This is a genomic window from Sphingomonas sp. (genome assembly GCF_019746665.1).
Taxonomy (GTDB): Bacteria; Pseudomonadota; Alphaproteobacteria; order Sphingomonadales; family Sphingomonadaceae; genus Sphingomonas.
This window is the reverse complement of sequence record NZ_JAIERS010000019.1, coordinates 1-56,841: the sequence shown is the minus strand read 5'-3', so window position 1 is coordinate 56,841 and position 56,841 is coordinate 1. Positions and strand designations below refer to the sequence as shown.

The 56,841-nt window shown below is 68.6% G+C and carries 48 protein-coding genes, 1 tRNA gene and 1 pseudogene (1 of these 50 only partly in view); 27 read left to right on the top strand and 23 right to left on the bottom strand.

What is annotated here, in order from left to right:
- From tolB to K2X73_RS12265, 4 genes are all read left to right on the top strand, one after another.
- Positions 1-1,373 carry the 3' portion of a Tol-Pal system beta propeller repeat protein TolB gene (tolB, locus tag K2X73_RS12280; RefSeq protein ID WP_294111271.1) on the top strand. The gene continues 16 nt to the left of window position 1, outside the view, so only the last 1,373 of its 1,389 coding nucleotides appear in the window; its start codon lies off the left edge, out of view; its stop codon occupies positions 1,371-1,373.
- Between the two features lie 47 nt (positions 1,374-1,420).
- Entirely contained in the window at positions 1,421-1,936 is a 516-nt protein-coding gene (gene pal / locus K2X73_RS12275; protein ID WP_294111270.1) for a peptidoglycan-associated lipoprotein Pal, read from the top strand.
- 233 nt (positions 1,937-2,169) lie between these two features.
- Entirely contained in the window at positions 2,170-3,057 is an 888-nt protein-coding gene (locus K2X73_RS12270) for an SPFH domain-containing protein (protein WP_294111268.1), read from the top strand.
- 3 nt (positions 3,058-3,060) lie between these two features.
- Entirely contained in the window at positions 3,061-3,264 is a 204-nt protein-coding gene (locus K2X73_RS12265; RefSeq protein WP_294111267.1) for a toxin-antitoxin system HicB family antitoxin, read from the top strand.
- 120 nt (positions 3,265-3,384) lie between these two features.
- Here the strand turns inward: K2X73_RS12265 and K2X73_RS12260 are convergent, their stop codons facing one another.
- Positions 3,385-4,308 carry a Gfo/Idh/MocA family oxidoreductase gene (locus K2X73_RS12260; RefSeq protein WP_294111265.1) on the bottom strand — a complete coding sequence of 308 codons (924 nt, stop codon included), beginning with the start codon at positions 4,306-4,308 and terminating at the stop codon, positions 3,385-3,387.
- An 84-nt stretch (positions 4,309-4,392) separates the two neighbouring features.
- Between K2X73_RS12260 and K2X73_RS12255 the strand changes: the two genes are divergently transcribed.
- Positions 4,393-6,183: an IlvD/Edd family dehydratase gene (locus K2X73_RS12255; RefSeq protein ID WP_294111263.1), complete on the top strand. Its 1,791-nt coding sequence runs from the start codon at positions 4,393-4,395 to the stop codon at positions 6,181-6,183.
- A 75-nt stretch (positions 6,184-6,258) separates the two neighbouring features.
- On the opposite strand, the gene K2X73_RS12250 is transcribed toward K2X73_RS12255, so the two are convergent.
- The gene (locus K2X73_RS12250) at positions 6,259-6,447 is read right to left on the bottom strand and encodes a hypothetical protein (protein ID WP_294111261.1); all 189 of its coding nucleotides are present in this window, start codon (positions 6,445-6,447) and stop codon (positions 6,259-6,261) included.
- 441 nt (positions 6,448-6,888) lie between these two features.
- On the opposite strand from K2X73_RS12250, the gene K2X73_RS12245 reads away from it, so the two are divergent.
- The 3 genes from K2X73_RS12245 to K2X73_RS12235 all read left to right on the top strand — a co-directional run bounded on the left by K2X73_RS12245 (position 6,889) and on the right by K2X73_RS12235 (position 17,669).
- Positions 6,889-7,662 (top strand): hypothetical protein, encoded by a 774-nt coding sequence (locus K2X73_RS12245; protein ID WP_294111259.1) that lies wholly within the window; start codon positions 6,889-6,891, stop codon positions 7,660-7,662.
- Positions 7,663-7,773: 111 nt separating this feature from the next.
- A complete protein-coding gene (locus K2X73_RS12240) occupies positions 7,774-16,128 on the top strand; it encodes an RHS repeat-associated core domain-containing protein (protein ID WP_294111257.1) in 8,355 nt (2,784 codons plus the stop codon).
- 239 nt (positions 16,129-16,367) lie between these two features.
- Positions 16,368-17,669: an Hsp70 family protein gene (locus K2X73_RS12235; RefSeq protein ID WP_294111255.1), complete on the top strand. Its 1,302-nt coding sequence runs from the start codon at positions 16,368-16,370 to the stop codon at positions 17,667-17,669.
- 22 nt (positions 17,670-17,691) lie between these two features.
- On the opposite strand, the gene K2X73_RS12230 is transcribed toward K2X73_RS12235, so the two are convergent.
- From K2X73_RS12230 to K2X73_RS12220, 3 genes are all read right to left on the bottom strand, one after another.
- Positions 17,692-19,539: an ABC-F family ATP-binding cassette domain-containing protein gene (locus tag K2X73_RS12230; protein WP_294111254.1), complete on the bottom strand. Its 1,848-nt coding sequence runs from the start codon at positions 19,537-19,539 to the stop codon at positions 17,692-17,694.
- Between the two features lie 100 nt (positions 19,540-19,639).
- Complete coding sequence (locus K2X73_RS12225) at positions 19,640-20,431, bottom strand: SDR family oxidoreductase (protein ID WP_294111252.1); 792 nt, start codon at positions 20,429-20,431, stop codon at positions 19,640-19,642.
- 24 nt (positions 20,432-20,455) lie between these two features.
- Positions 20,456-21,073, bottom strand: coding sequence for an NAD(P)H-dependent oxidoreductase (locus K2X73_RS12220; RefSeq protein ID WP_294111251.1), 618 nt, complete (start codon positions 21,071-21,073; stop codon positions 20,456-20,458).
- A 107-nt stretch (positions 21,074-21,180) separates the two neighbouring features.
- On the opposite strand from K2X73_RS12220, the gene K2X73_RS12215 reads away from it, so the two are divergent.
- On the top strand, positions 21,181-22,128 hold the full coding sequence (locus K2X73_RS12215; protein WP_294111250.1) for a LysR family transcriptional regulator: 948 nt from the start codon (positions 21,181-21,183) through the stop codon (positions 22,126-22,128).
- A 123-nt stretch (positions 22,129-22,251) separates the two neighbouring features.
- On the opposite strand, the gene K2X73_RS12210 is transcribed toward K2X73_RS12215, so the two are convergent.
- The 4 genes from K2X73_RS12210 to K2X73_RS12195 form a co-directional block, all read right to left on the bottom strand.
- A complete protein-coding gene (locus tag K2X73_RS12210) occupies positions 22,252-25,275 on the bottom strand; it encodes a DUF2339 domain-containing protein (RefSeq protein ID WP_294111249.1) in 3,024 nt (1,007 codons plus the stop codon).
- A 461-nt stretch (positions 25,276-25,736) separates the two neighbouring features.
- Complete coding sequence (locus K2X73_RS12205) at positions 25,737-26,690, bottom strand: YeeE/YedE thiosulfate transporter family protein (RefSeq protein ID WP_294111247.1); 954 nt, start codon at positions 26,688-26,690, stop codon at positions 25,737-25,739.
- A 205-nt stretch (positions 26,691-26,895) separates the two neighbouring features.
- On the bottom strand, positions 26,896-27,918 hold the full coding sequence (locus tag K2X73_RS12200; RefSeq protein WP_294111246.1) for an alcohol dehydrogenase catalytic domain-containing protein: 1,023 nt from the start codon (positions 27,916-27,918) through the stop codon (positions 26,896-26,898).
- Complete coding sequence (locus K2X73_RS12195; RefSeq protein ID WP_294111245.1) at positions 27,918-28,313, bottom strand: hypothetical protein; 396 nt, start codon at positions 28,311-28,313, stop codon at positions 27,918-27,920. Before K2X73_RS12195 ends, K2X73_RS12200 begins: the two co-directional genes overlap by 1 nt.
- Before the next feature lie 111 nt (positions 28,314-28,424).
- Between K2X73_RS12195 and K2X73_RS12190 the strand changes: the two genes are divergently transcribed.
- A complete protein-coding gene (locus K2X73_RS12190; protein WP_294111243.1) occupies positions 28,425-29,348 on the top strand; it encodes a LysR family transcriptional regulator in 924 nt (307 codons plus the stop codon).
- 90 nt (positions 29,349-29,438) lie between these two features.
- Here K2X73_RS12190 and K2X73_RS12185 read toward each other — a convergent pair whose 3' ends face one another.
- The 3 genes from K2X73_RS12185 to K2X73_RS12175 all read right to left on the bottom strand — a co-directional run bounded on the left by K2X73_RS12185 (position 29,439) and on the right by K2X73_RS12175 (position 32,574).
- Positions 29,439-31,478 (bottom strand): ATP-binding protein, encoded by a 2,040-nt coding sequence (locus tag K2X73_RS12185; RefSeq protein WP_294111242.1) that lies wholly within the window; start codon positions 31,476-31,478, stop codon positions 29,439-29,441.
- 273 nt (positions 31,479-31,751) lie between these two features.
- Positions 31,752-31,970, bottom strand: coding sequence for a hypothetical protein (locus K2X73_RS12180; RefSeq protein WP_294111241.1), 219 nt, complete (start codon positions 31,968-31,970; stop codon positions 31,752-31,754).
- On the bottom strand, positions 31,957-32,574 hold the full coding sequence (locus K2X73_RS12175) for a TetR/AcrR family transcriptional regulator (protein ID WP_294111239.1): 618 nt from the start codon (positions 32,572-32,574) through the stop codon (positions 31,957-31,959). Before K2X73_RS12175 ends, K2X73_RS12180 begins: the two co-directional genes overlap by 14 nt.
- Positions 32,575-32,684: 110 nt before the next feature.
- Between K2X73_RS12175 and K2X73_RS12170 the strand changes: the two genes are divergently transcribed.
- From K2X73_RS12170 to K2X73_RS12155, 4 genes are all read left to right on the top strand, one after another.
- Positions 32,685-33,788, top strand: a complete 1,104-nt coding sequence (locus K2X73_RS12170; RefSeq protein ID WP_294111238.1) for an NmrA family NAD(P)-binding protein — start codon at positions 32,685-32,687, stop codon at positions 33,786-33,788.
- 91 nt (positions 33,789-33,879) lie between these two features.
- Positions 33,880-34,542: a glutathione S-transferase family protein gene (locus tag K2X73_RS12165; RefSeq protein WP_294111236.1), complete on the top strand. Its 663-nt coding sequence runs from the start codon at positions 33,880-33,882 to the stop codon at positions 34,540-34,542.
- A complete protein-coding gene (locus K2X73_RS12160) occupies positions 34,539-35,378 on the top strand; it encodes a methyltransferase domain-containing protein (RefSeq protein WP_294111234.1) in 840 nt (279 codons plus the stop codon). The genes K2X73_RS12165 and K2X73_RS12160 overlap by 4 nt, the downstream gene beginning before the upstream one ends.
- Positions 35,375-35,824 (top strand): MAPEG family protein, encoded by a 450-nt coding sequence (locus K2X73_RS12155; RefSeq protein ID WP_294111232.1) that lies wholly within the window; start codon positions 35,375-35,377, stop codon positions 35,822-35,824. Before K2X73_RS12160 ends, K2X73_RS12155 begins: the two co-directional genes overlap by 4 nt.
- An 80-nt stretch (positions 35,825-35,904) precedes the next feature.
- Here K2X73_RS12155 and K2X73_RS12150 read toward each other — a convergent pair whose 3' ends face one another.
- A complete protein-coding gene (locus K2X73_RS12150; RefSeq protein WP_294111231.1) occupies positions 35,905-36,405 on the bottom strand; it encodes a MarR family transcriptional regulator in 501 nt (166 codons plus the stop codon).
- 81 nt (positions 36,406-36,486) lie between these two features.
- On the opposite strand from K2X73_RS12150, the gene K2X73_RS12145 reads away from it, so the two are divergent.
- Positions 36,487-36,906: a nuclear transport factor 2 family protein gene (locus K2X73_RS12145; protein WP_294111230.1), complete on the top strand. Its 420-nt coding sequence runs from the start codon at positions 36,487-36,489 to the stop codon at positions 36,904-36,906.
- Between the two features lie 172 nt (positions 36,907-37,078).
- Positions 37,079-37,318 (top strand): alpha/beta fold hydrolase, encoded by a 240-nt coding sequence (locus tag K2X73_RS12140; RefSeq protein WP_294111229.1) that lies wholly within the window; start codon positions 37,079-37,081, stop codon positions 37,316-37,318.
- A gap of 62 nt (positions 37,319-37,380) precedes the next feature.
- Here K2X73_RS12140 and K2X73_RS12135 read toward each other — a convergent pair.
- Positions 37,381-37,455 (bottom strand) — tRNA-Gly (locus tag K2X73_RS12135).
- A gap of 230 nt (positions 37,456-37,685) precedes the next feature.
- On the opposite strand from K2X73_RS12135, the gene K2X73_RS12130 reads away from it, so the two are divergent.
- Genes K2X73_RS12130 through K2X73_RS12120 form a run of 3 tightly spaced genes read left to right on the top strand, consistent with a single transcriptional unit; the run spans position 37,686 to position 39,384 of the window.
- The gene (locus K2X73_RS12130; RefSeq protein WP_294111298.1) at positions 37,686-38,582 is read left to right on the top strand and encodes a tetratricopeptide repeat protein; all 897 of its coding nucleotides are present in this window, start codon (positions 37,686-37,688) and stop codon (positions 38,580-38,582) included.
- Positions 38,582-39,199, top strand: a complete 618-nt coding sequence (locus K2X73_RS12125; protein WP_294111228.1) for an LON peptidase substrate-binding domain-containing protein — start codon at positions 38,582-38,584, stop codon at positions 39,197-39,199. The genes K2X73_RS12130 and K2X73_RS12125 overlap by 1 nt, the downstream gene beginning before the upstream one ends.
- Positions 39,196-39,384: a Trm112 family protein gene (locus K2X73_RS12120; RefSeq protein ID WP_294111227.1), complete on the top strand. Its 189-nt coding sequence runs from the start codon at positions 39,196-39,198 to the stop codon at positions 39,382-39,384. Before K2X73_RS12125 ends, K2X73_RS12120 begins: the two co-directional genes overlap by 4 nt.
- A 33-nt stretch (positions 39,385-39,417) precedes the next feature.
- On the opposite strand, the gene K2X73_RS12115 is transcribed toward K2X73_RS12120, so the two are convergent.
- Positions 39,418-39,849 carry a nuclear transport factor 2 family protein gene (locus K2X73_RS12115; protein ID WP_294111226.1) on the bottom strand — a complete coding sequence of 144 codons (432 nt, stop codon included), beginning with the start codon at positions 39,847-39,849 and terminating at the stop codon, positions 39,418-39,420.
- An 18-nt stretch (positions 39,850-39,867) separates the two neighbouring features.
- Complete coding sequence (locus tag K2X73_RS12110; protein WP_294111224.1) at positions 39,868-41,085, bottom strand: UbiH/UbiF/VisC/COQ6 family ubiquinone biosynthesis hydroxylase; 1,218 nt, start codon at positions 41,083-41,085, stop codon at positions 39,868-39,870.
- 114 nt (positions 41,086-41,199) lie between these two features.
- On the opposite strand from K2X73_RS12110, the gene K2X73_RS12105 reads away from it, so the two are divergent.
- Complete coding sequence (locus tag K2X73_RS12105; RefSeq protein WP_294111222.1) at positions 41,200-43,491, top strand: DNA translocase FtsK 4TM domain-containing protein; 2,292 nt, start codon at positions 41,200-41,202, stop codon at positions 43,489-43,491.
- 88 nt (positions 43,492-43,579) lie between these two features.
- Entirely contained in the window at positions 43,580-44,173 is a 594-nt protein-coding gene (locus tag K2X73_RS12100) for an outer membrane lipoprotein carrier protein LolA (protein ID WP_294111220.1), read from the top strand.
- On the opposite strand, the gene K2X73_RS12095 is transcribed toward K2X73_RS12100, so the two are convergent.
- Positions 44,170-44,673, bottom strand: a complete 504-nt coding sequence (locus K2X73_RS12095; RefSeq protein WP_365980642.1) for a thiamine phosphate synthase — start codon at positions 44,671-44,673, stop codon at positions 44,170-44,172. The two genes, K2X73_RS12100 and K2X73_RS12095, sit on opposite strands and share 4 nt — an antisense overlap.
- 43 nt (positions 44,674-44,716) lie before the next feature.
- Here K2X73_RS12095 and K2X73_RS12090 point away from each other — a divergent pair, with 43 nt between their 5' ends.
- Both K2X73_RS12090 and K2X73_RS12085 read left to right on the top strand, forming a co-directional pair.
- Complete coding sequence (locus tag K2X73_RS12090; protein ID WP_294111218.1) at positions 44,717-45,385, top strand: YggS family pyridoxal phosphate-dependent enzyme; 669 nt, start codon at positions 44,717-44,719, stop codon at positions 45,383-45,385.
- The gene (locus K2X73_RS12085; protein WP_294111216.1) at positions 45,382-46,053 is read left to right on the top strand and encodes an HAD family phosphatase; all 672 of its coding nucleotides are present in this window, start codon (positions 45,382-45,384) and stop codon (positions 46,051-46,053) included. Before K2X73_RS12090 ends, K2X73_RS12085 begins: the two co-directional genes overlap by 4 nt.
- Before the next feature lie 253 nt (positions 46,054-46,306).
- On the opposite strand, the gene ribA is transcribed toward K2X73_RS12085, so the two are convergent.
- From ribA to K2X73_RS12070, 3 genes are all read right to left on the bottom strand, one after another.
- Complete coding sequence (ribA, locus tag K2X73_RS12080; protein ID WP_294111215.1) at positions 46,307-47,365, bottom strand: GTP cyclohydrolase II; 1,059 nt, start codon at positions 47,363-47,365, stop codon at positions 46,307-46,309.
- 10 nt (positions 47,366-47,375) lie between these two features.
- Positions 47,376-48,164 carry an exodeoxyribonuclease III gene (locus K2X73_RS12075; protein WP_294111213.1) on the bottom strand — a complete coding sequence of 263 codons (789 nt, stop codon included), beginning with the start codon at positions 48,162-48,164 and terminating at the stop codon, positions 47,376-47,378.
- Positions 48,165-48,693: 529 nt separating this feature from the next.
- Positions 48,694-49,404 carry a hypothetical protein gene (locus tag K2X73_RS12070; protein ID WP_294111211.1) on the bottom strand — a complete coding sequence of 237 codons (711 nt, stop codon included), beginning with the start codon at positions 49,402-49,404 and terminating at the stop codon, positions 48,694-48,696.
- Positions 49,405-49,590: 186 nt separating this feature from the next.
- Here K2X73_RS12070 and K2X73_RS12065 point away from each other — a divergent pair, with 186 nt between their 5' ends.
- From K2X73_RS12065 to holA, 4 genes are read left to right on the top strand one after another with little or no spacing between them, the layout of a single operon-like run.
- Positions 49,591-50,016 (top strand): DUF3576 domain-containing protein, encoded by a 426-nt coding sequence (locus K2X73_RS12065; RefSeq protein ID WP_294111210.1) that lies wholly within the window; start codon positions 49,591-49,593, stop codon positions 50,014-50,016.
- Positions 50,017-50,020: 4 nt separating this feature from the next.
- On the top strand, positions 50,021-52,540 hold the full coding sequence (gene leuS, locus K2X73_RS12060) for a leucine--tRNA ligase (protein ID WP_294111207.1): 2,520 nt from the start codon (positions 50,021-50,023) through the stop codon (positions 52,538-52,540).
- Positions 52,537-53,034: an LPS assembly lipoprotein LptE gene (gene lptE / locus K2X73_RS12055; protein ID WP_294111205.1), complete on the top strand. Its 498-nt coding sequence runs from the start codon at positions 52,537-52,539 to the stop codon at positions 53,032-53,034. Before leuS ends, lptE begins: the two co-directional genes overlap by 4 nt.
- A 30-nt stretch (positions 53,035-53,064) precedes the next feature.
- Positions 53,065-54,066 carry a DNA polymerase III subunit delta gene (holA, locus tag K2X73_RS12050; protein WP_294111204.1) on the top strand — a complete coding sequence of 334 codons (1,002 nt, stop codon included), beginning with the start codon at positions 53,065-53,067 and terminating at the stop codon, positions 54,064-54,066.
- A 288-nt stretch (positions 54,067-54,354) separates the two neighbouring features.
- On the opposite strand, the gene K2X73_RS12045 is transcribed toward holA, so the two are convergent.
- The 3 genes and pseudogenes from K2X73_RS12045 to K2X73_RS12035 all read right to left on the bottom strand — a co-directional run.
- On the bottom strand, positions 54,355-54,780 hold the full coding sequence (locus K2X73_RS12045) for a DUF3035 domain-containing protein (protein ID WP_294111202.1): 426 nt from the start codon (positions 54,778-54,780) through the stop codon (positions 54,355-54,357).
- Positions 54,777-55,283 carry a signal peptidase II gene (gene lspA, locus K2X73_RS12040; protein WP_294111201.1) on the bottom strand — a complete coding sequence of 169 codons (507 nt, stop codon included), beginning with the start codon at positions 55,281-55,283 and terminating at the stop codon, positions 54,777-54,779. Before lspA ends, K2X73_RS12045 begins: the two co-directional genes overlap by 4 nt.
- Positions 55,280-56,704 (bottom strand): annotated as a pseudogene (locus K2X73_RS12035) (class I tRNA ligase family protein); the annotation flags it as partial. The gene lspA and the pseudogene K2X73_RS12035, both read right to left, overlap by 4 nt.
- Between the last annotated feature and the right edge of the window lie 137 nt (positions 56,705-56,841).

The following is a 56,841-nucleotide window of genomic DNA, read 5'->3' as shown; positions in this document are numbered from 1 at the left end:
TGACCATCGCGCTGCTCGCGGCGACGCCCGGATTGGCGCAACAGCCGGCGACACCCCCCGCGTCCGCGCCCGCGCCCGCGCAGCAGCCGGCGGCGCCCGGGCAACAGCCGCCGCCGCTCGAAGTATCGGTGACGGGCGGCATCTCCGCGCCGCTCCCCATCGCGATCCCCGTCCTCCCCGCCGCCGCGACGGTGCAAACCCCCGCCGGCAGCACCGATGAACTCGGCGCGAAACTCGCCGAGGTGATGACCGCCGATCTGAAGAATAGCGGCCTGTTCACCCCGCTCGGCGCCGAACGCTTGCGCGCGATCGGCTATGACGAGGTGACCGCGCCGCAATTCGATTATTGGGGCGGCACCGGGGTGCAGGCGCTGGTGCAGGGCTTCGTCCGCGCCAATGGCGACGGCACGCTGACGGTGGGCTGTTATCTCTATGACGTGTTCGCCAAGGCCGAGCTGACGCGCCAGGGCTTCGTCGTCTCGCCCGCCGATTGGCGGCGCGCGGCGCACAAATGCGCCGACACCATCTATGCGCGGCTGACCGGCGAAGGCCCCTATTTCGACAGCCGCGTCGCCTATGTCTCCGAAACCGGCCCCAAGGGCCGGAGGATCAAGCGGCTCGCGATCATGGACCAGGACGGCGCCAATCACCGCTTCCTGACCAACGGCCAGTCGATCGTGCTCACCCCGCGCTTCGCGCCCAACCAGCAGACGATCGTTTACATGAGCTATGTGAACGATCAGCCGCGGGTCTATGTCTACGATATCGGCTCGGGCCGGCAGCGGCTGGTGGTGCAGAACGCCAGCCTCACCTTCGCGCCGCGCTTTTCCCCCGATGGCCGGTACATCCTGTTCTCGATGGCGGTGGGCGGCAATACCGATCTCTACCGGGTGAGCGTGAATGGCGGCGCGGCGCAGCGGCTGACGACCTCGCCCGGGATCGACACCGGCGGCAGCTACTCGCCCGATGGCGGCAAGATCGTTTTCGAAAGCGATCGTTCGGGCAGTCAGCAGCTTTATGTGATGGACGCCGATGGCGGCAACCAGCGCCGGATCAGCTTTGGCGGCGGGCGCTATGCGACGCCGGTGTGGAGCCCGCGCGGCGACCTGATCGCCTTCACCAAGATCGCGGGCAATTTCCGCATCGGGGTGATGAACCCGGGCGGTGGCGGCGAGAAACTGCTCACCGATGATTGGCAGGACGAGGGGCCGACCTGGTCGCCCAATGGCCGCGTGCTGATGTTCTTCCGCGCGACACAGGGCAGCTCGGGCAAGGCCGATATCTGGTCAGTCGATCTTACCGGGGTCAATCTGCGGCGGCTGCCGACGCCGCTCGACGGATCTGACCCAGGCTGGGGGCCGTTGCGCCCCTGAGGTTTCACGCGAGCTGAGAGCGGACCCAACTTCAAAGGAGAAGACCGATGAAAGTAGCGACCCCGTTGATGCTGACCGCCGCCTTGCTGACGGCCGCCTGCGCCAGCAAGCGCCCCCAGGATCGTCCGCCGGCGCCCGCCGATGTCGCCCCGCCCGCCGCGCAGACCACGCCGCAGACCGGGGTGGGCGATGCGGTCGTTCCGGGCTCCGCCGCCGATTTCAAGCGATCGGTGACGAGCGACACGGTCCATTTCGCGCTCGATCAATATGATATCGATGCCGAGGCGCGCGCCGTGCTCGACAGCCAGGTCGCGTGGCTGCGCCGCTATCCGCAGGTGCGCATCACGATCGAGGGGCATTGCGACGAACGCGGCACGCGCGAGTATAACCTGGCGCTCGGCGATCGTCGCGCCAATGCCGCGAAGAACTATCTCGCCGCCGCCGGGATCGACGCGAGCCGGATCACGACGATTTCCTATGGCAAGGAACGCCCGCTCGCGCTCGGTTCGGACGAAGCCAGCTGGGCGCAGAACCGCCGCGCGGTGACGATCGTTGTGAGCTGAGGCGGGCAGCCTCGGCTCGATCGCGGTACGAAACCCCGGCGCATCAAGCGCGGTGAGGGTGGCGCCGGGCAGCCGGCGCCGAGCCCCGCACACCGCCCCCACCTCCCAACCTCCTCCCCTGAAGGGGAGGAGGGGTTTGGCCTGCCGCGTCGATCGCTTCTTGCGCCTTCGAAATCATTTGCCCGGCCCCGGAAATCGATATAAATATGATATCGTATTTTCGGGAGGACAAGATGACCGAGTCGACCAATCTCAACCGCACCAGCGAGCGCCGGGCGAGTGCCGCGAGCGGTTACGCGATGCTGTTGGTGCTGCTGGCGGCGATCGTCGCCGTGATCTTCGGCGTCTCGATGATCGATGCCGCGCAGGAAGCCGCGCTCGCGGTGATCCTGCCGGCGGTGCTGGTGATCCTGTTCGTCGCGCCCGGCTTCTACATGCTCCAGCCGAACCAGGCGGCGGCGGTCACTTTGTTCGGCGCCTATGTCGGCACCGATCGCACCACCGGCCTGCGCTGGGTGCTGCCCTGGCTCGGCAAGAAGAAGATCAGCCTGCGCGCGAACAACATCATTTCCGAGCGGCTGAAGGTGAACGATCTGCGCGGCAACCCGATCGAGATCGCCGCGCAAGTCGTGTGGCGCGTGACCGACACCGCCCAGGCGCTGTTCGACATCGACGACTATAAGGCGTTCGTGATCGTCCAGATCGAGGCGGCGGTCCGCGCGATCGGCGCGCGCTACCCCTATGACGATTTCGAGCATCACGAGGTGACGCTGCGCGGCAATCACGACCAGATCGGCGCCGAGCTGCGCGACGAGCTGATGAAGCGGCTCGCGGTGGCGGGCGTCAGTGTCGACGAATGTGGCTTCACCCACCTCGCTTATGCGCAGGAGATCGCCGGGGCGATGCTGCGCCGGCAACAGGCGCAGGCGGTGGTCGCCGCGCGCCAGACGCTGGTCGAGGGCGCGGTCGGCATGGTGCAGATGGCGCTCGAGGCGCTCTCGCGCAGCAACGTCGTCGAACTGGACGATGAGCGGCGCGCGGCGATGGTCTCCAACCTGATGGTCGTGCTGTGCGGCGAGCGCGACACCCAGCCGATCGTCAACGCCGGTTCGCTCTACTGAGCGGTGGGGGGCGCGAAAAAGGCCTTTCCGCTGCGGCTCGATCCGCAGCTCTACGCGGCGATCGAACGCGCCGCCGCCGACGAGTTGCGCAGTGCCAACGCCCAGATCGAGCTGCTGCTGCGCGAGGCGCTGGCGCGGCGCGGGGTGAAGCTCGCCCCGCCCGAGCCGGTGCGCCGCGGGCGGCCGCCGAAGGGGGGCGATGATTGAGGTCGCGTCTGGCGTCGACCCACCCCCAGCCCCTCCCTTTCAGGGAGGGGAGCAGCACGATCAGTAGCCCCTCCCTGAAAGGGAGGGGTTGGGGTGGGTCGGGCCGCCGGGCAACCCGGCTCAGGGCGTGTACGCCGCCACCCGCACCGGCTCGGCGATCAGGAACGCGTCCGCCACCAATGCAAGCGGGGCACCATCGGCCTCGCTCGCGCCCGCTTCGACCAGCTCGGCGAAGCGCGCGTAGAGCCCTGGATATTCGGCGACCGGCGCGCGCTCGGCCGGGCCGCCGCCAAGCGACAGCGCCGCGCCGCCTTCGCTCAGCAGCAGCGTGCCGCCATCGGTGTCGAGCGCGATTTCCCAGCGCTCGCCCTGTTCCTCGCGAAAGTCGAAATCGCCCGCGATCGTCGCCTCGCGGTGCGCGAAGGTCACTTGGGCGGCGATCGGGGTCGCGGCGCCCTCGGGCACTTCGAAGCGGGCGCGCTCGACCGTCACCGGGCCGGGCAGGATCGCGGTCAGGATCGACAGCCCGTTAATGCCTGGGTCGAACACGCCGAGCCCGCCCGGCTGCCACAGCCAGGCCTGCCCCGGATGCCATTTGCGCGCGCTTTCGCGCCAGGTGATCCGCCCGCCAGTCACGCGCTTGTCGCGCAGCCAGTCGCGCGCTGGTGCGACCATCGGCGCGAAGCGGCTGTGCCAGCTGGCGAACAGCGGCACCTTGGCGCTTTCCGCCGCGCGCACCACCGTCTGGAAGGCGCCGGGCGTGGTGGCTGGCGGCTTTTCGAGGAAGGTCGCGAGCCCCGCCGCGATCGCATCCAGGGCGATCGCCACCCGCGGCTGCGGCGGCATACACAAGGCCACCGCGTCGACCGCCACCCCCAGCTTCAACAGCTCATCAAGCGACTTGGCATTGGGCACCCCCGCCACCCCGCCGCCGCTGCGATCGACCGTCGCGGCGAGCTGGAACCGCGGATTGGCGGCGATCGCGGGCAGATGCTGGTCACGCGCTATCTTGCCGAGCCCGACGACCGCGATATTGATAGCCATATTCACCCTTTCGCGGCGCCGTGGCACGGCTATTTATATGACATATATGCTGGTCACCGCCCCGCGCCAACCGAAAGCCGAATGATGACGGCCCCACAGCGTCTGCGCTCGCGCGCCTGGTTCGACAATCCCGACAATGTCGACATGACCGCCCTCTATATCGAGCGCTACCTGAATTTCGGCCTCAGCCAGGCCGAGCTGCAAGGCAACCGCCCGATCATCGGCATCGCCCAGACGGGGAGTGACCTCGCCCCCTGCAACCGCCATCACCTCGTGCTCGCCGAGCGGGTGCGCGACGGCATTCGCGACGCGGGCGGCATCCCGATCGAATTTCCGATCCACCCGATCCAGGAAACCGGCAAGCGCCCGACCGCCGCGCTCGACCGCAACCTGCAATATCTCAGCCTGGTCGAAGTGCTCTACGGCTATCCGCTCGACGGCGTGGTGCTGACGATCGGCTGCGACAAGACGACGCCCGCCTGCCTGATGGCGGCGGCGACGGTGAACATCCCGGCGATCGCGCTTTCGGTCGGGCCGATGCTCAACGGCTGGTATCAGGGCAAGCGCACCGGCTCCGGCACGATCATCTGGCGCGCGCGCGAACTGCTCGCGGCGGGCGAGATCGACCATGCCGGCTTCGTGAAGCTCGTCGCGAGCTCGGCGCCCTCGACCGGCTGGTGCAACACGATGGGCACCGCGACGACGATGAACAGCCTGGCCGAGGCGCTGGGGATGCAGCTGCCCGGCGGCGCGGCGATCCCCGCCCCGCACCGCGACCGCGCCCAATTCGCCTATGAAACCGGCCTGCGCGCGGTCGAGCTGGTGCGCGAGGATCTGAAGCCTTCCGACATCATGACCCGCGCGGCGTTCGTGAACGCGATCATCGTCAATTCGGCGCTGGGCGGCTCGACCAATGCGCCGATCCATTTGCAGGCGATCGCCCGGCACATGGGGGTGGACCTGAGCCTCGCGGATTGGGAGCGGTTCGGTCTCGACGTACCGCTGCTGGTGAATTTGCAGCCGGCGGGCGAATATCTCGGCGAGGATTTCTATCGCGCGGGCGGGGTACCGGCGGTGGTGAGCGAATTGCTCAGGCAAGGGCTGCTGCACGCCGACGCGCTCACAGTCAGCGGCAAGAGCCTGGGCGAGAATTGCCGCGACGCTGCGATCCTCGACGCCGACGTGATCCACCCGTTCGATCGGCCGCTGAAACCGGCCGCCGGCTTCATCGTGCTCGGCGGCAATTTGTTCGACGAGGCGATCATGAAGACGAGCGTGATCTCGCTCGAATTCCGCAGCCGCTATCTGGAGAACCCAGACGATCCGCAGGCGTTCGAGGGGCGCGCGATCGTGTTCGATGGCCCCGAGGATTATCACGCGCGGATCGACGACCCCGATCTCGCGATCGACGAAAACTGCATCCTGGTGATGCGTGGCACCGGCCCGGTCGGCTATCCGGGCGCGGCGGAGGTCGTGAACATGCGCCCGCCCGCCTATCTGTTGAAAGCGGGCATCCACGCGCTGCCGTGCATCGGCGACGGGCGGCAATCGGGCACCTCAGGCAGTCCCTCGATCCTGAACGCCGCGCCCGAGGCGGCAGTGGGTGGCGGCCTTGCGCTGCTCCAGACCGGGGATCGGGTGCGCGTCGATCTCGGCAAGCGCCGTGTCGACATGCTAGTGAGCGACGAAGAGATCGCGGCGCGGCGCGCGGCGTTCGAGGCGGCGGGGGGCTATCCCTATCCGCCGTCGCAGACGCCGTGGCAGGCGATCCAGCGCGGCGTGGTCGGCCAGCTCAACACCGGGCACATCCTGGAGGGGGCGGAGGCGTTCCAGCGTATCGCCCAGAGCTTCGGGCTGCCGCGCGATAGCCATTAGGGCAGCGCGCGTTCGCGCGATTGGGCCGTATTCCGGCAAGGCTGGTGGCCGCGACATCGGGGAGGCCAACGGGGCTCACTGTGCAAGCGTGACTGGGCAAGCGCGTTCAGGGGCCATGACCGCTGCGACCAATCCCGCCCGGCCTACCGCCGAGCACGCGTCGGTCGACGTCGCGTAATTCGCGTCGTCGACCATGAGCGTCATCAGCGCGTCCAGGTCGCGCTCGGCCCAGGCGCGGTCCAATGCGTCGAGCCGCGGGGGCACGGCGGACTCCAAACGCGCGCCGCCGAGAAGCCCAACGCCCGCATCGACCTCGACCCCGAGGCTGCTCGGCGTCTGGCGCGGTGAAGCGGTCGATCATGCCTTGGCACGTGTCCCCAAAATATTGTGACATTGCCATGGCCATCATCTTACAAGTTGACGAAGATATGACGACATTACTTCTTTAGATTACGTCCAATTAATCACTATTGCACATTGAGATTACAAGCGAATCACTCTATCAAAAGTTCATACACTTTCTATCGACCGGGCCGATTCTGTATTTTGCCGAGGCCGTCTGGTTTCCCAATAATATGATAACCGCAAAGGAGCTTGATCATGGCAATCGAAGTGAAATCGACCTCGATCAATCTTAATCAGACGGCGAAATTTGTATTTGATCGGCCGGTGTTATCCAACGTCATTGGTATATCGTTCTTCAGCATGACTTATGGAAATGACGACCATCATATCAAGAAAATCAGTCTATCGATTCAACCAAGCTGGAGCAATAATGAAGTTCAGGCCAGCGTCACCGCCCAACTGGTCGACGATTCGGGCAATCTGATCGACAAGGCGGACTCGGTGGTCGGGCTCGTCTGTATCGCCAATACCGACGCGGCGGACAATAACCTGGCGCTCGCCACGGTCGACGGCATCCTCACCGGAACGCAATCGCCGGACATCGCGCTGCCGGGAAATTCGCTCAAATTCGCGCAACCCGGGGTGGCTGGCTTCGCGCTTGCCTTCGCCGATGGCGACCACCATCTGCGCCAGCTGCTGGTCTCGCTGGGCTTCGCCAACCACGGCAACACCGGCAGGATCAGCGCTGATGCCGCCATGGTCGACAGCAGCGGCCATTCCGCCAGCACCGAAAGCGCCGATGCGATCCTCGTCGCGGGCAATTATGCGGAAACCGGGGTCGAGATGGTCATGCTCACCAATCAGCAGACCAGCAGCCCGCAGACCGTCGGATTCAGCAAGCCGCTGTCGCAGGCGGTCGTGCTGGTGAACGGCTTCACCGTCACCTTCAAGGGCAAAGACCATCATGTGAAGACGATCGGCGCGGGTTGCTCGGGCTGGACGTTGAACGGCACCGACACGAGCAAGGTGATGCTCAACGACGCGCGCGCCTTCGTTAGCGACGATTCGGGCAACACCCAGGACGATCAGGCCTCGTTCGTCAATCTGGTGATCGTCGGCATCCCCTCCAACTGAACGCCAGCCGCCTGCGGCACGGCAAGGCCGCGGGCGCGCTCTCCGCGCAATCACAGGCAGCCGCGTCGGGGTGTCGGCGAATGACGCGCCCCGCCAGTCAAGAGGCATGGCATGGTCGACAATTCGGTACCCGCGATCCGCACCTTCCAGATGGACGGCTCGGCGATCGGCAAGCTCTCCAGCGCGGTCAACCTGTTCCGCGGTGACGTGAACCTCACCCAATCGGTGGTCACGCTGCCCGGGCGGACCCAGAATTCCGGGCTCGATATCGATATCTCGCTCCAGTATCAGAGCAATGTCGCCGAAGCGGCGGTCACCTGGAACCGCGATGCGCCGACCGGCGTGCTCGGCCTGGGGTGGAGCTTCCCGCTCAGCTATATCGAGGCGGCGGACAGCGGCTCACCGGTCGCCAGCACACGCCAATATACGCTCTACGACAATGGCGTTCCGAACAGCCTTTATCGCCAGGCGGCGGTGCCGGTGCTGTTCACGCTGCCGGCAAGCGTCGCGCGGGCGCTCGTTCCGGGTGCGCCGGTGCCTGTCGCGGTGCTCGACGGCTTCCACGCGATGGGGCTGCCGCTCGATCCCGCCGCCACGCTCGCGGGGAGCGGCCCCTGGACGATCGACGACCCCGCCTTGCAACAGCAGTTCACGCTGGACGCCGAGGGAGACGCGATCGCAGTACGCTATGGCGGCGAATGCTATGCGCTCCAGAACTACAAGTTCAGCCTGATCGCCTATTTTCCCGCCTATGAGCGGTGGCTGATCGTCACCGAGGCGGGGATGGTGCAGTTGTTCGGCGGGCTGGGCGCCGACACGCCAGACCATTTCCGCACCGGCATCGCCAACAGTATCGCCTGGGAGGTGTGGTGGCGCGGGGCGAGCGATCGCCCGAGCTGGCGCGGCGCCTCGAACGTCACCGATGGGCAGGTGCAGGTGGCGCGCGCCTGGTATCTCACCGGCATCCGTGACCGCTTCGGCGACCGGATCGGCTTTGCCTATAATGGCTGGGACCGTGATCCCGCGACCGGCCTGATCCCCGATGTCGAGCAGCGCGTCGGGACGGACGGGCTGCCTTTCACCAAGGCGGTCTATCTGACCGGGGTGACCGACGTCTTCGGCCGCTCGGTCGAGCTAAGCTACGGCGACAAGCTGTGGGGGCCGGACGATGCCGACCCGCGCGAATATTGCGATCCGCACCGCGCCGTGCCCTCGACCGCGCCCAGCCCCTATCAGGACCGTTACGAAACCAAGTTCCTGGCGGGCCTGGCGGCACATGACGCGCAAGGCGTGCCGCTGTTCAGCTATCGCTTCCTCTACGCGCCGCGCCCGGACGCGGAGGGGCGCGCGCGCGAGGTGGCCAATGTTACCGCCAGCAGCGGCGCGCTGGAGGGCGATACCTACAAGCGGTTCCTGGCCGGCATCGAAATGGCCTATGCCGATGGCAGCACCGCGCCGTCGCTCGATTTCGGCTATTATCTCCAGCGCGTCGACGATCCCGATCGTCCCACCGGCTACGCGCCCGCCGCACTGGCGAGCATCACCTATCCCGAAGGCGCGACCGCGCGTTACGACTATAGCCTGCAATCGCTCGCCGCCTGTGATCGCAGCGTTGCGGTCACCCGTCCGACGGCGCTGGGGGCGGGCGGCTCGCCGCGCGTCTTCTTCGGAGCCGATTACGCGGTCGTCACTTATTACAACGCCAATGCCGGTCGCGGTACGCTGACGATGCAGGTCTTCACCTGGACCGGGGCGTGGCTCGGCTGGCAGGCGCACGAGGATGCCGTGCTCGACAAGCAGGGCCTCGATCTCGATTCGCTCGACGTGCTGGCCGACGACGCGTTCCTCGCGCTGCACTTCAACCGGCTCGCCGGCACCGGCACCCCGCAGCGCGTGGTTTATGTCTTCCAGCGCGATACCGCGCGGCAGGGCCAGTGGCTGCCGGCGACGATCAACGGCCGCGTCACCGCCCCCAATGCCCCCTCGCTGGTCTATGACAATGTCCAGCTCGATCCCGGCTTCGCCTCGGGCGCCAGCTTTTTCCTGGTGACGAGCATCGCCGGAACCGCGAGCGACTTCTACGAACGCGTCACCTTCCGCTGGACCGACATGGCCTGGACGGTCGAACGCTTTCCGCTCACCCAGTGGAGCTGGTTCGCGGCGCGTGGGGACTATTACGCGCTGCTCGACGCGAGCGGCGCCCTGACGGTCCATTATCTCGACGGCACGCTCGCCTGGCAGGCGACGGCGCCGGTTGCGATCACCGGGCTCTACACGCTCGATCCGCGCGGCGTTCAGGTCGTGCCCGGCAACGGCATGGTCGTGGTGAGCAACCTGCTCGCCTCGGGCAACATGTTTCAACTATGGCCCGCGCGCTGGGACGCCGACTATGCCGTTACGGTCGACGCGTTCGACCCGGTGACCTTCACCCCCGGCAGCGGCACCACCGCCAACACGCTGTTCACGCCGACGATCGTCGAGGACACGATGATCGCGGTGAACGGGGTAATCTACCGCTTCACCGGCGCCCAGTGGCTCGCCAACCAGAACCTGACGCCGCCGCCCTCGGTCACCGATACCGAGATACGCTACGCCTATGGCCCCGATTGGGTGATCCAGATTCTCGCGCCCACCAATTCGATCACGTTGCCCACCGGCTTCGCGCTCGGCTTCGACGCCACGCGCAACACCGGCGATTGGCCGCAGGCGGGCACCGCGCTCAAGCAAAGCCTGCCGCCCCAGGAGGCGCGCTATCTCAACTGGCCGAGCAGCGGCGGCGCCGATTGGGCGGTCGCCGGGCCTTATGTCTATTTCCGCGGCATCGCCGATGATTGGGCGGTGATCGTCGCCGAGGCGGCGACGATCGACCTCGCGAGCGAGATCGGCGGGGTGAGCGCCGTCCTAAACTCGGACTCGCTGGTCAACCAGGCGCCCGGCTTCCTGAGCTTCGTCGTCAACGATGGCGCCAACCCGGTCGCGGTCAAATCGGCGGTGCTGCGCAATGGCGGCCAGTTCCAGGCGCTGGGGTCGTTCGACGGCCAGAAGATGACCTATCCCGGCATGGCCGGGGGCATCGCCGGCGCCGGCGTCTATGCGGGCGGCCCGCAGATGTTCATGACCTATCCAGCGCGCGCGATCAGCTTCGACAGCAGCGACACCGTCTATCTCAATCATTTCGCGGGTTCGGCCCTGCAGGGCAACATCGTCCATTTCGCGGTGGCGCGGCTGACGATCGACTATGGCTATGAAACGCCCGTGCCCACGCTCTACGAGTTCGACACGAGCAGCGCGGCGTGCGATCCATCGGGCCGGATCGTCAAATATTACCGCGCCCGGGTCTATCCCGATTGCGCCGATCGCGCGGCGCCCGCCAACGGCTATACCGAAAATCTCTACCTCAACGGCCTGACGATCACCCAGGGCAATTACTACAACATGCTCGACGGGATGCTGCGCCGCACCGCGACCTATGACAGCGACGGCGTGCTGCGCGAGGCGACGGCGTATGAGTATTCCGTCTTCACGCAGGTGTCGCTCACTCCGGGCGATCCGGGGGCGGGCGCGGTGCAGCTGCATGGTGGGTTCGCGACGACCACCGCGATCGAGGATTTCCGCGACGGGCTGACGACCCACAAGCGGAGCTACTATGTCGCCCCCGGCCAGCCCGCGCCGTTCGGCAGCCGGCCGGTGCTGCAATCCACCGACAGCTATACCGCGAACGGCGACCGCCAGACGTTCGAGAATGGCGCGGTTTATGGCGCCCAAGTCTATCCAGGGCTGCGCGCGATCCATGCGCTATCCGACATCGCCGAGAGCTCCGCGCAAGCGCGCCCGATCGGGGGCGAGGGGGCGCCGGTGCCGATCAAGGCGGCGGCGACCACCTATCAGCCCTGGGCGACGTTGCTCGGCGACGGGGTCACCGCCTGGGCGTGCGAGGCGCGTTTCGCGCTTGAAAGCGCGTCGAGCGTCGGCTTCCCGTTCGCCGATTATCACGCCGGCAACAGCCCCGCGGGGTGGACGTTGGGCCAGCGCTTCACCCGGCGTACCCGCTACGGCCTGGAGCTTGAGAGCCTGAGCGCGCTCGGCGTGCCGACCGCGACGCTTTACGCCCAGGACGAACAGTTCCCGGTGGCGCAATGCGCCAACGCGGGCGCCGGCGGCTTCGCCTATAGCGACTTCCAGCCCTATGACGCGTTCGAGGGCTGGCGGTTCGACGGCACGCGGTTCCGCACCGATCTGGCGCGGACGGGCGTCCAGTCGCTCGCGCTGCCGGGCGGCGCGAGCGCGACGGTAACGATCGCGCCATATCAGGCGGGCGCGGCCTATGTCGCGGGCTGCTGGTATCGCACCGATCCGGGCTATGCGCCGGTCGCGGGGAGCGGGCTGGCGGCGACGGTGACGATCGACGACGTTGCCCAGCCGGCGGCGACGCTCGATTTCGAGGCGACCGATGGGGCCTGGGTCTATCGCACGCTGCCCGTGCCGGTGCCCGGCGCGAGCGAAGGCGCGGCGCTATCGATCGCGCTGGTGATCGCCAACCACGGTGCCGTCGAGGTTCAGATCGACGCGGCGCTGCTGGTGCCGCTCGCCAACGGATTGACCGGGCGCACGTTCGATGGCGCGACGCACGCCGTGCTCGCGTCGATGGTCGCGAGCGGGGCGACGAGTTTCAGCTATTATGACGACACCAACCGCGCCGCGCTAACCGCTGGGCCGACGGGCGACGTGCAGGAGATCGCGCTCAACTTCCTCTCGCGCGCTGGCGCGCCCGCCGGCGCCTTCGATCCCGCCAGCCCCAATGCCGCGGTAACGGCGCATCCCGCCGGCGGCGGCCAGGTCGAGACCTTCCGTGATGCCGGCGCCTGGCGCGCGCGCTGGGCGACGGATGGCGATGCCGCCGCCTGGACGGTCGCGGGCGACGTGCTCAGCTACACCGGCAGCACCCCGGGCACGCTACGCTGGACGGGCGCCGAACCAAGCGGCGCCTATGCGCTCTATCTCGAACTGATCCCCAGCGCGGGCAGCACGATCGCGGTGACGTTCGGCGACATCGTCGTCGGCTTCGACGGCACCGGCTATCACGCGGCGCAAGGCGCGGACCCCATCGCGCCGCTCACCGCGCGTGTCGCGCCGGCGCGGCAATGGCTGGTGCTCGCCGATGCCGGCATCTTCCTGTTCTTCGCCGGCGGTCAATTGCTGTTCAGCGCCAAGCGGGCACCCGCCACCCGCGCCATCGCGGTCACGCTGGGCGGCGGCGCCACAGGGGTGAAGAACCTGACCATCGGCAGCGACATGCGGCTCGGCCTTACCTATACCGACGCCGCCGAGCGCCAGCGCCAGGCGCATCAACTGGTCGGCGCGGACAGCGTGGTCGCGCAGACGGTGAATGACGGGCTCGACCGCGTGATCGCGGTTACCAAGAGCGCGCCCGGCAGCTTCGGCGGCGGCGCGGCGGTGGCGCCGTTGCAATATCACCCCGGCTTCGTCGATGTGCCGGGCTTCCTCGCCAATCTCGGCTCGACCTGGCAGATGCCGGGTGACGTCGCCGATTATTATCGCGGCCAGCAGGACGGGCCGGTGCGCCGCAGCGACGACCAGGGCTATCCCTATCATGGCACCCGCTACGAGCCGTCGCCGCGCTCGGTGACGCTCGAAACCGGGGCGCCGGGCAAGGAATGCGCGATCGACCTCACCGTGCCGGCCGCCGACCGCAAGACGGTGCAGTTCGATTACGGCGCGACCGGCGGCGGAGACGACGGTCCGATCTTCGCGCGCCAAACCGTCATCAGCCCGGCCAAGGTGCAGGCAGCGACCCTGCTCGACATGCTCACCCAACAGGTCGGCTCGACCAGCGCCGCCGCCGATGGATCGGGCACCGAAGCCTCCGAAGGGCTATATGCGTACACGATCGCGGAGAGCGGGCCGGTCGTCTCCGTCACCACCCGGCTGCCCAACGCCACCGGCAGCGGCCCACAGCAAGGCGATGCCGATTATGTGCGCGTCGCGACGACCAACCCGCTCCAGCTGAGCGAGGGCTTCGCCGACAGCGACGCCGGGCTGGTCCGCTTCGTTCATGATGCGGCGGGCAATCTGCGCTTCGTCCAGCCGGCGATGGACAGCGGCGAGGCCTGGTATCTCTATTACAAGTTCGACGCGCTCAACCGGATGGTCGAACAGGGGGTGGTCGAGGGCATCTGGGACGCGGCGACGCTGCGCGCGCGCGCCGATGATCCCAGCTATCCGACGGACGGCACGCCCGCCACCGTCTGGCGGTTCGACGGCGACGGCGGCGATCCCGACCTGATCGGGCAGAAATCGAGCTCGACCAGCTATAACGCCGCGCCCGGCGATGATCCCGCGGCGGGCGCGGTGACGGTCGACACCGACTATCGCTATGCCGCGAACGGCCAAGTGGCGAGCGTCACCACCCGGCTATCGGGCGCGAGCGACGCCGCTGGCACCATCGGCTATGCCTATAATCCGCTGAACGAGGTGGTCGCGATCGACTATCCCGCCGGTTGCCCGGTGGCGACGGTCCATTACCGCTTCAACCAGTTGGGCAAGGTCGTCGCGATCGGCACCAGCCCGGGGGGCGACGATCTCGGGCGCTTCACCTACGCGCCCGATGGCGGCGTCGCGATCCAAGCGCTCGGCGATGCCTGGACGGTCGCGGCGAGCAGCGATCCGCGTGGCAATCCGCTCTCGATCGAAACGCGGGCGACCACCGGCGACCAGTCGCTCGCGATGCGCTTCGCCTACGCCCCGGACGAGGCGGTGACCGAGCGCGACATCACGCTGAGCCTGGCCGGCGCGGCGGCCGACTATCACGGCACCATCGGCTATGACGGCCAGCGCCGATACAATGCGCTCAGCGGCACCCAGAGCCAGGCGATCACCCAGTTCGATCCGAACGGCAATATCTGGGCGGGGACGATTGGCAGCGCCGCGACCGACTTCACTTACGCCCCCGGCACCGACCGCGTCGCCAGCGCGACCCTGGGCACGGCGGTTGCGACCGATTTCGCCTTCAACGCGCGCGGCCAGCAGACGCAGGGGCTGGGCCGCACGCTCGCCTATGATCGCTGCACGGCGATGGCGGTGGCGATCGCGCGCGGCGATAACCGCATCCGTCTGGCCTATGGCGACGCCAGCCAGCGCGTGTTGAAGCAGCTGCGCGCCGGCGTCGGACAAACCATCGCCTATTTCAACGGCGTGAGCAGCGAGCCGCTCGCGACGCTGATCGACGGCGCGTGGACCGCCTATGTTCAGGGGCCGGCGGGGCTGCTCGCGGTGCTGCGGGGCGCGGATCGGCGCTATCCGCTGAAGGACCCGACCCAGAGCTGCTGGGCGCTGGTCGATGCGAACGGTGCGGTCGCGCAGTATGGCTATCTCCCCTTCGGCCAGCCTTTGATCCCGATCGGCGTCGACCCAAGCGGGTTCGCGAGGCTGTTCCAGGGCCAGGAATGGGATGGCGAGGTCGGGCTCTACAACTTCAAGGCCCGACTCTACGATCCTGACCAGATGCGCTTCCTCGCGCCCGATCCGCAAAACCAGTTTCCGAGCCCCTATCTGTTCGCCGGCAACGTTCCGCTGATCGCGGTCGATCCGAGCGGACAGCTGTCGATCTGGGCGCGGGTTGGCATCGGCCTCGCGCTGGTGGCGGTGACGGCGGCGGGGCTGCTGCTGACGCCGTTCACCGGCGGCGCGTCGGACGCGGCGGCGGGCTCGGTCGACGCGGCGCTGATCGGGGCGGAAGGCGCCGAGTTGGGGGTCGAGGTCGCCGCCGGCGTCACCGCCGAAGCCGCCGCCGAAACCGTGACCGGATCGGCGATCGCGACGATCGGCAACAGCGTGTTCAGCGGCACCTTGGTCGGCGCGGGCTTATCCGGCCTGCAATATGACGTCACCCACGGACGCGACTTCACCGCCGCCGGCTTCTTCTCGGCTGTGGGGATCGGCGCGCTGTCGGGCGCCGCCGGCGGCCTGGCGAGCGGCGGGATCAGCGCGCTTGGCAATGTCGCGCGCGGGGCGATGGAGCTCAGCAGCTTGCAGGGCAGCACCTCTTACGGCGCGATCTTCGCTCGTATCGGCACCAAGGCGGCGCTCAGCGCGGTATCGGGCGCGGCGAGCAGCGATGTCAGCAAGATCGTCACCAATCTGGTGGGCCACCAGCCCTGGTATCAGGGCCTGGGGCAGGCGACATGGACCGGGGCGCTCAAAGGTGCCGCGACCGGCGCCCTGTCGAGCGCCTGGCAGCAAAGCAATTACCTCACCAGCAATGCGATCAACGCGGGCGGCACCTCGGCCAAGATCGGCAACACGATTGTTCGTTTTTCGAGCGCGGTGGCCGATCTCAGCAAGAAGCTGCAGACCAACGACGCCTATGCGATCTTCGGCGTGGTCGCGTTCCACATCGCCGGCGGCTATGCCGCCTGGGGAGCCTATGAGCTTTCACGCAGCGATTGAACCCGCGACGGGCTGAGCAACGCATAACTGCCACCAAAACCGCCGGCTTGGCATGATCGGCCGCCGCCTGCCCCTTCGCGCCGATGCCTCCCGCCTCGTTACCGGGGCGGGCAAGCGCGGTAACGCGGCCGGCGACCGGGGAAACCCACGGCTTGAAGGCCGCTTGTTACCGCGCGCACCCCGTGCAATAGGCGCGACCCCCGCGAATGACCGTCGCTTGTTCGGAAAGGCACGCTATCGTGACTGGCGAGGCGCCCACCGCGCTCGGCCTCGATTTCGGCACGACGAACACCGTGATCGCGCTCAGCGATGGCGCCGGTGACGCGCGCCTCGTCCCGTTTCCGGGGGAGATGGCGAGCAGCCAGATTTTTCGCTCCGCCTTATGCTTCTGGGAAGAGGAAAGAGGGCTGCACGGGATTGCCAGCGAGGCTGGCCCCTGGGCGATCGCCGAATATCTGCAATCGCCGCTCGACAGCCGGTTCCTCCAATCGTTCAAGACGGTCGCGGCCAGTCCGCTGTTCGAACATGCCCAAATCTTCGGCCGGCGCTTTCGCTTCGAGGATCTGGGACAGCTATTTCTGCAAAAACTCAGGGCTCATGCCGGTGCGCCGTTGCGGTCGTTACCGCCGCGCATCGTCGTTGGCCGGCCGGTGGAGTTCGCCGGGGCGCGCCCCGATCCGGCGCTGGCGCGGCGGCGCTACGATCTGATGCTGGCGGCCTGGGGCAGCGAAATCCATTATGTCTATGAACCACTCGGCGCGGCGTTCGGCTTTGCCGCGCGGCTCGATCGGCCCGCGACGCTGCTCGTCGCCGACTTTGGCGGCGGCACGACCGATTTCTCGGTGGTGCGGGTCAGCGGACCCGGCGGCGCGACGCGGTGCCAGCCGCTCGCATCGGCGGGCGTGGGCATCGCCGGCGACCGGTTCGACAAGCGGATCATCGATCACCTCGTGCTGCCGCTGCTCGGAAAAGGAGGTCGCTACCGCTCGTTCGACAAGATCCTCGAGATTCCCGGCGGCTATTTCAGCGACTTCGCCGATTGGTCCCGGCTGGCGCTGATGCGCAATCGCCGCACGCTCGATGAATTGCGCAAGCTCCAGCGCGACGCGATCGATCCCGCGCCGATCGGGCGGATGATCGCGCTGATCGAGCACGAACAGGGCCTGCCGCTCTACGAAGCCGTCGGCCGGGTGAAACGTGCGCTGTCGATCGCCGAGGCGGCGGAGTTCACCTTTTCGGGCGGCGGGGTGGAGATCGCGGTCCCTGTCAGCCGGCGGCAGTTCGAGGGGTGGATCGCCGAGGACCTTGACCGGATCGAAGCGGCGATGGCGCTCGCGCTGTCCAGAGCCAAGCTAGACGCCGCCGCGATCGACCGCGTTTTCCTGACCGGTGGGTCTTCGCTCATCCCCGCGATCCGGGATCGCTTCGCGCGGCGCTTCGGGGCGGAGCGCATCGCCAGCGGCGATGAGCTCACCTCGATCGCCTATGGTCTCGCGCAGATCGGCAACGAGCCCAATCTCGCGGCGTGGAGCGTTCCCTGATCAGCCGTCGCGCGGCGCGGTCTCACCCCGCCTCGAGCGCTTCGAGCCGATCGCCATCCGCCAGCCAGGCGGCCTCGGTACTGGCGATGGCGGCCTCGATCGCGGCGCGGCGGCGAAGCTGCTCGGCGGGGTTCGCGCCGGCGTGGACCCGGGCGAGCGCTTGGTCGATCGCATCGCGCTCGGCGGTGAGCCGGGCGAGCTCGGCCTCGGCGGCCCGGAGCCGGCCGCGCAGCGCCTTGGCCTCGTCCCGCGTCGCGCCGCGTGGCCGCGCGGCCCCCTTGGCCCCGCCCCGCGGCCTCTCCCTGCCGGTGTCGCCGGCGAGGATGAAGCGCACATAATCGTCGATCGACCCATCGAACTCGCGCGCGGTGCCGCCATCGACGAGCACCAGCCGATCCGCGGTCATCTCCAGCATGTGGCGATCGTGGCTGACGATCAGCATCGCCCCGTCATAGCCATTGAGCGCCTGGATCAGCGCCTCGCGCGAATCGACGTCGAGGTGGTTGGTCGGCTCGTCGAGGATCAGCAGGTGCGGCGCGTCGCGGGTGATCAGCGCCAGCGCCAGCCGCGCGCGCTCGCCGCCTGAAAGCTTGCCGACCTCGGTCGTCGCCTTGGGGCCGGTGAAGCCGAAGCGGCCGAGCTGCGCGCGCACGGCGGCCGGCGTCGCGCCCTGCATCGCCCGTGTCATATGTTCGAGCGGGGTATCGGCGCGATCCAGTTCCTCGACCTGATACTGGGTGAAATAGCCAACCTTCATCCGCGAGGAGGCGTTCATGCTCCCCGCCATCGGCTTCAGCTGCGCCGCCAGCAGCCGCGCGAGCGTCGTCTTGCCATTGCCGTTGCGCCCCAGCAGCGCGACCCGGTCATCGGGGTCGATCCGCAGGTCGAGCCGGCGCAGCACCGGGGTTTCGCCATAGCCAACCTCGGCCAGATCGAGCGTGATCAGCGGCGGGCGCAACGCGTCGGGGCTGGGGAAGTCGAACGACAGGCTGGGATCGTCGATCAGCTCGGCGATCGGCTGCATCCGCGCGAGCGCCTTGACGCGCGACTGCGCCTGCTTGGCGGTGGAGGCGCGCGCGCTGTTGCGGGCGATATAGTCCTGCAGCTTGGCGCGCTCGGCCTGCTGGCGCGCGCGGGCCGACGCCAGTTGCGCCTGGCGCTCGGCGCGCAATCGCTCGAACGCATCATAGGTACCGGGGTAGAGCGTCAGCTTGCCGCGTTCGAGATGCAGAATGTGATCGACGACGTTGTTGAGGAAATCGCGCTCGTGGCTGACGATCAGGATCGTCGCGGGGTAATCGCGCAGGAAATCCTCCAGCCACATCACCGCCTCCAGATCGAGGTGGTTCGATGGCTCGTCGAGCAGCAGCACATCGGGGCGCGAAAAGAGCAACGCGGCGAGCGCGACGCGCATCCGCCAGCCGCCCGAAAAACTGTCGAGCGGCTGGTTCTGCGCGGCTTCGTCGAACCCCAGTCCGACCAGGATCTTAGCTGCGCGGGCCGGGGCGGCGTGGGCGTCGATCGTCTCCAGCCGGTCCCAGATTTCGCCGAGCCGATCGGGGTCTTGCGCGGTTTCCGCCTCGGTGAGCAACGCGGCGCGCTCGGTATCGGCGGCGAGCACGGTTTCGAGCGGCGTCGCGCTTCCCGCCGGCGCCTCCTGCGCCACCAACCCCAGCCGGTGGCCGCGCGGCATTTCCACCGCGCCGCTGTCCGGCTCCAGGTCGCCGGCGATCACGCGCACGAGCGTCGTCTTGCCGGCGCCGTTGCGGCCGATCAGCCCCACGCGGCTGCGCGGCGGCAGCGCGGCGCTCGCGCCGTCGATGATGGTGCGGCCACCGAGCCGGACGATAATGGCGTTGAGATTGAGCATCGCGGGCGCCGCCCTAGCAGCCCGCCACGCTTCGCCCAAGCGCCGTCGGCACCGCCTTGTCCGCCATCAGGGATTGAAAGGCGGGCGATGCCGACCGCGGCTATACCGCTTCGCGCTGGTCCGCCGTCGCCAGGCCCAACAGCCTGCGCCCTTCCTCGGTCTTGATCGAGAAATCGGTGCCGAGGAACGGGTCGGCCGCTGGGGTGCACAGCCAGGCGACGGCTTCGGCGGCCCATTCGGCGGGGATATAGGCGCTATCGGCGAGCTGGCTGACCGGATTGATGCCGGAGGCACGGATCGCAGCCTGCATCTCGCCGGCCACCGGACCCGGCGATAGCCCAAGCGAGCGGACGCCGTGTTCGCCATATTCCTTGTGGAGCTGGCGGGTGAGCATCTGCACGGCGGCCTTGCTCGCGCAATAATGGCTCCAGCCTTCCATCGGCGCGTTGGCGGCGCCCGAGTTCATCGCGACGATGGTGCCGCCGCCATTGCCGAGCATGAGGGCCAATGCGGCGCGAACGCAGTGATAGACGCCTTTCAGATTGACGTCGACGACCGCTCCCCAAGCGCCCGGATCGCTGTCGGCGATCCGGGCGATCGGCTCGATCGCGCCCGCATTGGCGACCATGATGTCGAGACGGCCCCGGCGCTCGACGCCGGCATTGATCGCCGCGACCACGTCGCCATAGCGGGTGACATCGCAAGCGACCGCATCGGCGAGACCGCCGGCGGCCCTGATCGCCTCGGCCACCGCGCGGGCGCCAGCCTGGTTTCGGGCGCTGACCACGACATGGGCACCGGCTTCCGCGAGGCGGCGGGCGATCGCGGCGCCGATGCCGCGATTAGCGCCGGTGACAAGGGCGACCTTCCCGGCAAGATCGATATCGTTCATGGCTCGGTTCCTTGAATGAGCGGCTTAGACGGCGAGCGCGGCGATGGCGGTGCGTGCGGCGTCGAGCGCTGTCTCGAGCGTATGCGGATCGCCCGTGGTTGCCTCGACCCCCATCAAGCGAATCTCCGTGAAGCCGAGAAAGCCGAAGAGGGTCGCGAGATAGGGTCGCACCAGATCGAGGGCGGCGAGCGGTCCGCCTTCGCCGTAACCGCCCGCGCCATAAGCGATGGCGATCGTGACCGGCTTGCCGGTGACGAGCCCGGTGAAGTTCGCCCCGTCATAGCTGAAGGTTCGTCCGATCCGCACGATCTGGTCGACCCAGGCCTTGAGCGCGGCGGGGATACCGAAATTGTACATCGGCGTGGTGACCAGCAGCGCGTTCGCGGCCTGGAGCTCGCCGATCAGCGCATCGGAGAGCGAGGTCGCGTCGCGCAGCGCATCGGTCATCGCCTCGGCGGGCGTGTAGAAGCCGGCGATGGTCTCGCTGGTGATTTGCGGGATCGGCGCGCGCGCGAGATCGCGCCGAACGACGGCGCCCGAGGGATGGCGCGTACGCCACGACGCTTCAAAACTGTCGCCAAGCTGGCGTGAATATGAATCTTCCACGCGGGCACTGGCATCGATGCGGAGCAGGGTTGTCATGAGGTCGTCCTTGGTAGTGAAGGTCTCGCCTCGGCTATTCTCCTTCCAGAACTTGATAAACCTGGCCATCTGCATTAGACCTTTGCTCATCTTGCAAAGGTGGGGCGGTGGACACCGAAGCGCTCAGGGTCTTTGTCGACGTCGCGCACAGCGGCAGCTTTTCGGCGGTGGCGCGCGGCCGGCGGGTCGAGCCATCGTCGATCTCGCGCGTCATCGCCGCGATCGAGGCGGAGCTTGGCGAACGACTGTTCCAGCGCACCACGCGCAAGCTCACGCTGACCGAGGCGGGCACGCTCTACCTCGCCCGGGTCGCGCCGATCGTCGCGCAGCTCGACGAAGCGGCGGCGGAGGCGCGCGCTATCGGGCGCGGACCCGTTGGTACGCTGCGGCTTTCGGTTTCGGTCGCCTACGGGCTGGCGCGGATCGTGCCGTTGCTAGGGCAATTCCAGGCGCGCTTCCCGGCGCTGACGATCGAGCTGCTGATGAGCGACGCGCAAGTCGATCTGGTGCGCGACGGGATCGACCTGGCCATTCGCCTCGCCCCCGGTGTCGATGCCAATGTCGTGGTGACCAAGCTCGCGGATACCCGCTACCACGTCGTCGCCAGCCCGGATTGGCTGGCCGCGCATCCGCTGGAGACCCCCGCGGCGCTTCGCGATCATCCCGTGCTGCGCTTCACGCTGCCGGGCTATCGTGACCGTTGGCTGTTCCGCGATGCTCGCGGCGATGTCGCCACGGTCTCGGTCCATGGCCCGATCTTGATGTCCAACGCGCTCGGCCTGCGCGACGCCGCCATCGCCGGCCTCGGCCCGGCGCTGCTCGCCGATTGGACGATCGCGCGCGATCTTGCCGACGGACGCCTGGTCGATTGTTTCCCGGGCGTCCGCGTCACCGCGACCGATTTCGATACCAGCGCCTGGGCGATCTACCCGAGCCGAAACTTCCTGCCGAGCAAAGTCCGCGTCACCATCGACTTCCTGCGTGAGATGCTCGCGGCGGACACCGCCCCGTCCGGGCGCGGCATCGTCGGGCCGAGCGCGCCAGGCGCATCATAATCGCGCTGTCCTCCCCCGCGAACGTGGTCCCAGCCTTTCTGACCGGGTGCAGCGTGGCGGCATCAGCGAGGTCCGGCCAAACGACCTTGTCTAGCTATGGCCGGGGCCAAGGCGGGCACCGCGTCACCCGCGCAGCGTGCGGCTGTAAAGCCAACCGATGCCGATCAGACTGAAGCCGAGCCCCATGAAGCTCGCGATCCGCAGCAGGCCATCAAGCCCCGCCGCATCGACCAAAAACACCTTCGCGACCGCCAGGACCATCAGTACCAGCGATGCGAGCCGCCAAATCCGCAGCTCGCGCCGGATGCCCCACAACAAATAGCCGAGCGCCAAGACGATCGCGAGCACCGAGCGCAGCAGGTTCTCGGTCGGCGCGATCGTCGGCAGGTTGAGCAGGCTGCCGGTGAACAGCTGCCGCAACGTCGCGTAGGCGAAGAGCAGGATCAGCGCCATCGCCCCCAGTTGCACCGGCGTGTCGGGGAGGCCGCCGAGCTTGGGGTCGATGCGCCGCGCTGCCCAGACGGCGAGCGCGGGCACGGCGAGGCTTGGCAACAGCAGATTGGCGACCGGCAGCGCGCCCACCGCCTGGCTCGCCCAGAAGGGGTTGTGGAGCGCAAGGCTATAGACCGTCCAATGCCCGCCCGCGAGGGCAAGCAGCGCGAGCGCCGGCCACCGCCCTCCGTTTGAGCGTGCCAACGCGGCGCCAATCGTGACGAGCAGCAGTTCCCACAGGGTCCGCTCGGCCAGGCCCCAGGCGGTGAACATATCGCCACCGCTCAGCGCGAACAGGTGCTTGTAAAGGCTGTGCGCAGTGATCAGCGCGAGCAGGGCGAACAGTCCTGTCGCCCAGGCGCGCGGCAGCCGCGGCAGCGCCTTTCGGCCGCGCCAGAGCGAAGCGGCAAGGATCAGGACGGGCAAGAGCAACCGACGCAGGATCGGATCGAACGTTGGGACCGACGTCACCAGCATCGGCATTCCGGCAAGCGAGCGCAGCGCGGCCCCGATCCACAGCGCGAGCGGCGCCGCCGCCCAGCCGAGCACGACCAGCGCGAGTGTACCCCTTGCGTGGTGCGCCGGACCGATATGCCCGCGTTCGCCGATCTCGGTCAGCGCCAGCACGCCGAGCGCGGCGCTGATCGGCAACCACATCGCCGGCACGAATTGCGCGATCAGGCCATAGCCGAGCACCGCGGCGGTAAGCTCATAGCTCGGGTCGGGCAGCGGTCGTACGCCATGCCCCTCGACGGTCTGGCGCGCGCGGTCGAGCCGCTCGCGCCGGGTGAGCGCGACGGCGATCGCGGTCACCGCGCCCCAGCGCAGCAGCGCGGCGCCAAGCGGACCGCCGGGCGCGGCCATGATCAACCGCGTGAGTTCGCCCCGTGTGAAGCCGCTCATCGCCAGCAATACCACCGCTGCGCCAAAGCTCACGCGGACGACGAGCGCGACGAGCGGCGCGTCGTCGGTTCGCCAGCCCGCGAGCAGCGCGGCGGCGACGAACGCGGCGGCGACCGGGGTGAGCCAGAAGGGCAGGCCCAGCAGAGCCGCCGCCAGCACCAGCAGCGCGCTAGGAGCGAGCAGCACCGCGAAACGCGCATCGCCCGCGCGGCTTGGGTCGCGCCAACAGAGCATCACGCCGAGCGCCGAGGGCAGCGCGCAAGCGAGCGCCAGCGCGCTCAGCCCCACGTCGGGGAGCGGCACGGGATGCGCCCCGCGCAGGAGCCATAGCACCAGGCTGGCGAGGCCGACGCTCGCAAGCAGCCCGGTGTCGAGCCAATCGCCGCGCCGGCGCGCGACGCGGACGAGCGCGGGCGCCGCGCTGACCAGTACCGTCCCGGTCAGTACCGCCGCGAGCAACCCCGGCGGCGGCATCGGCCACAGCGCCACCAGCGCGAAGCTCGTCGTAGGCGGCAGCGCCAGCAGCGGGCGCAGCGGCGGCGCGCGTCCCGTCAACCACAGCAGCGCGAGCGCGAGCGTCGCGTACAGCCCCCAGCTAAGCGGCGCGAAGCCCCCTTGGACGACAATCAGCGCGATCTGGAGCGCGGCGAACAGCGCTGCTCCTGCCTGGAGCGGCGCGCGGCGCTCGGGCATGAGATTGACCGGCAGGACGAAGCCGAGCAGCAAGGCGAGCAAGCCAAGGGTCAGCACCGCGCTGCCGTCGAGCGGGAAGAAAGCGATCACGAACAGGATCCAGCCGCCGCCGCCGACGAGCCCGGCGACGCCCAGCCAGAACCAGCGCTGCCGTCGGGAGACCAGGCTGAGGCTGCCGATCACCACCCCCAGATAGCCGGACAATAGCGGCAGATTGGGCGCGTCCGAGCGCACCAGCGCGGGCGTCGCGAGCCCCCCGACCAGCGCCAGCACCGCGGTGGGCGCGCCGAAGCGCAATGCCAATACAAGCGCCAGCCCGGTCACCGCGCTCAAGCCGATAAAGGCCAGCTCGGGCGCGATCAGCGCATAGAGATTGGCGGCGGCGAGCATGCTGGCATAGAGGCCGCCAACACCCGCGCCAGCGAGCGCCTGGGCGACGCGCGGATCGGCGGCGAGCGCCGGCGTGCGCCTGGTGGCCTCGGCCCCGGCGATCAGCCCGGCGCCGAAGATCAGCCCGAGCATCACCCGCACGGGCTCGGTCACCAGCCCGGTCTCGATCGTATATTTGACGAGCAGCACGGCGGCGACGATCAGCGTGATTCCACCGACCCAGATCGGCAGGCGCCGCCCGAACAGGTCCTCAAGGCCGAACGCGGGTCGCCTGGTCTGGACCGGGGCGGGCTCGGCCCCAGCTGGTTCGCCGGGTTCGGCTTGGGTTTCGGGCGCGTCCGGCTCGCGCACGACTGGCTCGGACGGCGCCGGCTCGGCCGCGACGGGGGGCGGCGGCACGCTCGTCACCGCCTCGCGCTCGGTCGGAAGGGCGAAGGGCGAGACACGCGGCGGCGCTTGCGCTTCCCGCCAGCGGGTTGGGGCGGCGCTTGGCGGAGGATCGACCGGCTCGGCCGGAGCCGGCGGTCGCTCCGCTGCGAGGTCGCTCAACCGCAGCACCTCGAAACCTATCTTCCGCAGCCGCTCCTCCGCCAGTGCCAGGCGCTTGCGCAAGTCGAGCAGGACGATGACCAGGCCGAACATGGCCAAGGTCAGGATGAGCGACGTCATGCCAACACCCCCAAATGAGCGACTGCCGGTCGATGGTCGCTCGCCCTGCTCAAGTTTCGGTAAATCGCGATACCCCGGCCGATAAGAGCACCTACCTAACGGGAAATAGCGCCAACAAGGCAAGCAAAAGAAAACGCCACCGCCGCGGTCATCGTTACATGATCGAGCTTTGCGATGATCGACAGATCACGTCGCGCCAGCGTTCTTCATGGCCGTGCTCCGAGTTTAACCCAGGGAATAGCGGGCGCGACGCTCAATCCGAAAGTACCGCCAGTGAAGAGCGTATCGCGTTGCCGTCCATCATCAGGGCCGTGGCATCCACGGGATAGCCTGGCGCCGGCAACGCCTCGGTCATGCGCGGGACGTGATCGACGGCGTTCGGCACGGGGCAGCGCGCGGAAGCCCGAGCCCGGCGCTACCCCATCGGAACCGATGATGTTAATCAAATGGTCGAGCGCGCATCACCGTGCCGAGCGATGTCGCTGCCGGCGCACCAGCCACAATCCGGCCAGCACCGTGACGACCATGATCAGATACGCGACGATGCCGCCCACGCTGCCCGCTGGGATAGCGGCGAGCAGCAGCGTATCGTTGCCGCCGGGAATGAGCGTGCCGCCGATTGCCATCATCGCTCCACCGACGATCGACTGCGCCACGCCGGTAAGCGAGGGTTGGCGAAAGACAAACGCCCGCGCGGCGACGGCGCCGGCAAGCGCGCCGCCCAGCAAAGCAAGCGCCGTCGCCGCCGCGCGCATATCGGCGGCCATGTCCAGCCGGCCGCCGCGCCGGACGATCGCGTGAATGGAGTCGCCATAGACCCAATGTGGCTCCAGCGCGAACAGCAGCGCGCCGAACCCGCCCATCGCCAGCATCAGGATACGGCGCCAGGAGGCCCCTGGCCGGCTCGCGCGGTCGGACCGGCGATGCCATTGCCAGGCCCAACCCAGCAGAAGGAGGAAGACAAGGATGCTCGCCCACGCCGCCAGCGGCGGCATCGCGGCAGGTGGCGCGTGTGTCGGATCGGCACCCAGCGCATACCGCCGCTCAACGACCGCATAGCCCAGCGCGAGCCCGGCGGGGAGCGCCAGGAAACGCAGCTCCCCGCGCCCGATCCGCGCCAGCGTGCCCAGCAGGCACGCATCGTTGATCAAGGCGCCGATCCCGATCAGCATGGCGCCGAGCACCAGCGGCGCGGAAATCGGCGCATTCTGGGCCAGGTGGATCGACCCGCCCAGGAACCAGCGCAGCGACAGCGTCGCGATCCCGGCAGCACCGACCGCAATCGCAAAGCCGTACAGCGTCGTGCCGCGGCGGTGGACCAGCACTTCCTTGGCGGCGGCGACGGAACAGGTGCTGGTGCCGCCGATCGCCAAGCCGACCAGGAAAGCGCAGAGCAGAACGACGGTCAGCAGCATGACACCGGCCGCGACCGCCCAATACGTTCATCATGCCGCTGCCCCCGGCGGCGCTCGACTACGCTCATCTGCTCCCCTCACGGGCCTCGATAGCGCAGATCGTTCGGCGGATCGCCCAATTTTGTTTCGGGTGCGAACTTTGGCGGCGAGGTGGGAGGTTGTCGTGCGGCGTCGGGTATCGAACCTTTGGTCCGTGAGACGGCGATCAGGGCGCAACGCTCCTGCGTGCCACGGTCCGCACCGCTGGGTCGAGCCAGGCTTCCGGCGCGGCGTCGAAATCGAACAGCTTGGTGGCGATGCGATCGGGCTGGAAATGCCCGTGGCGGCACGCCGCGAGCAGCGGCTCGATCTGGGTCCGCACATTGGCGCGGCCGGTGCGGAACGAGATGCCCTTGTGATACAGTTCGGCGAGGGGCACGCCGGTCAACGGACGCAGATGGATGCTGACGCTGGTGAACAAGCCCTCGGGCTCGGTCGCGCGCAGCGCCTGCACAAGTGTCTCCGCCTGGCCATCGGCATCGACCACGATCTCGAACGGGCGATCGGCTTCCCAGGGGCGCTTGACGACGGTCGCACCATAGCGCGCCGCCTCCGCCAGGCGGGCGTCGTCATCATCGACATAGGTGACGTGCCCCGCGCCGAGCGCGACCGCCAGCGCCGCCGCATAGATGCCGATCACCGAGGCAAGCCCGCCGACCACCAGCACCGACGCTCCCGGCCGCTCGCGCAGTTGCGGGGCGACTGACCGCCAGGCGTCGAGCGCCATGTCCGCCGCGCCGATCATCGCGACCGGATCAGCGCCCGGGGGCAGCGGCACCAGCATCGCGTCGGCGAAGGGGACACGCACCAGATCCGCCGCCGCGCAGCCGAAGTCGCCCTCGCGGTTCATGCCATAGCCGGCCCCGAACGGCACCGACTGGCACCGCCCGGTGAAGCCGCGCCGGCAATTGCGGCAGGTGCCGCAGCTGATCTGCGACGGCACGATCACGATCTGTCCGACCGATACCGAGCGGACGAGATCGCCGACATCGACCACCTCGCCGATCATCTCATGCCCGATCGGCTCGCCCTCGCGCATCGGGGCGAGCCCGCGCACGAAGCCGACATCGAGATCGCAGCGCCCCAGCACGATCGGTCGCACCACCGCCTCGATGCCGCTCCGCACCACCGCGTCGGGCACCTCGCGCCATTCGACCGCGCCGGGGCGCACGAAGGTCAGCTGCCGCATCAAGGCTGCGCCTGCGCCGCCGCCGGAACCGGCGCATTGTCGAGCACGACCGGCACATCATAATAAGTGATCGTCGCGGTCGCGTGATAGGTGGCCGCGATCCGCGCTTTCCACGCCTCGCCGAACCAGCTCTGCGCGGCGGCGCGGGTGGTGAACAGATAGACGCCGCCGAAGTCGCTGCTGCCGATCGTGAAATATTTGCGCAGCAGGCCGGGCACCTTGCGATAGTCGGGCACCGCCTTGCGGATGGCGGCTTCGATCTGCGGACGCGACGCGCCGGCGGGCAGCGGGATCGAGACCACCACGGTCACGGGTGGCTCGGCCGGGGTTTGCGCGGGGGCGGCGGCGGGAAGGGCGGCGACGAACAACGCGGCGCTCGACAAGCGAAAGATCATGGTAAGCTCCTTGGTTGCACGGCTCATTCTGGCAAACGCGCAGCCCGGCGATAGTCGGGATCAGCGCAAACCAGCCTTGCGTTTCTCGCAACGATCAATAGCCATCGGGCGATGGACACGGATGATCTGCTGTGCCTGCGCGATGTGATCGCGGCCGGTTCGCTCACCGCGGTCGCGCGCAAGCGCGGCGTGGCGGTATCGACGATCGCCCGCCGGCTCGATGCGATCGAGGCGACGCTCAAGCTCACGCTGGTCGATCGCGGCCGCAGTGGCGCGCAGGCGACCGAACATGGCCGGCGGATCGTCGCGCTGGCGACCCCCTTGCTCGACGAGGCCGATCGCCTGGCGCGCGCCGCCGAAAGCCTGCGCCATGACCGTCGCCGCGAAATCGTGGTGACCGCGACCGAGGCGGTGATCAGCGACGTGCTCGCGCCCGCCATCCCGCAGCTCGCTCCCGAAATCCGGCTTGACTTGCGCGCGGAGGCGGCGGTGGTCAGTCTTGCCGGGCGCGAGGCGGATATCGCGATCCGCATGAGCCAGCCGCAGGGTGCCAGCCTGATCGCGAAGAAGCTCAAGCCGCTGCGCCTGGGGCTATATTGCAGCCCCGCCTATCTCGCCGGGCGCGCGGCGGACCGGCTGGTCCTCACCGAGGAGCGTTTGCTGGTCTATGACGAAAGCTATGGGCGGCTCCCTGAACTGGGCTGGCTGGGGCCGCGGCTGCTGGGGGCGGTCGCCTGTCGCACCAACAGTACCCGGGCATTGCTCAACATGGCGGTCGCCGGTGTCGGGATCGCGATATTGCCGGCGATCTTCGCGGTGCCGAGCGGATTGTGCGAGGTCTCCGCCGGCATCACCCTCGCGCCGCGCACCCCCTGGATCGTGATCCGCGCCGACCTGCGCCGCGAGCCCGACATGCGCAAGGTGCAGGCTTGGATCTCCCAGGCCTTCGCCAGTGCCGCGCGGCGCGGCGATGCGCCATGGCGTGGCGGCGCGACCAAACGGGGTGGTTTTCGCGCTAGCCAGCCATCCGCCTGAATTTCCGGCCTTCAACCTTGAGCCACCTCACGCGCATTCCCCTTCGATCCGCGCGGCGGGCGGACAATCTGTCCCGCGTCGGGCGTCGGCTCAGAAACCCAGCCGCCCAACCGTGCCAGGCTTTGCCTCGCTCTCCTGTTCCAGTCTCGCCAAGATGGCGCGCGGATCGGCGGTGGGCAGATGCCGTGATTGGCGGGCCACCACCGCGAAATCCCCTGGCGTGAGATTGGCCAGCCTTTCCAGGCCAGCCGGCGCCGCCATACCGAAAAAGCGGCTGAAAGCACGCGCCGCACGCTCCGGCCCCAGCGGGCGCAGATCGAGCTTGAAGACGAAGCGCCGCAGCGTCGCGGGGTCGAGCGCGCCGGGATGGTTGGTCGCGGCGACGACCGGATAGGGATGGCGGTCAAGCCAGGTGAGGAGTTCGTTGACCTGTCCCACTTCCCAGCAGTTCTGCGCGCGGGTGCGGTCGAAGAGCAGCGAGTCCGCCTCGTCGAACAGCAGCACGCCTTCGCGGCGTCGCGCCTCGGCAAAGGCCCCGGCGATCTGCGCTTCGGTTTCGCCGACCCACTTCGATAGCAGGTCCGAGGCGCGCTTGACGATCAGCGGCCGATCGAGCGCGCGGGCGAGGTGATGCGCGAGCGCGGTCTTGCCGGTGCCCGGCGGGCCGCTCAGCAACAGCGAGACATCGGTTGCCCCGCTGGTACGGATCGCGTCGAACAAAGGCGCGATCGCCCGATCGCTTTCGAACAGATCGAGGTCGAGCAGATCGGGTCCGTCGAGGGCCACCTCGCCGCCGCGTAAGGCCCGGACCAGCGTTCCAGCGACCGCCGCCCCGCCGTCGGGTTCGTCCGCCAGCTTCGCCGCGCGCACGGCGACCCGCAGTACCGTCGCGGTTTCGGGTGCGTTTTCGATCAAGCGATCGAACTGCGCGCCGCGCTCGACACCCTCTTCGCGGGAGATGCGATCGAACATGCGCAGCGCCACCCGCCGTGGCGGCAGATCGAGCTTTAGGATGTAGCTCATCCGCCGCAGGATCGCGTTGTCGATGTTGCCGATCGCGTTGGTCGTCCAGATCACGGGCGCCGTATTGGTCTCCAGCGTCCGGTTGACGAACACCTTGCTACCCTTGCGCCGCGAGAACCAGTCTCCCGACGACCGCTCGCTGTCGCCGATCAGGTCTTCCATCTCGTCGAACAGCAGCACCGTGCCACCCCGGCCACCGATCAGCCGCTGGGCTAGCCGCAGCGCGCTTACCCGTTCGTAGCGTTCGGGCTCTTCGCCATCGTCATCCGCCTCGCCAACGCCGCGCAGGACCGCGCCAGCGGCGGCGGCGAGCGTTCGGGCAAGCTCGGTCTTGCCGGTGCCAGGCGGCCCGTGCATGAGGATGTTGATACCGGGCGCACGCTCGCGGAGCGAGCCCGCGAGGAGCCGGACCAGAAATCCGGCCTCGGGAACATGGGCGAAATCGTCGAGGCTCAGCGCGGCGCGCTGGCGGGCACCGACCAGCGCGTCGATCATCGCGACGGCCGAGGCGGGCGCTTGATCGAGCAGCTTTTCGAGCCGCCAGCCAATGTCGACCTCGACGAATCCTTGGCGATTGGCGACGAAGCCGATCAGTCCCAGCCGCAACACCACACTCTGCCGGACGACGCGCCCGGCGTCGTGCGGCTCGGCCCCGGCGAGCGTGCCGAGCAGCGCCGGCAGGTCGCGCCTGTGCCGCGCGGCGATGTCGACCAGCGCGGCGACGCGATGGAGGCGGTCACATGCGATCATGAGTTCGAGCAACGCGGTGTCGACCGGCCCCAGACCAAGCAGGCGGGCGAGTTCGTCGGCAAGGTACAGCACATGCGGGCGCACCTCGCCGAGCGGCCGCGCCTGGGCGACGCCGGCGAGCAGGCTTTCCCAGCAAAGCCCCTTGAAGTGGCGCACCGGCGCGTCGGCGAGTAGCCAGTCGGCATGGGGTTGCGCCCACTCGGTGATGGCCTCGGCAATCGGCGCGGACGCCGGCGTGCCGTGGCCGATCCGACGCAACAGGCGCCGGACGATCTGATGTTCGTTCATATGGTCCCACTGGTCGCGGGCGAGGCGCGTCAGCGCGCCGTCCCGGCTGTTTCGAGTGTTGTCGATCATCGAAGCGCGGCCGCGGGTGGTCCCGCCCTGCCGCAGCGCCGTGGGACGCTTACGAGAAGGGCTGGAAACCGGCGGGCACGATGCCCCGAATAGCGGTCAGGTCCAGCAATTCATGTCTCCAAAACGACGCTTGAACGGGCGCGTCGCGGCGGGCCCCGTAACGCAAAATCACCGCCGCAACAACCCGCGCCGAATAATGCGCCCACCCGCGCGGACGACCACCAATGTGCTCTGGCGGCGGCATCTTCGTCCTCGCCTGCCCGCGGCTTGGCGTTACTCGTGCTGATCGTCGATCGGTTGACCCGGTGCTGATCGATCGAGGACGGCGATCCGCGCTGTCAACCGCCCGACCTCTCGCTCGAGCGACCGAAGGCGGCGATCGTTGACTTCGTGCGGGGTGGTGTCGGCCGCTTCGGCGAAGGCCGTCAGCCAGGCCATGGCGCGCGCCCAGATACCCAAGGGTTGGGCCGGCATGTGATTATCGGTCGTCATCGCCCGGCGCTCCTCCGCAGGCGGTCAACACTTCCGAGGCAAGCTCGGGATCGCTGGCGCGGGCGATCACCATCGCGCCCACCAGCATGGTGAATTCCCTGATCGCCGCGGTACGACGGCTGGCCGCCGATCCCTTGCGGGTGCTGGCAAGCGCGCCGATCATGCGGCGGACACCAGCGCCAAAAGCCCGTTTGATCGCGGTCGATGCGCGGCTGATTTCCGGCCCCAGCGCCGCGACCGGACAGCCAAAGCCGCGTCGCTCCACATGCTCGCGGGCGAGATAAAGCGAGGCATAGGGCGGGGGCGGGCCACCTTCGCGCGCCTGCACCGCGGCCAGCAGTTCGGGAAAGGCCTGCAGCATCGCCGCGCTAGGGTGGTCGCCGCCGGCAAGCTCGACGAACTGGTTGAACGCGCTTTCCAGAGCGGCTTCGATCAGCGCGTCCTTGCTATCGAAATGCTTGTAGAAACCGCCATGCGTCATCCCGGCGTCGTTCATCACGTCGGCGACGCTGGCACCGTCCAGTCCATGCTCGCGGAACAACCGCGCCGCGCTGGTGACGATGCGCGCGCGGCTGCGCTGCTTCTCCTCCGCCGACATCCGCATCGACCCGTTGCTCCCGCAAAATGGCACTTGACGAAATGGATTATCACTATAATCCTTATAGAAGTCAATCATCATCCATAATAGGTGATCTTGCTGGAGGACAGGCAGCGATGAAGCCCACGATCCTGGTAACCGGCGCAACGGGCAAGACGGGTGCCGCCGTTGCCGCTCAACTGCTCGCCAATGGCTATCCGGTGCAGGCGATGGTCCGCGCGCAGGACGCGCGAAGCGCCGCGCTGGCGCGCCTGGGGGCCAAGGTCGTGGTCGCGGACATGTATGATCCCGACCAGCTGCTCGATGCGCTGCGCGGGGTGCAGCGCGCTTATTACGTCCCGCTGATGCAGCCCTACATGATCCAGGCCGCGGCCGCCTTCGCCGTCGCCGCGCGCGAGGCGAGGATCGAGGCGATCGTCCAGATGAGCCAGTGGACGTCGCACCGCGCGCATCCCACCGCGATGACTCAGCAGACCTGGCTGGTCGATCGCCTGTTCGCCGATCTGCCGGGGATCGCGCATGTCATCTTCAATCCCGGCATGTTCGCCGACAATTTCCTGCGGACCATCGATTTCGCCGCCTTGCTCGGCATCTATCCAATGATCTCCGGCAGCGGCAAGGCGGCGCCCGTTTCCAATGAGGACATGGCGCGCACGGCGGCGGCGATCCTAGTGGAGCCCGAACGCCATGCCGGCATGTCTCTGCGCCCCACCGGCCCCGAACTGCTCGACGCGCGCCAGATGGCGGCGATCGTCGCCAAGGCGGTCGGCCATTCGGTGATGCCGATCAATCTGCCGATCTGGATGCTTGGCAAGGTCGCGCAGCAGCAGGGGGTGAACCCCTATGAGATCAGCATCCTGCGCTATTACATGGAAGACATGAAGCGCGGCACCTTTGCCTTTGAAGGCGGGGTGACCGATGTTGTCGAACGCTTGACCGGCACGCCCGCCGAGAGTTTCGAGACCACGGCCCGGCGCTATGCCGCCATGCCCTTCGCGCGCCAGACTTTCGCCAATCGGCTGAAAGCGTTCATCAAGTTCAACCTCACGCCCTTCTATCCGGGATATAATTTCGACAAGTGGGACAAGCGCATGGGCCTGCCCATGCCGCGCCATCCGAGCTTTTCGATCGAAGACGAGCGCTGGCGGCGGGAGCATGAGGCGATGATGGCGCGCCAGCCACAACCCGTGGCGGCAGCTGAGCGGCTGCGCGCGGTGTGATCCGGCGCGACGGCCGCTCCTGGTCGACCGCCTCGCCATGGCGGTCGACCAGCCACGACGATTTCGATGCCAATCACCGAAAGGCAGGACGATGAAGCTCTACAGCCTTCCGCTATCCCCCTTCGCCGCGCGCGTTCGCCTAGCCGTTTATCGCAAGGGGCTGGAGGATAGGATCGAAATCCTCCGGCCGCCCGAAGGCGGCACGCGCGGCGAGGCCTATCTGGCGCTCAACCCGATCGGCCAGGTGCCCGCGCTGACGCTCGATTCCGGGCTGACGCTGGCTGAATCGTCGGTCATCCTCGAATATCTCGAGGACGCTTTTCCCGAGCCTTCGCTGCGCCCGGCCGACGCGGAGGGCCTCGCGCGGATGCGGTTGCTGCTCAAGGTCCCCGATGGCTATTTCTTGGGCGCGCCGCGTATCCTGCTGGGGATGCGCCAGCCGGAGCATCGCCAGCCTCAGCTCGTCGCGCCCGCGATGGAGAACCTGCATAAGGCGCTGTCCTATACCGAGCATTACATTGGCAAGGGCGCATGGGCGGTGGGAGACCTGCCCACGCTCGCCGACTGCGCGCTGGTGCCGGTGCTGAACGCGGTCAACCTGATCGCGATGGTCCATGACGAGCCTGACCTGCTCGCCCCCTATCCCAAGCTCCACGCCTATTGGACCCAGGCACAGCAGGAGCCGATCAACGCGCGCGTCATCGCCGAGCAACTCGCCGCGGTGCCGCCGATTCCGACGGGAGTGGCGGCATGACCGACGCTATCGCTGTTCGCGATCATTATCAGGCCGCGATCGAAGACCGTGCGGCGCTGCTCGCGCGGATCGCCGCCGCCGTCGACGCGCTGGAGCCGCCGATCGACGCGCGCAAGCTCGCGCCGCTCGACCAGTTCCACATGGGCGGGCTGGCCGCGACGGCGGTGGTCGCCGAGCGGGCTCGACCGGCGCGCGGGGAGGCGGTGCTCGACGCCGGTTCAGGGCTGGGCGGCCCTGCGCGTTACCTTGCCGAAACCTTTGGCTGCCAGGTCGAAGGCGTCGACCTCTCTCCCGACTATGTCGCGATCGCGCGCCTGCTTACCGACCGTGCCGGGTTGAGCGATCGCGTCAGCCTCAGCGAGGGCGACCTGCTGCACCTGCCGTTCGACGATGCGCGCTTCGACCTGGTCTGGACGCAGCATGTCGCGATGAATATCGCCGATCGTCCCGGCCTCTACCGCGAATTGCGCCGCGTGCTGAAGCCGGGCGGGCGTCTGGTGTTCTACGACCCGGTGGCGGCGGACGACCATCCCGATCTCACATATCCGGTTCCCTGGGCACAGACCGCGCGAACCAGCACCCTGCTGACGATCGCCGAAACCAGCACGGCGCTGGCTGATGCCGGCTTCGACGCCATCGCGATCGACGACGTGACCGAGGCCGCGCTGGGCTGGGCGGCGCAACAAGGGCTGCCGACCCAGAGCGCCATGAACGCCGGCATGGTCGTCGGCGCGCGCATGGCGGGGATGGCGGCCAATTTCATGCTCAATCTGCGCGAGGGCCGGGTAAGGCTCGGCCTGGGCGTCGCGGCCGCGCGCCAAGGAGCGGCCGCATGACGATCGGCTTTCCAGCTGTTTCCGCCGCGACGGGGGGCGTTTTGCTGATCCTGCAGATGCTGCTGGGGTTCATCACCAGCGGGGCGCGCGGCCGGGCAGGGGTTTGGATCGGCGATGGCGGCGTTGCGGCGCTGCAGCGTACCGCGCGGCGTCATGGCAACCTGGCCGAAAATGCCGGGCTATTCCTGGCGGGGTTCACTTTGCTGGAACTGTCTGGGCGCTGGCCGATGCTGCTGCTGATCCTGTGCCCGACCTTCCTCGTCCTCCGCCTGTTCCATGCCGTCGGCCTGTCGCGCGCGAATACCAGCAACGCAGCCCGCCTGGTCGGGGGCGCCGGGACTTATCTGGCCGGCTTGGTGCTTGGCGGCGCGCTGGTCTGGATCGGGGTGGCGCGGGCGACCGAGATCGCGGGTTTCGCCGTGGCGCGCGGGGCGCTGTTCGGTTGAAGGGTCGCACGACCGGTCAAGCGCCCGGGCTTGAAACGGATGATCGCGGTGCCGGCCGTCGCGCTTGTCCCCGTCAGGTTTCACGTCTTGAAGCTGGCGGGTATCGGGCAGTCGGTGCAGACGCGGTCGTCGCACATCCGGCATAGCTGGCATCGCTCGAGATCGCTGGAGGGCAGCGACGCCAACAGCCGCGACAGGAGCGCGGCCAGAGCCTCTTCCTCCGCCTCGCTGAGCGGGGACAAGAGCGGCTTGATCGCCGCCAGCCGCTCGGCCAGCAGCGTTTCGCGGACCGCATGACCTTGCTCGGTCAGGAATAGCGCCACGGCGCGCCGGTCCCGCGCCGGACGCCTTTCGACCAGCCCATCGGCCACCAGCCTGTCGAGCAGGCGTACGGCACCTGGGTGCGACAGACCGAGGATGCGGCGTAGCTGATCGTTGGAAGGCCCCAGGCCGTACCCAATCACGATCAGTGCCGCGGGCGTTTCGCCGGCGCGGTTCATCACGTCCAAGGCAACAGCCGCGATCCGATCGGCCACGGCCAACCCGATCGCCCCCAGCAAATTCGCGGTTCGATCGCTCATTTCACCCCATTACGTGACCAGCGCACGTTTTTCAATTGACGATACGTGCGTTGCGCACGTATCGTTAGCAAGAGCCACTGCATGGAGGATGTCGCAATGTCTGACCTATCGGCCGAGCACGCCAATTTTTACGAGCGCTTCAAGTCATTCTGGGCAGCGCCATCGGGCGAACGCGTGCTGGAGATCATCGCACCCGACGCGGTCATCCACTTCACCGGCGCGGGGCACATGTCGGGGCGGGACTATGCGGCTTGGATGGGGGAGGCTCTGGCCCGCTTCGAAGGATTGGCGGTTACCCCCATGGACAGCGCCGGCAACCGCGACATGCTCTACATCGCCTGGGAAGCGTCCGCCGACATGCATGGAGAGCGGCGCACCTATCGCGGGGTCGACCGTTTCCGCCTGAGGGACGGCATGGCGATTGAAGAGCACGTGATCTTCGATTCGGCGGTTCTAACGCCCGCAGGACGCGTGGGCATCGATAAAGGATCAGCAGGATAGGGTGGGCGTGGAGACATCGGGCGCGCCGCGAGACGCTCCTCTCGTTTTCGCTGTCACCAAGCATCGACCGCCACCAGGCAACTGACAATTGGCGCTTCGGCGGCCGTCCGGTGTTGCTAAGCCCGCAAGGCATCTAGGAAGTGGGTAGCGAGCTTCAGCAGATCCGGAGACCGTGAGCGCCATCACGGTTGTGATCGCCGCCGCGGGAACGACGCCCGGTGCCAATGTCAGCGGCGACATCTCAGCCGAAGTCGCCGAGGAACTGGCCCGCTATATTCGCGAACAGAAGCTGGCTGGCCCCGCGCTGATCGGTCATTCGATGGGCGGTACGATCGGGATGATGCTCGCCAGCCCCCACCCCTCAAGGCGGCAGACGATCAATCCCGCCATTGGAGATTTCAAAGCTGTCTAGTGGCGACAGAGGGGGGTGTTTCTAGGCAGGGTTAGTCAGATGACCCTAACCCATTGGCAATCTGGAGCGGGCGAAGGGATTCGAACCCTCGACCCCAACCTTGGCAAGGTTGTGCTCTACCCCTGAGCTACGCCCGCTCTGGCGCCATCGGGGAGAGGGCTCCCCGCGGGTGAGGGCGGGCCATTAGCAGGCGAATCGGGGACTGCCAAGCCCTTTCGCCACATCGCTCGATCCGCTCGCATGGAACAGGAGCCAGCACGATCACGAAAGGCCTTGGCTTGGCGCCCCCGCGCGCCCAAATAGGCGCCTGTCATGACCATTGCGGGGCCACGCCCCGCCAGGAGCAAGTGAATTGGCCACTTTGGGGATGAGCGCCGCGGAGCGTGAGGCGGTCGCCGCGTTCCGCCGCGACGTTGTCGAACCTTCGATGACGAAACTGGTGATCATCGACTTCTGGGCGGAATGGTGCGGCCCATGCAAGGCGCTGAAGCCGGTACTGGAAAAGGTCGCCGCCGCTTATGCCGACAAGGGCGTGGTGCTGGTGCCGATCGATACCGACAAGAACCAGTTCATCGCCGCGCAATTCCAGGTGCGCTCGATCCCGACCGTCTATGCGATGTTCCAGGGTCAGTTGGTCGCCGATCTCACCAATGCGCGCACCGAAAGCCAGCTGCGCGCGACGCTCGACCAAATTCTGCGTCAGCTACCGATCGAAGCCGAGGGGGCCGAGGCCGAGGCCGAACTGGAACCGCTGATCGCGATGGGCGAGCAGATTCTGGCCGAAGGCGATGCGGCGCGCGCGCGCGGCATATTCGAGCAGTTGCACGAGATGGCGCCCGAGCATCCGGCGGTGCTTTCCGGGTTGATCCGCGCGCTGATCGGCGCGGGCGACGCGGCCGCGGCCGAGGCGCTGATCGCCGACCTGCCGCCCGAACTCGCCAAGGCGCCCGAAATCGCCCGCGCCCAGTCCGCGCTCGCGCTCGCCAAGGAAGCCGAGCCGGTCGCTGATCTGGCGGGACTCGCAGCCCATGCCGCGGCGAACCCGGAGGATATGGCCGCGCGCTACAAGCTCGCCGGCGGGCAGATGGCGGCGGGCGATCACCAGGGTGCCGCCGACACGCTCCTCGCGATGATCGCCGATGATCGTGCCTGGGATGGCGGCGCCGCCCGCCAGCGGCTGCTGAAGCTGTTCGAAGTGGTGGGCCTCGAAGACCCGTGGGTCGCGGCGACACGGCGGCGGCTTTCGGCGATCCTGTTCGGGTGATGGGCGAACGCACCCGCTTGTCGATCTTTCCGCTGCCAGGGGCGCTGCTCTTTCCGCGGATGCATCTGCCGCCGCACATTTTCGAGCCGCGCTACCGGGCGATGGTGAGCGATGCGCTCGCGCGCGATCGGCGCATCGGGATGATCCAGCCGCGCGGCGGGGGCAGCGTCCCACCCTTGTTCGAGATCGGCTGCGTCGGCAAGATCGCGCATTTCGAGGCGCTCGACGATGGCCGGTACAATCTGGTGCTGGAAGGTCTCTCGCTGTTCCGGATCGTGCGCGAACTCGATGTGACGACCGCGTTCCGCCAGGTCGAGGCCGAATTGCTGGTATATCCCGCCGAGCCGGAAACGCTTTCGCACCCGGCGCGCGCGGCGCTGGAAAGCGAGGCGCGGCGCTTCGCCGACGCGCAGGGCTATGCGGTGGATTGGGAAGCGGTGACCAAGCTCGACGATGAATCGCTCGTCAACGGCGTCGCTCAGATCGCCCCGTTCGACGCCGCGGCGAAACAGGCGCTGCTCGAGGCGCCCGACCTAGCGGCCCGCGCGGAATTGCTGACGCAGCTGATGGCGTTCTTTGGCCGCACAGGGGACGCCGACGAGGTGACGCTGCAGTGAGCGACGCTCGCTGCCCCATCGACCCGTGGCTGCTCGAACGGCTGGTGTGCCCGGTCACCCGTACGCCGTTGCGCTGGGACAGCGCGCGCCAGATGCTGGTGACCGACGCGGCCGGCTTGGCCTATCCGGTGCGCGACGGTGTGCCGGTGCTGCTGCCCGAGGCGGGAATGCCGATCACCGCGTGACGACAAGCGCGGGGACGGGCGAGCCGAGCACCGCTACTCCGGCCGGCGCGAATCCTGCGAGGCGATGATCTGCCAGCGCCCGTCGCGATACTTCCAGATGTCGATCCAGATCAGTCGCAGATCGGGCTTCTTGTCGGCGCGGCGTACCCATTCGGCGCCCTGCGCCACCACCGTGTCGCCATATTGGCGATAGTTGATGTAATCGATGCCACTCGCGATGAATTCGCCCTTGGTGCCGGGCACAAGCTGGTCCGCCTTGGTGACGACCTTGCCGCTCGAACTGACGCCGACATAATCATCGGCGAGGATCGTCTTGAGCGGTGTGGGATCCCCCGTGACGGCAATGTCGGCCCAAACCCGTTCCGCTTCGCGCATTTGTGCCTCGACGGCGGGCGTGAAGGGATTGGCCGTTTGCGCCGCCGCCGGCGCAGCGAGGGCAAGCGCCGCCAAAGCCATCAATCGCATCACCACCCCCCTAACCCCCTAAACCATCGCCCCCTGCAGCAGCTTGGGCGCGTCGCCCGCCTCGCCGCGCGCCTCGGCCATGAAGCGCGCCTTGAGCGGCGGGATCGCCTGCACCGCGCTCAGCCCCAGCCGCCGCACCGCGCTTGGCAATGCGCCGGGGATGCCGAACAGCCGGGCGAGCGTGTCGGTCGCGCCCGCCACCATCAGCGTGTCGATCCCGCGCCAGCGCTCGTAACGCCCGAGCAGGCTCGCGTCGCCCAGGTCGAGCCCCAGCCGCTTCCCTTCGACCAGCACTTGCGTCAGCGTCGCCGCGTCGCGCAGGCCGAGGTTCAGCCCCTGGCCGGCGATGGGGTGAATGCCATGCGCGCTGTCGCCGACCAGCGCCAGCCGGTCGGCGGTGATCCGCGCCGCGTGGTGGAAGCCCAGCTTGTAGGTCGAGCGCGGCGCGAGATCGCTGAGCGGCCCGAGGAAGCCGCCCATCTTCTTCTCGGCCTCCGCCAGGAAGGCGCGCTCGGATAGCTTGAGCATCGCCGGCGCGTCGCCGCTCGATACCGTCCACACCAGCGCCGATCGGTTCACCCCGTCGCGCGGCACCAGCGGCAGGATCGCGAAGGGGCCGGCGGGGTAGAAAATCTCATACGCGATATTGTCGTGCGGGCGGGCGTGGCTGAACGCGGTGATGATCGCGTTGTGATCATAGGACCAGCGCGCCATGCGGATGCCGGCGGCGTCGCGAGTGGGGGACTGGCGCCCCTCGGCGGCGATCAGCAGCTGCGCGCGGACGTGGCGGCCGTCGCTCAGCCGGGCATGGACGCCCGCCGGATCGCGCGTCACTTCCTCGGCGCGGGTCTGCATCCGCAGGTCGATGCGGTCATTGCCCTGCACCGCCTCGTTGAGCGCGATCCGCAGCGCGCGGTTCTCGTACATCACGCCGAGCACGCCGTCGCCGGGCTCGGGGGCGAAATCGAGCGCACCGGGCGCGATCCCGTCGCTCACCCGAATCGCCTCGATCGGGCAGCCGAGCCCCGCCAGCCGGGGGGTGACGCCGATCGCCTCGAGCATCTTGCCGCTCGCGCTGGCGATCGCCGAGGCGCGGCCGTCGAAACCCGGAGCGAGCGTCACCGCCGGATCGGCGGGATCGACCACGATCGCGGTGAGCCCGTGCGCGGCGAGCGCGAGCGACAGGGTCGCGCCGACCAGCCCGCCCCCCAAAATCAGCACATCGGCTTGGTTCATGCCCCTTTCCTAGCCGCGCCTCCGCGAAGACGCCAGCTTGACGGCGAGTCCGCCAGCGACGATGATCATAACCGGAACAGCCGGGCATGGGCGCCCGGCTTTTGGGGACAGTCTATGGCAAGCGCGCATCCGCCTTTGTGGCGCGATACGGTGCGGCATGGCGCGCGGCGCAGCGGCGCGCTGATCGCGGCGATGGCGCTCGCCGCCTTGTGCCTGGTGATCGCCGGCGCGCTGCTCAGCTACCGGCCGAGCGATCCCTCCTGGTCGACCGCGGCGGCTGGCCCCGCGCGCAACTGGCTTGGGACGCCAGGGGCGCTGATCGCCGATGCGCTGCTCGCGCTGCTGGGGCTGCCGGTGGCGTTGCTCGCGCCGCTGGTGCTGCTGTTCGCCAGCCGGCTGTGGCGCGACGTGCCGGTGGGCGCCTGGCGGCGGATGCTGGTGAAGGCGCTGGGCGGCATGGTGCTGATCGGCGCGGCGATCGCGCTGGTGACGGTGGGGGCGAGCGACACACTGCCGGCGGGCTATGGCGGCACGCTCGGATTGGGCGTGGCGCTCGGCCTGCGCGCGGCGCTGTCGGCGATCGACGATCCCCAGACGCTGCTGTGGGCGACACGCGGCGTCGCGGCGCTCGTCGGGGTCGGCGGGATCGCGCTTTACGCGGTCAGCTATGAGCTGGATGCGAGCATCAACTGGCGGCTGCGCCTGCCAAGTCCCGCCGCGCGCGAGGGGGATACCGGGGCGATCGAGGACGAGCCGCCGATCGAATCGCCGCGTGCGCCCGCCGTTCCGCGTGCCCGCGCCCTGCCCGATGAGCGCCCCGCGCCGGTGATCGCCGAGCGCGCCCCGCCCACGCCCCCCGCCCCGGCGCGCGCGCCCAAGCAGACCTCGTTCGATCTGGGCGACGCGGCGAAGCTGCCGCCGGTCGATCTGCTCAAGCCCGCGCCGCCCGCGCCTCCGGGCGCGATCGACCGCGCGGCGCTGGAGCGCAATGCCCGGCTGCTCGAATCGGTGCTCGACGATTTCCACGTGAAGGGCGCGATCACCAATGTCCGCCCCGGCCCGGTCGTCACCATGTACGAGCTCGAGCCCGCGCCCGGCATCAAGGCGAGCCGGGTGATCCAGCTGGCCGACGACATCGCGCGCAACATGTCGGCGATCTCCGCGCGCGTCGCGACCATTCCGGGGCGCACCGTGATCGGCATCGAACTACCCAATGCCCGGCGCGAGACGGTCAATCTGCGTGAATTGGTGGAGGCGCTCGAGGATCAGCCGGGCGCGCTGCCGCTGGTGCTGGGCAAGAATATCGCCGGCGATGCGGTGATCGCCGATCTGGCGCCGATGCCGCATCTGCTCGTCGCCGGCACCACCGGCTCGGGCAAGTCGGTGGGGCTCAACTGCATGATCCTTTCGCTCCTCTACCGGCTGCGGCCCGAGGAGTGCCGGATGATCATGATCGATCCCAAGATGCTCGAACTGAGCATGTATGAGGATATTCCGCATCTGCTCGCGCCCGTCGTCACCGATCCGGCCAAGGCGGTGCGCGCGCTCACCTGGGCGGTCGAGCAGATGGAGGATCGCTACCGGCAGATGTCGTCGGTCGGCGTGCGCAGCCTGGCGAGCTTCAACGACAAGGTGCGCCAGGCGCGCGCCAAGGGTCAGCCGCTCGGGCGGCGGGTGCAGATCGGCTATGATTCGGACACCGGCCAGCCGATCTATGAGGAGGAGCAGCTCGATTATCAGGTGCTGCCGCAGATCGTCGTGATCGTCGACGAGCTCGCCGACCTGATGATGACCGCCGGCAAGGAAGTCGAATTCCTGATCCAGCGCCTCGCGCAGAAGGCGCGCGCGGCGGGCATCCATTTGATCATGGCGACGCAGCGCCCCTCGGTCGACGTGATCACCGGCGTCATCAAGGCGAACCTGCCGACGCGGATCAGCTTCCACGTAACGTCGAAGATCGATTCGCGCACCATCCTGGGCGAGCAGGGCGCCGAGCAGCTGCTCGGCAAGGGCGACATGCTCTATATGCCCGGCGGCAAGGGCATCGTCCGCGTCCACGGGCCGTTTGTGAGCGATGACGAGGTGCGCGCGGTCGCCGATCATTGGCGCGCGCAGGGGCGCCCCGATTATATCCAGTCGGTGACCGAGGAGCCCGCCGAAAGCTTCGCGCTCGATGGCGCGCCGGATGGCGAGGACAGCCCCGAGGATCAGCAATATCGCGCCGCCTGCCAGCTGGTGGCGGAGAGCCAGAAGGCGAGCACTTCCTGGCTCCAGCGCCAGCTGCGCATCGGCTATAACAGCGCGGCGCGGCTGATCGAGCGGATGGAGAAGGAGGGGCTTGTCTCACGCCCCGATCATGTCGGCCGCCGCGACGTGCTGATGGACCGGGACGGGCGCCCCAACTGAGCGGGAACGGCGGAATTCATGGCGGGTTCAACGCCTGGGCGCTAAGCCCGCCTCGTTCCGCCGTGGAGAATATCTTTTGTTTCGCCTGTTGATTGCCCCCGTTGCCCTGCTCGCCGCCGCCCCCGCGATCGCCGCGACCAACGAGCTTCAGCTCGTGCGCGCGCATCTGAGCGCGGTCGACACGATGACCGCCGATTTCGCCCAGACCGATCGCGACGGGCGCACGCTCACCGGCGTGCTGACGCTGAAAAAGCCCGGCAAGATCCGCTTCCAATATGAAAAGGGCGTGCCCATCCTGATCGTGGGAGACGGCAAGTCACTGTGGTTCCTCGATTATCAGGTCGGGCAGAAGCAGCGCTGGCCGGTGGGCGACGCGCCGTTGGGGGTGTTGCTCGATCCCAGCAAGGACGCGACCCGCTTCGCCAAAGTGGTGCCGAGCGCGACGCCGGGGGTGATCCAGGTCGAGGCGGCGGACCCCAAGCATCCCGAATATGGCCGGATCACCCTGGTCTTCAGCCGTGCCTCGGGCACGCCGGGCGGGTTGCAGCTGCAGGGGTGGACCGCGCTCGACGGGCAGAACAACCGCACCATCGTGCGGCTGAGCAACCAGCGCTTCAACGCGCCGGTGAACGAGAACAGCTTCCGCTTCAACGATCCCAAGCCCGGCCCGCAGCGGCGCTAGCCCCAGGCGTCGATCGCCGCCCAGCCAACGAAACCCCGTAAGCGCTTGAAACGGCGAGCGTTCATCCCGCCGAGCGCAACCGCTTTGCCCGGTGCCAGCCGCGCGAGCGCCATCGCCCGGCACGGCCCCAGCGTCCGTGAGCCCGGGTGCGAGCGGGTGGGGAAGACGGGTGAGATCAGGATCAGATCGGCGCCCGCGCGCATCCCGGCGATCACCTCGCGCGCGTCATGCGCGGGCCAGGTGCGCAAGCCAGGACGGCGGCGCGGATCGCGGCCATGCGTCCCAAACGCCCCGCCCGGCCCCGCCCGGGCAACGCCGAGCCCCGCTCCGGCCACCGCGAGGCGCAGGCCGCGCGCGCTCGCGACGCGCCGTACCTTGCCGAGCAGCGCGCGGCGCTCCGCCGGCGGCAGGCCGTAATGACGGAACACGACGATGCTTCCGCGCGGCAGCCGTTCGAGCGCGGGCCACAGCCGATCGCCCAGCCGCTCGTCGGTCAGCAACAAAAGGTGGGAAGCGCGCACCCGCCTGCCTATAGCAGCGGCGATGACCGAACCCAGCCCCGCCGCGCGCCTCGCCGCCATTCAGGCGCGGATCGCCCACGCCGCCAAGCTCGCCCGCCGCGCCGCCGATGCGGTGACGCTGATCGCCGTTTCCAAGACTCACCCGGCCGAGGCGATCGCGCCGCTGATCGCCGCCGGGCAGCGCGTGTTCGGCGAGAACCGCGTTCAGGAGGCCGCCGCGAAATGGCCGGCGCTGCGCGAGGGCGCACCCGACGCCCAGCTCCACCTGATCGGCCAGTTGCAATCGAACAAGGCGGCCGAGGCGGTCGCGCTGTTCGACGCGATCCATTCGGTCGACCGCCCCAGCCTCGTCACCGCGCTCGCCCGGGCGATGGACAAGGCGGACCGGCGCCCGGCCTGTTTCGTGCAGGTGAATATCGGTGACGAACCCCAAAAAGGCGGCGCTCCCACCGCCGAGCTGCCCGCGCTGCTCGCCGAGGCGCGCGCGGCGGAGCTGCCCGTCGCCGGGCTGATGTGCATCCCGCCCGCCGATCGCGAGCCCGCGCCCTATTTCGCGCTGCTCGCAAAATTGGCCGAGGACCACGGGCTCGCCGGCCTCAGCATGGGCATGTCGGGCGATTTCGAGACCGCGGTGATGATCGGCGCGACGCAGGTGCGCGTCGGCACCGCGCTGTTCGGCGCGCGCGCGTGACCCCGCGAGCGCTGATCTTCGATTTCGACGGCGTGCTGATCGAAAGCGAGTTCGCCGGCAACCGTCACATCGCCGAGTATCTCACCGCGCGCGGCCATCCGACCACGCCCGAACAGGCGATGGCGCGCTTCATGGGGCTGTCGGGCGCGGACTTCACCGGCGCGATCGAGCGCTGGATCGGCGGCCCGCTGCCCGATGATTTCGCCGAGGCGCGCGCGGCGGAGGATGCGCGGGTAGTCGCCGAAGGGATTGATCCGGTGGCGGGCGCGGTCGCTTTCGTCCGGTCGCTGCCGCCGTCGCTGCCGCGCGCCATCGCCTCGTCAAGCCGCACCGCCTGGATCGAGCGGCACCTGCGCCATATCGGCCTGTTCGAGGCGTTCGCGCCGCACCTTTATTCAGGCCGCGAGCATGTGACGCGCGGCAAGCCCGCGCCGGACCTGTATCTCCACGCCGCCGCCCGGCTCGGCGTGCCGATCGCGGCGTGCGCGATCATCGAGGATTCGCCGATCGGCGCGACCGGCGCGGTGGCTTCGGGTGCTTATGTGATCGGGCTGTGCGCCGCGACGCATTGCGGGGTGGGACATGACGAGGTGCTGCGCGCGAAAGGCGTGCAGGCGATCGCGCATGACTTCGGCGAGGTGGCGCGCTTGTTGGGATTGGCGGACTAGCGCGGTTCGTGTCGTGCCGCGCGCGCTGGATCGGGTGCGCCCTATTCGCGGTATTTGATCGTGATCATGCCATCCCCGGTTTCCGTTCACACCTTCCCCGGCGAAGGCCGGGGCCTAGCGGCGGGCCGCGGCATGTGTCGTGCTCCCGTCGCTCCGGGGGATACTGGACCCCGGCGTTCGCCGGGGAAGAAGTTAGCCTCGTCAGCACGCCCTTCTCCGTCAGGCCGGGCGAGCGCATGACGCGCATCAAGCGCTAGAAAGCGTGGCCCGTGCGGTCGCGCTTGGTCGCCAGATAGCGCTCGTTATGCGGGTTGGGGGGCAGCTTGTGCGGCACCCGCTCCACCACTGCGATCCCCGCCGCCTGCAATTGCGCGACCTTCTCGGGATTGTTGGTGAGCAGCCGCACCGCGTCCTGCCCCAGCAGCTTCAGCATCCGCGCCGCGACCCGGAAATTGCGCGAATCGACCGCGAACCCCAGCCGCGTGTTGGCGTCGACCGTGTCGAACCCCTGGTCTTGCAGGGCATAGGCGCGCAGCTTGTTGATCAGCCCGATCCCGCGCCCTTCCTGGCGCAGATAGAGCAGCACTCCCCAGCCATGCTCAGCGATCCGCGCGATCGCGGCATCGAGCTGCGGGCCGCAATCGCATTTCAGGCTGCCGAGCACATCGCCCGTCAGGCACTCGCTGTGGAGCCGCACCAGCGGCGGCCCGCCATCGGGGGTGCCGATCATCAAAGCGACATGCTCGCCCGCCATTTCGGGGCTGCGGAACGCGACCAGCTCGGCATGTTCGGCCCGCGCGACCGGCAGTTTCGCGCGCGCCGCGATCACCAGCCGCTCGGCATCCTCATGCGCTTCGATGTCGGCGGGCGTCAGCCGCACCTCGCCGAGGCCGCTTTCGAGCACGAAGAACCCCGGCAGCATCCCGGCGAGCGTCGCCAGCTTCAGCGCCCAGCGCGCGCCATTGGGATCGGCGAGCGGCAGCGCGTAATAGGGGCCTTGCAGCGGATGTTTCAGATCGAGCGCGGGATCGACCAATGCCACCGCCGCGTCGAAATCGAGCCAGGGCGTGCGCTCGACCAGCACCGGGCAATCGGGGCCGCCGGCCGCGCGCTGATTCTTCAGCTTCAGCGTCTCCGCCCGCCCGGCCGAGAGCAGCACCGGCGCGACATGTTCGGGATCGAAGGCATCGAGCCGGCGCGCGTCGGCGGTTTCGATCGGCAGCAGCGACAAGGGGCCGCTCGCCAGATCGAGCACGATCGGCCAGCCGCGCCGCAGCGCGTCGATCGCCCGGGCGGTGTCGCGCGCGCTCATCTTCCGCTCCTCACAGCGCGAACTCGGTCAGGATCGGCACATGGTCGCTGGGTTTCAGCCAGCCGCGACAATCCTCGAACACCTGGTGCTTCGTCGCCGCCGCCGCGACTTGCGGGCTCGCCCACATATGATCGAGCCGGCGGCCACGATCGGACGCCGCCCAGTCCTTCGCGCGGTAGCTCCACCAGGTGAAGAGCCGCGCCGGCGGGGGCACGAACCGCCGGCCGAGATCGACCCAATCATGCGCGGCCTGCAACCGGCCGAGCGTTTCGACCTCGATCTGGGTGTGGCTGACGACGTCGAGCAATTGCTTATGACTCCACACATCCGATTCGAGCGGGGCGATGTTGAAATCGCCGACCAGCAGCGTCGGCGTCTTCAAGCTTTCGGACCAGCGCGTCATCCGTTCGAGGAAATCGAGCTTCTGGCCGAATTTGGGGTTGAGCGTGCGATCGGGAATGTCGCCGCCCGCCGGCACATAGACATTTTCAAGCCGCAGTCCGCCGGGCAGGCGCACGCCGACATGCCGCGCCTCGCTGTTCGCCTGCCAATCGAGCCGGTCATCCTCGGCGAGCGGCACGCGCGAGACGATCGCGACGCCGTGGTGCATCCGCTGGCCGTGGAGGACGATGTGCTTGTACCCCAGCGCGCGGAAGGCGTCCGCCGGGAATTCGCCGTCGATCGTCTTGGTTTCCTGCAGGCACAGAATGTCGGGCGCCTGCTCGGTGAGGAAACGCTCGACGATCGCCAGGCGGAAGCGAACCGAGTTGATGTTCCAGGAAGCGATGCGAAGGGTCATGCGGCGCCGATGTAGGGGCTCGCCCCGCGACACGCCAGCGTGACGATCGCGACCGCCTTTTGGGGGCCGGACAAGGAAAGGCCCTCGCTCCGGGGGCATGGAACGAGGGCCGACCTAGCGTTCGTCACGCAGGTGAGCATCAGGCCCGGCAACAGGGGGAAATCCCGGCCCTTCGTCGCTCACCCGGGTTATTTACCGGGTGAAAGCTGTCGTGAACATGAACGGGATTGGCAATGCTCGTTCAGGTTGGTGGAGATTTTGGTCAGCAGCGCGAATTCGTCACCAACCACGGCCAGTTAAATTGGCATTTACTGTGCCATTCTCACAATTCTTGTCATGAATTCGTCATTTTTTGATGCGGGATCGTGCCGATGTGTTGAAGAAATGGCGAACAGGGCCGCTCGATCTTGCTGGCACGTTAGGTGGTTCGACTGAGCCTGTGGCGGAGCAGCTGGTAGGATCGCGTCCGGCGTCAAGCGCCGCGCGCGGGCCAATCCAGGCGCTGCACCCCGCCAGCGCCGGCAATTCGTCAGAAGCGGAGCGCGGTGCCGATATAGACCGCCTGGCTATCGCGCCGGCTGTCGAGCCCGCGATCGATGCGGTAGGTCTGATCCTTGTAGCGGACGCCCGCGGTGAGATCGACATGGCGCGTCAGCCGATAGCTGCCGCCGACATCGAGCGTGCCGACCGGCGGCAACGGATCGGGGCCGACGCGGCTGATCACCTGCCCGTCGTTCACCACGCGCACCCGGGCGGGGCGCTTGGGTGGCAGGCTGGCGCTGGTTTCGATGAGGCCGATGCCGCCATTGCCCGACTCGCCCGGCTTTTCGGGCGGCAGGGCGAAGCGCTGCCAGCCGACCGAGACGCCGAGATCATAAGCGATCGGGGCGACGCCCGGCGCCGCGCTCGGCGTCGCCGCGCCAACATCGCCACTCGCGCGCGGCGCGGCGTGGACGACAAAGCTCGACCGGGCACGGACCGCGACGGTCACCGTCACCGCCTTGTCGGCGTGGCGCGATTCGGCGGGGGTGAAGCCAAGCGCGGTGCCACCAATCCCCGCCTTGGCGAGCATCGCGGCGAGCTTCGGGTCGGCGGAGGCCGGGGTGAAGCCGATCACTCCCGCGTCGCGCCGGGCGATCGGCAGCGGCTTGGGGCTGTCGGCGGCGCCGAGCGCGGGCGCGACGGTGCCGACGGCGATGATCGCCGCCACTGCACCCGCCAGGATCGCGCGCTGCTTCACGCTCACACTCCCATCCGCTCTCAAAACACATATGGCGCAATCGGTTCGCCAGCGCCACCAGTGTTACCGTTTTTTTCCTGCAAGTGTTGCGCGCAGCCCACAACCGGGCGCGGGCCGCGCTGGCGCTTGCGGCGCCACGGTGAGCTTCTATAGATGCGCGAGCGACCTTTCTTGCAGGATAACCCCATGTTGCGCCCGCTTGCTCTGATTTTGCTTGCCTCGCTGCCGCTTGCCGCCTGCGGCAAGGGCGACCGGCCACGGGGCGAGCTTGCCTCCGCGCGGGTGACGACGATCGGGGTGAACAGCTATCTGTGGCGCGCGACGCTCGACACGCTGTCGTTCATGCCGCTGCTGCAGACCGATTCGAACGGCGGCGTGATCGTGACCGATTGGTACGCCAACCCCGCCGCCCCGGCTGAACGGGTGAAGGTGACCGTGTCGATCCTCGACCAGGATCTGCGCGCCGACGCGGTGCGCGTCGCGGTGCAGCGCCAGATCAACCGTGACGGCCAGTGGGTCGATGCGCCGGTCCGCGCCGCCACCGCGCAGAAGCTGGAGGACGTGATCCTCACCCGCGCCCGCGATCTGCGGCGCGCCGCGCTGCCGGGCTGAAATCATGGCGTCCCGCTTCAATTTCCTGAAGGGCGATGCCGCCTGGCAGCGGGTGTGGGAAGAGCGCCAGAGCTTCAGGGCCGACAGCGCCAGCCCCAAGCCCAAGCGCTATGTGCTGGAGATGTTTCCCTACCCCTCGGGGCGGATTCATGTCGGCCATGTCCGCAACTATACGATGGGCGACGTGCTTACCCGCTTCCTGCGGATGCGCGGGTATGAGGTGCTCCACCCGATGGGGTGGGACGCGTTCGGGATGCCGGCGGAAAACGCCGCGATGGAAAAGAAAGTCCATCCCGGCGCCTGGACGCGCGCCAATATCGTGGCGATGCGCGAGCAGCTGAAGCGGCTGGGCCTCGCGATTGACTGGAGCCGCGAGCTCGCGACGTGCGAGCCCGATTATTACGGCCATGAACAGGCGCTGTTCCTCGATCTGTTCGCCGCCGGCCTCGTCTATCGCCGCGAATCGGCGGTGAACTGGGATCCGGTCGACATGACCGTGCTCGCCAACGAGCAGGTGATCGACGGGCGCGGCTGGCGTTCGGGCGCGCTGGTCGAGCGGCGCAAGCTCAACCAATGGTTCCTGAAGATCACCGATTTCGCCGACGAGCTGCTCGCGGGGCTCGGCGAGCTGAAGGATTGGCCGGACAAGGTTCGGCTGATGCAGGAGAATTGGATCGGGCGCAGCCAGGGGCTGGCGTTCCGGTTCAAGCTGTCGGACGGCGGCGAGGTCGAGGTGTTCTCGACCCGGCCCGACACCATTTTCGGCGCGAGCTTCGTCGCGGTCGCGGCCGATCACCCGATCGCGCAAGCCGCGGCGGCGACCGATCCGGCGGCGGCGGCGTTCGCCGAGCAATGCCGGCGCGGCGGCACGAGTGCTGCCGAGATCGAAACCCAGGAAAAACAGGGCTATAAGTTAGCCATCGCGGCGGCGCACCCGCTCGATCCGAGCTGGCGGCTGCCGGTCTACATCGCCAATTTCGTGCTGATGGACTATGGCAGCGGCGCGGTGTTCGGGGTGCCGGCGCATGACCAGCGCGACCTGGATTTCGCGCGCAAATATGGCCTGGCGGTCAAGCGCGTCGTCTCGGACGGCGCGACCGAGGCGCCCGAATTCATCGGCGACACCGCCTATACCGGCGCGGGCACGATCGTGAACTCGCACTTCCTCGACGGGATGGACATCGAGGATGCCAAGCGCGCGGTGATCCAGCGCGCCGAGGGCGAGGGCTGGGGGCAGGGGCGCACCGTCTATCGCCTGCGCGACTGGGGCGTCAGCCGCCAGCGTTACTGGGGCACGCCGATCCCGATCATCCACTGCGATGCGTGCGGCGCGGTGCCGGTGCCCAAGGACCAGCTGCCGGTGGTGCTGCCCGAGGATGTGAGCTTCGACATCCCCGGCAACCCGCTCGATCGGCACCCGAGCTGGAAGCACGTCAGCTGCCCCAGCTGCGGCGGCGCGGCGACGCGCGAGACCGACACGCTCGATACCTTCGTCGATTCGAGCTGGTACTTCATCCGCTTCGCCAGCCAGCCCGGCGACAAGCCGTTCGACCGGGCCGAGGCCGAGGCGTGGCTGCCGGTGGGGCAGTATATCGGCGGGGTGGAGCACGCGATCCTGCATCTGCTCTACGCGCGCTTCTGGACGCGCGCGCTGCGCCATATCGGCCAGCTGAACGTGGCCGAGCCCTTCGCCGGGCTGTTCACGCAAGGGATGGTGACGCACGAAACCTATCGCCTCGCCGATGCGCCCGAGGGCGGCGGCTGGCTCGGCCCCGACGAGATCGAGCGCCGCGACGGTCGGGTGGTCGCGAAGGAAAATGGTCAGCCGGTCGAAGTCGGCCGGGTGATCAAGATGTCCAAGTCCAAGAAGAACGTCGTCGCCCCCGACGCGATGTTCGATGCCTATGGCGCGGACGCGGTGCGCTGGTTCATGCTCTCCGACTCGCCGCCCGAGCGCGATCTGGAATGGAGCGAAGCGGGGATCGAGGGCGCGTGGCGCTTCGTCCAGCGGCTGTGGCGGCTGTTCCAGCCCGGCGAGCCCGGCACCGGTCGCGACGAAGCGCTCGACCGCAAGGTGCATCAGACGATCGCCGGCATGGCCGCCGACATCGAATCGCTCGGCTTCAACAAGGCGGTCGCGCGCGCTTATGAGCTGACCAATGCGATCGAGCGCGCCGGCCCCAGCGCCTCGCGCGATGCCGCGATCGACTTGCTGCTCCGCCTCGTCGCGCCGATGGTGCCGCATCTGGCCGAGGAAGCCTGGGCACTGCGCGGTCACACCGGGCTGATCGCCGACGCCGCCTGGCCCGAGGCCGACCCCGCGCTGCTGATCGAGGCCGAAGTGACGATCGCGGTGCAGGTGAACGGCAAGCTGCGCGACACGCTCACCTTGCCACGCGGGACCGACAAGGCCGCGATCGAGGCCGCCGCGCTCGCCTCCGACAAGGTCGCGCGGCTGCTCGAGGGGCGGGCGCCCAGGAAGATCATCGTCGTGCCCGATCGGCTGGTGAACCTCGTCGCATGAGGCGGCTGGCGCTCCTCGCCTGCCTCGCGCTCGCCGCCTGCGGGCTGCGGCCGCTTTATGGCGATGGCGCGCGCGGGCCGGTGGGCGCGGCGCTCGCCCAGGTCGAGGTCGCGCCGATCGCGGGGCAGGCGGGCTATCTGGTGAGCAACGCGGTGCGCGATCAGCTCGGCCAGGCGACCCCGAGCAGCCCCGCTTACCGGCTGGAAGTGAAGCTCGACGATCGCATCGTCGGCCTGGGCGTGCGCCGTGACGATACCGTCACCCGCGAACGCCGCGTGCTGCGCGCGCGCTATCAGCTCATTGATCTGGCGAACGGGCAAGTGGTGCTCGACGCGACCGCGGGATCGGACGCGGGTATCGACGTGGTGGGATCGGAATATGCGACGATCGCCGCCGAGAACACCCAGCTCGAGCGGCTTTCCAAGACCGTCGCCGATCAGATCGTGGCGCGCGTCGCGCTCTACGCCAATCGCCAGCAACAGCGGCGGCCGTGATGCGCCCCGCCCGGCGCTAGCGATGCGATCGTGAAAGCAAGCCTCGCCCAGCTCCGCGCCGCGCTCGACAAGCCCGGGGCGACGCGGCTGTTCCTGCTCCACGGCCCCGACGAGGCCAGCGCGCGCGAGTTCGCGCGACAGCTCGCCCGCGCGATGGGCGCGGACGCCGAGCGGGTCGATCTGGAGGGGGCGCAACTGAAGGGCGATCCCGGGCTGCTCGCCGGGGAAGCGGCGGCGCTGTCGCTGTTCGGCGGCGCGCGCTTCATCCGGGTGAACGCGGTGGGCGAGGAGAGCCTGGAGGCGATCGAGCTGCTGCTGAACGCGCCGGTCGCGGGCAATCCGGTGGTCGCGATCGCGCCGGGGGTGAAGTCGACCGGCAAGCTGGTGAAAGCGGCGCAGGCGCATCCGCGCGCGCTCGCCTTCGCCTGCTATCTGCCCGAGGGCGCCGCGGCGGACCGGGTGGCGATCGAAATCGGCCAGAGCCTTGGCCTGCGGATCGATCCCCGGTTGGCGGGCCGGCTCGCGGCGGCGGCCGGGGCGGACCGCGCGGTGCTGAGCCGCGAGCTCGAAAAATTCGCGCTGTTCCTCGATGCGTCGCCCGATCAGCCACAAGCGCTGAGCGAGGCGGTGGTCGATCAGCTTGGCGCCGATCTGGGCGAGGTCGAGCTGGGTGACGCGATCGAGGCGGCCGTGGCGGGTGCGCCCGACCGGCTGGGCGCCGAACTCGCGCGGCTCGAACAGGCGGGCACCTCGCCGATCCCGTTGCTGCGCGCGCTGGTGCGGCGGCTGATCACGCTCGCCGAACTGCGCGCCGAGGTCGCGGCGGGCGCGCGGGCGGAGGCGCTTGCCGAGCGGGTTTTCTTCAAGGAACGCGCGGCGACTCTGGCCGCGTTGCGCCACTGGGCGCCCGAGCGGCTGGCGGCGGCGATCGATCATCTGCGCGCCGCCGAGCGCCGGCTGATGGCGGGCGGCCCCGATGTCACCGCCGCCGCCGCCTGCATCGCGGTCGCGCGCCAGGGGCGGCGGCGTTAGGGCCTCGCGCGTCAAATCCGTGGGCTTGGCGCACCCGTCCCGACCGGCACGCGCGTGCCGCCGCGACGATCACCGCTTCCCCGGCGAAAGCCGGGGTCCAGCAGCGCGCTGATTGATATGTCTCGCTTCCCTTACCACCGCGCGAGACTGGGCCCCGGCCTTCGCCGGGGAGGGCTGGCCATGGCCAAGTGCTTCCCATCGGCGCGGCGAATTCAACCCGCGCCGCTTCAGAGAAAGACGATATGGCGCGACGCGGGCCGCCGGGCCTGCCGGCGAGCGCCCGCGCGCTTATTGCGGCGTCTTGGTCCGCGCGGCCTGGCCGTCCCCCTCGGGTGCGGCGACGATATCGCGCGTGGTCGCGCCCTTGTCGACCACCTGGGTCTTGGGATCGCCGACTTCCGAGCGCACGCCGGGCGCGATCTGATCGCCGCCCGCGGCTTCCACCACTGCCGCTTCGCCCGCCGGGCGCTGCACCGGGCCGCCGAACAGCGCTTCGAGCGCGAGCGTGTTGGGGTTCTGGTCCTGCGGCCGTGGCGCGCCGGGCTTGGGCGGCACCAGCGCGTAATCGGGCGGGATCACCAGCGGCGCCTGGCGCGCGACCGCATATTCGTTGGGCTTCACCCGATTGAGGCCGCTACCGCCGCCGCAGCCCGCCAGGGGCGCCGCCAGCAGGGTCGCGGTGCCCAGCGCCAGGATCGTTCGCGCGCGCGTCATTGATTCGTCTCCACCCGGCTGCCCGGCCGTTCGCGCACCAGAAAGGCGCGCGCGAGCAGCGCTATCACGCCAGCACTAATCGCCGCATCGGCCAGATTGAAGACCAAAAACGGGCTCCATTCGCCGAAATGCAGATCGGCATAGTCGATCACATAGCCCAGCCGCACGCGATCGAGGATATTGCCGAGCGCGCCGCCCAGCACCAGGCCGAGCGCCGCCTGATCCCAGCGCCGCCCCTCGCGCCACATCCACGACATGACGCCCGCCGCGATCGCCGCCGTCATCGCGACGAGCAGCCAGCGCGCGGTTTCGCTGTTGGCGCGCAGGAAGCCGAGCGAAATCCCCGAATTGGGCACGAAGCGCAGCCGGAAGATCGGCAGCAGATCGAGCGGCGTCCCCGCGAGCAGATCGAGCTGGAGCGGGCCGGTGACGACATATTTCACCAGCTGATCGAGCGCGAAGGTGCCGCCCGCGACCGCGAGGCCGAGCATCGGCGGCTTCATGCGACCATCTCCGCGCAGCGCCCGCACAGGCCGTTATCTTCCGCCACTTCGGGCAGATGGCGCCAGCAGCGACCGCATTTGTGGTGCGGGGTGCGGGTGACGCCCAGCGCCTCGCCGGCGACGACGCTGCTCGAAATGAAGAGCTCGGCGAGCAATTCGAGGTCGGCGGGCGGCGTCGGCAGCGTGACCGCCGCTTCCAGCCCCGAGCCGATCTCCTTCGCGCGCCGCATCGGTTCGATCGCGGCGAGCACCTCGGTGCGCAGCGCGCGGAGGTGCGACCAATCGGCGCCCGTGTCGGCGACTTCCGGCGGCACTGGCCATTCCAGCAGATGCACGCTCCCGGCCTCCGGGTAGCGCGTGCTCCACACTTCTTCGGCGGTGAACACGATCACCGGCGCCGCATAGCGCAGCAGCGCGTGGAACAGCGTGTCGAGCACGGTGCGATACGCCCGGCGCTTCAGCGTGCCGCCGGGCGCGTTGGGGCCAACGTCGCAATAGAGCGCGTCCTTCCTGATGTCGAAATAGAAGGCGCTCAGATCCTCGTTCGCGAAATCGGTGAGCAGGCGGACATAGCGGTTGAACTCATAGCTTTCCGCCGCCGCCCGCAGCTCGCCGTCGAGCCTGGCGAGCAGCGACAGCATATAGCGCTCCAGCTCGGGCATTTCCGCCACTGCCACGCGCTCGCCCTCGTCAAACCCTTCGAGCGCGCCGAGCAGATAGCGGAAGCTGTTGCGCAGCTTGCGATACTGGTCGGCGACGCCGGCGAGGATTTCCTTGCCGATGCGGTGATCCTCGGTGAAATCGACCGAGAGCGCCCACAGCCGCAGGATGTCCGCGCCATAATCGCGCATCAGATCGAGCGGGTTGATCGTGTTGCCGAGCGACTTGGACATTTTCATGCCCTTGGCGTCCATCGTGAAGCCGTGGGTCAGCACCGCGTCATAGGGCGCGCGCCCGCGCGTGCCGCACGCCTCGAGCAGCGAGGACTGGAACCAGCCGCGATGCTGGTCGCTGCCTTCCAGATACAGGTCCGCCGGCCAGCGCAGATCGGGCCAGCGCCCGCTGTCGAGCACATAGTCGTGGGTGCAGCCGCTATCGAACCACACGTCGAGAATGTCGAACACCTGTTCATAGTCCTCGGCGCGGTAGGCATCGCCGAGAAATTCCTGCGCGCGTTCGGCGGTCCACGCATCGACGCCCTGTTCGCGGATGGCGGCGACGATGCGGGCGTTGACCTCGGCGTCCTTGAGGTACGCGCCGCTCTGGCGGTGGACGAACAGCGTGATCGGCACCCCCCAGGCGCGCTGGCGGCTGAGCACCCAGTCGGGCCGCCCCTCGACCATCGCGCGGATGCGGTTGCGGCCCTTGGGCGGGTAGAATTCGGTCGCGTCGATCGCCGCGAGCGCGCGGGCGCGCAGGGTGTCCTGCTCCCTCTCCCCTTCAGGGGAGAGGGTCGGGGTGAGGGGTGATGCAGATGCGCCGCGCCCGGCTTGGGCCGCCACCCACCCACCCCCCCCCCCTCGGGGTGGGGGGGGGGGCAGAAGAACGGGACCAAGCC

What these genes read in the sequence shown, in the direction of transcription:
- pal (WP_294111270.1), top strand. Translation starts at nt 1,421, where the DNA reads ATGAAAGTAGCGACCCCGTTGATGCTGACCGCCGCCTTGCTGACGGCC.
- K2X73_RS12270 (WP_294111268.1), top strand. Translation starts at nt 2,170, where the DNA reads ATGACCGAGTCGACCAATCTCAACCGCACCAGCGAGCGCCGGGCGAGT.
- K2X73_RS12260 (WP_294111265.1), bottom strand. Translation starts at nt 4,308, where the DNA reads ATGGCTATCAATATCGCGGTCGTCGGGCTCGGCAAGATAGCGCGTGAC.
- K2X73_RS12255 (WP_294111263.1), top strand. Translation starts at nt 4,393, where the DNA reads ATGACGGCCCCACAGCGTCTGCGCTCGCGCGCCTGGTTCGACAATCCC.
- K2X73_RS12245 (WP_294111259.1), top strand. Translation starts at nt 6,889, where the DNA reads ATGACTTATGGAAATGACGACCATCATATCAAGAAAATCAGTCTATCG.
- K2X73_RS12240 (WP_294111257.1), top strand. Translation starts at nt 7,774, where the DNA reads ATGGTCGACAATTCGGTACCCGCGATCCGCACCTTCCAGATGGACGGC.
- K2X73_RS12230 (WP_294111254.1), bottom strand. Translation starts at nt 19,539, where the DNA reads ATGCTCAATCTCAACGCCATTATCGTCCGGCTCGGTGGCCGCACCATC.
- K2X73_RS12225 (WP_294111252.1), bottom strand. Translation starts at nt 20,431, where the DNA reads ATGAACGATATCGATCTTGCCGGGAAGGTCGCCCTTGTCACCGGCGCT.
- K2X73_RS12220 (WP_294111251.1), bottom strand. Translation starts at nt 21,073, where the DNA reads ATGACAACCCTGCTCCGCATCGATGCCAGTGCCCGCGTGGAAGATTCA.
- K2X73_RS12210 (WP_294111249.1), bottom strand. Translation starts at nt 25,275, where the DNA reads ATGACGTCGCTCATCCTGACCTTGGCCATGTTCGGCCTGGTCATCGTC.
- K2X73_RS12205 (WP_294111247.1), bottom strand. Translation starts at nt 26,690, where the DNA reads ATGCTGCTGACCGTCGTTCTGCTCTGCGCTTTCCTGGTCGGCTTGGCG.
- K2X73_RS12200 (WP_294111246.1), bottom strand. Translation starts at nt 27,918, where the DNA reads ATGCGGCAGCTGACCTTCGTGCGCCCCGGCGCGGTCGAATGGCGCGAG.
- K2X73_RS12195 (WP_294111245.1), bottom strand. Translation starts at nt 28,313, where the DNA reads ATGATCTTTCGCTTGTCGAGCGCCGCGTTGTTCGTCGCCGCCCTTCCC.
- K2X73_RS12190 (WP_294111243.1), top strand. Translation starts at nt 28,425, where the DNA reads ATGGACACGGATGATCTGCTGTGCCTGCGCGATGTGATCGCGGCCGGT.
- K2X73_RS12185 (WP_294111242.1), bottom strand. Translation starts at nt 31,478, where the DNA reads ATGATCGACAACACTCGAAACAGCCGGGACGGCGCGCTGACGCGCCTC.
- K2X73_RS12180 (WP_294111241.1), bottom strand. Translation starts at nt 31,970, where the DNA reads ATGACGACCGATAATCACATGCCGGCCCAACCCTTGGGTATCTGGGCG.
- K2X73_RS12175 (WP_294111239.1), bottom strand. Translation starts at nt 32,574, where the DNA reads ATGCGGATGTCGGCGGAGGAGAAGCAGCGCAGCCGCGCGCGCATCGTC.
- K2X73_RS12170 (WP_294111238.1), top strand. Translation starts at nt 32,685, where the DNA reads ATGAAGCCCACGATCCTGGTAACCGGCGCAACGGGCAAGACGGGTGCC.
- K2X73_RS12165 (WP_294111236.1), top strand. Translation starts at nt 33,880, where the DNA reads ATGAAGCTCTACAGCCTTCCGCTATCCCCCTTCGCCGCGCGCGTTCGC.
- K2X73_RS12160 (WP_294111234.1), top strand. Translation starts at nt 34,539, where the DNA reads ATGACCGACGCTATCGCTGTTCGCGATCATTATCAGGCCGCGATCGAA.
- K2X73_RS12155 (WP_294111232.1), top strand. Translation starts at nt 35,375, where the DNA reads ATGACGATCGGCTTTCCAGCTGTTTCCGCCGCGACGGGGGGCGTTTTG.
- K2X73_RS12150 (WP_294111231.1), bottom strand. Translation starts at nt 36,405, where the DNA reads ATGAGCGATCGAACCGCGAATTTGCTGGGGGCGATCGGGTTGGCCGTG.
- K2X73_RS12145 (WP_294111230.1), top strand. Translation starts at nt 36,487, where the DNA reads ATGGAGGATGTCGCAATGTCTGACCTATCGGCCGAGCACGCCAATTTT.
- K2X73_RS12130 (WP_294111298.1), top strand. Translation starts at nt 37,686, where the DNA reads ATGAGCGCCGCGGAGCGTGAGGCGGTCGCCGCGTTCCGCCGCGACGTT.
- K2X73_RS12125 (WP_294111228.1), top strand. Translation starts at nt 38,582, where the DNA reads ATGGGCGAACGCACCCGCTTGTCGATCTTTCCGCTGCCAGGGGCGCTG.
- K2X73_RS12115 (WP_294111226.1), bottom strand. Translation starts at nt 39,849, where the DNA reads ATGCGATTGATGGCTTTGGCGGCGCTTGCCCTCGCTGCGCCGGCGGCG.
- K2X73_RS12110 (WP_294111224.1), bottom strand. Translation starts at nt 41,085, where the DNA reads ATGAACCAAGCCGATGTGCTGATTTTGGGGGGCGGGCTGGTCGGCGCG.
- K2X73_RS12105 (WP_294111222.1), top strand. Translation starts at nt 41,200, where the DNA reads ATGGCAAGCGCGCATCCGCCTTTGTGGCGCGATACGGTGCGGCATGGC.
- K2X73_RS12090 (WP_294111218.1), top strand. Translation starts at nt 44,717, where the DNA reads ATGACCGAACCCAGCCCCGCCGCGCGCCTCGCCGCCATTCAGGCGCGG.
- ribA (WP_294111215.1), bottom strand. Translation starts at nt 47,365, where the DNA reads ATGAGCGCGCGCGACACCGCCCGGGCGATCGACGCGCTGCGGCGCGGC.
- K2X73_RS12075 (WP_294111213.1), bottom strand. Translation starts at nt 48,164, where the DNA reads ATGACCCTTCGCATCGCTTCCTGGAACATCAACTCGGTTCGCTTCCGC.
- K2X73_RS12065 (WP_294111210.1), top strand. Translation starts at nt 49,591, where the DNA reads ATGTTGCGCCCGCTTGCTCTGATTTTGCTTGCCTCGCTGCCGCTTGCC.
- leuS (WP_294111207.1), top strand. Translation starts at nt 50,021, where the DNA reads ATGGCGTCCCGCTTCAATTTCCTGAAGGGCGATGCCGCCTGGCAGCGG.
- lptE (WP_294111205.1), top strand. Translation starts at nt 52,537, where the DNA reads ATGAGGCGGCTGGCGCTCCTCGCCTGCCTCGCGCTCGCCGCCTGCGGG.
- K2X73_RS12045 (WP_294111202.1), bottom strand. Translation starts at nt 54,780, where the DNA reads ATGACGCGCGCGCGAACGATCCTGGCGCTGGGCACCGCGACCCTGCTG.
- lspA (WP_294111201.1), bottom strand. Translation starts at nt 55,283, where the DNA reads ATGAAGCCGCCGATGCTCGGCCTCGCGGTCGCGGGCGGCACCTTCGCG.